Origin of the sequence: Trichocoleus desertorum ATA4-8-CV12 (assembly GCA_019358975.1) — a bacterium.
Taxonomy (GTDB): Bacteria; Cyanobacteriota; Cyanobacteriia; order FACHB-46; family FACHB-46; genus Trichocoleus; species Trichocoleus desertorum_A.
Window position 1 is genome coordinate 1 of sequence record JAHHIL010000046.1, and the last position, 46,913, is coordinate 46,913.

Here is a 46,913-nt window from a genome sequence, read left to right on the forward strand (position 1 = left end):
CAAGGTTTGCAAATGTCGAACATCACGCCAGCGGTCTTGGCATTGACTCAGATAATCATGCAACGCATCATAGAGACGGGAAGTAGGAGTCATGGGTTTTGCTAATGGGTGTGGTAACTGATCAGCTCAAACCAAGCTCCTCTTCCCTCCTACCTTTCGTTTCAATCACTCAGACTTTTGTCAGTCAAGCAGCCAATAAAGGTGTCTGATTGGCTAGAGAAGCTTAAAATGAATTAGTTTTTACCTGAGAACGCTTACTTAAGGTCAGCATAAAGAGCTATTACTTTATCGAACAACTTGAAGGGTGATTCCTCTTTACATCCAATTCTTAGGCTACAGGAGACGATAGAAACAGCCATTCTGCTGAGGGAAAGGGCGACGCGATGGTTCAGATACCTACTAAAGCACTTAGCCTGGAAGAGTTTCTGCAACAGCCTGAAACTGAGCCAGCCAGCGAGTATATCAACGGCCAAGTTATCCAGAAACCAATGCCGCAAGGAAAGCACAGTAAACTCCAAGGCAAACTTGTGACTGCTATCAATCAGGTCGTGGAAGAACAGCAAATTGCCCTAGCCTTTCCAGAATTGCGATGTACATTTGGTGGACGCTCCACTGTTCCTGATGTCGCCGTCTTCACTTGGGGCAGAATCCCCCTAGACGCCAACGGGGAGATTGCTAACACCTTTAATACTCATCCCGATTGGACAATTGAAATTCTTTCCCCTGATCAAAGCCAAACTAGAGTGACAGGCAACATTCTGCATTGCCTCAAGCATGGGACTCAACTCGGTTGGCTGATTGACCCAGCAGAGCGCTCCGTCTTGGTTTATCCTCCTGGACAACAACCAGAGTTATTACAAGAGCCGCAAGATCCCCTACCTACTCCAAACTGGGGCGCAGATTTGCATCTCACCGTGGAAAATTTGTTCGGCTGGTTGAAAATAGGCCCGTAGCACAGCTTTTACCTCAGCCGCTCCACGACTCCCAATAGTTAAGGTTTGCTGACTTGTGTATCGAGTCAACCCCCAGAAAAATTTTTCTTGGTAGACTTTCCGAGGAGGAGTATTTTTTTACCATAAGAAATGAATTACAAAAACATAAAGCGAATTAGCTGTGCCCTGCTGTTTGCCGCTACCGTCAACGCTGGGACAGGTTTTGGAGCCGCTACCAACGCGATCGCAGACCAAAACTCAAACCAGCAGACGGATCAACTTCTAGCCCAAGCTGCAAGCCCAACTCCCAGCCCTGCCCCTAGCCCAACTCCCAGCCCTGCTCCTGCCCCTGCTGCCGCACCTACCCCTGCTGCCGCACCTGCCGCAACCACCTCCCTGAGCGAAAGGCCAGATTACATTGGCACTTGCCGTCGCACCACTGCCGCAGTCAACATCTATGAAGACACCCAGCTCACCCGCAGAGTGGGGACTGTAGCTGCTAGAAGCAGTGTCACTCTCACCGGGGTAATGGGTAACGGTATTGCCCAAATCAGAACGCCGAGTGTGGGTTGGATTCAAACCACCAACCTTGTCACCAACTGTACAGGTGGCAATCCTGGTAACGGTACACCTCCCGGTAATGCTCAGCGGGGCGAATGCCGCAGACTGCGTGACCCAGATGTAGATGGTGCAGGATATGAGTCGCTACGCTTTGGGTTAAGAGCCTATGAAAACCCTGGCACTACGCCTCAGATTTATCAAGGCAGCTCTGACGGGCCTGCCAAGGGAGCTAGAGTCTACCTCACCAACCCCAGCCAGACCAATGGCAAGTGGATTCGAGTCTTCTACACCAGCGTATCTGGTCGCGATCGCCTTGGTTGGATTTCAGCGGGTACAGGCACTACTAACAACTTGGCTAACTGCCCTGCCACCCGTTAATTAGACTCGATGAGTTGAGATGGGTTCTGCCGACTGCAACTAAAAGTGAATACAACGAAGCGATCGCTCTACACAGGTCTACACAGGACAGAGGGCGATCGCTTTTCTTAGGACAACTAAAAGGGCAAGACTAACAACCGCAAGAGCGTGAATTCTTGGTTAGCTCCAGGTATCCCTAGCTTGATCGCCTCTGGCACCGCTGGATATCGGGCCGAGTAAAAAAGGATATCCCACAGGGTCAACAAGCTGGCATAGTTAGAACGCATTCCACTCAGTAGACGAGCGTGATGGGCGCGATGATAGTTGGGAGTCACAATCACATAGCTTAAAGCTCGATCTAGGTGCAGAGGCAAAGCCCAATTGCTGTGATGAAAGATTAGCTCAGCTGCAAAGATCACTTCGTAAATCAACAGATGGGTTGGCGTAATGCCAAATAGCCAAATTAGAGATAATTTCGGCACATTGGATAACAGCACTTCGATGGCGTGGAAACGATAAGCCGTAGAAGTATTCATGGCGCGATCGCTGTGATGGACTTGGTGCAATCGCCACCCCCAAGCGGAGTTGTGCATCAAACGATGCCAAGCATACATATAGGCATCTAACAGCAGAAAGGAGAAAATAAACCGGATCCAAGGCCAAGGAATGGCTAGAAAATAGCCTTGCCAAGTAGTTTGCTGCCAAATCCAGCTCAACCCTGTGATGACTGTCAAACTAGTTAAGCCTGTGTTGAGTAATCCCAGCGCTAAGTTGATGGTGACTCGGCGGAGAAATGCTTGCTTAAATTGAAAAAAAGGAAATAGATTTTCTAAACTGCCAAATATCAATAAACTGCCCAGGATTACCAACAGCTTCCAATTCATGTAGAGATGCCCGACTCTGCCTGAGCATGAGCTGATTGAGCGAAGCGATGCCAAGCGCGGATGCCACCCCGCAGATTCAGACCAGAGATTCCCGCTGACTTTAAGAGATGCAGGGCTTTTTGCGATCGCTTCCCCACCGTGCAGTAAGCAATGAGTTGCCGCCCCCTCAGAGCAAGTTGAATTTGCTCAAGCCCTTTTCCTTGTTCAATCTCGGTTAAGGGCATCAGAATTGCATGAGGGATATGGTCTTGTTCGTACTCTATTTGGTTGCGAACATCAATCAGCAAAAAATGATCAGTGTGGTTTTGGATAAAATCATGCAGTTCTTTAGCGGTAATTTGGCTTGAAAATAGATCAAAAAAAGAGAAAGCTTGAGAAAATGGAGTTAGTTTTAGATTGATCATAAAAACTGTTGAAATGGAGGTTCGCTGAGGCTGCCGATTTATATCTCTGGCATACTTGGGTCAATCTGCTTGCGCCAAGCCCTAATGCCCCCATTCACATTACTGCCCCGAATTTCTGCCTTTCGTAAAAGCTCTAAAGCTTTATGGGAGCGTTTCCCTGCGGTGCAGTAAGTAATCACCTGACGCTCAGCTGCTAGAGCCTTAATTTTAGCAATGCCACTGCCTTGCTCAATCTCAGCGATCAGAATAGAGACAGCCCCCGGAATGTGAACATCGCTATATTCCTCAGGAGTCCGGACATCGATCAAGATAAAATTTGTGGCCTTGCTGTCAATTAACTGCTTTAATGCTTGGACACTAATTTGTGGTGCCTCAGCCGCTCGAATCGAGTCCCCAATTAGGGGAATGTTGGAGAGCGAACCTAGGGGTAGACCTGTCTGAATCAGCGGTTTTAAGGCATCTGGATGATAGATCACATAAGCCAAAAGACTAACTGCGATCGCACTTGTCCAAAGTTCTATTTTGAGTAGAAAGACTATGGTGGAAATATGCTTGTTATTTGAGTGCTGAGTGGGAGAACTGTTCATGATGATTAATTCTTTAGGTTTTTAATATTCATTCGCAGTTATAACCCGTAAAAACGTTGTCTATCAGGGTCTGCAACAAAGGTGCAACTCTACTGTTAGTACTCCCCCATCTTTGTCATGCCCTTGCCACAGGCGATTACTCCTTGCTTGTAAGTTGGAGCAGGAAGATGAATCATATCTGGGGAGTCGCTTTGGCATAGAATGCCAACGGTAACAACTTCCCCATCTTTCTTCTGAGAAGTTGAGAAGACCGCACCGATATAACTTTTGTTATAAGTTTTGGCTGGTGGGTTAGGCCGATCAGCGATCGCATAGCTCAAGGCAGCGTTACCAGTACTTTTAGTGGCGAGTAGATATTTCTTTGTGGTTTGAGCATGGATGCCAAGCCCCAGATCTGCCACGCTGTGTGAGAATTGACGATTTTCCAAATAGTAAGCTTGTTGAGCTCGATTCATCGAACGTAAGTGGTTTCTTGCTTCTGAAGCTGGTGTAGGACCACAGCCTCTGCCTACTCCTAAAACAAAAGGCAATGTAATTAGACCAAGACCTCCTAGACCTAGCAAGATCACGATCGCTCTCCACAAAGCAAAGCCTTGATCCTGGCTGTTACAGCCCAAAACTAGCAACCGTTGAATTAAAAATAGCAGCTTCATCAGCGTGGCTCCTTCTGGCTGTTGAAAATTTCTTTAGTGCCATTACCGCACGCCAAAACATCTGCTTGGTAAGTGGGGCGGGCAGGACGAATGATGCCAGGGAGATTGGCTTCACAGAGGATAGTGATTAATTTAGTTTCACTGCGGTCATTGCCCCTAGGTTCCAGCTTTATCATGCCCAGGCAAAGTATCAAAAAATACTAGGGTTACCAGGTGCGATATCAAAATTTATAAATATGAACTCTTTATAATCTTTATCAAGAGAGGGACTGGAGAACTGGTGTCCTAGAGTTGGTCTAGGCAGCAGTAGGTTGTCAGTGATGCCCTGAAGAAAGCTACACCTTGGCGATCGGGTAATCCGTAGATTGAGTTGTTTCAAGTGAAGCGATAATAGAAATAGAGCTAAATAAGGCTGAATATGTCTATCGTCACCTCTAGTGGTTGCGCGGCTGCTCTAGATCAGCAACAGCAACAGATCCAACAGGCAGAACAGTGTGCCGAAGAAGCGACAGGCGATCGCTGCAAAAATTTGTCTCAGCGTTGCACCGTGGTCGAAAATGGCCGAGTTGTGGTCAAACCCTTACGGTAAAGGCCCTTACGGTAAAGGCAGTACATCATGAAAGTGGTTGTAGTCGATGTAGCGATGCCCATCGGCTGTCTCATGAAAGATATCAACAAAGCAGTAATTCCATAAAATATCTTGAGCGCTGTAGGTGTGGCGTGCATGGATGACTTGAGATACTGTTTCATCAATGCCGCTGAGGGAGACTACCACTGAGGCGCGCATTTGAGCTAGAGACTCCGGTGTGGCTCCATAAAAAGGACTGTATTGATCAATGGGATGGAGCACCGTCCAACTGAGGGTAAAACTGGGAGTACGGCTTCTCAGTAGCTTCAGTTCATAAAAACGGCGCATAGAGTGTCCCTCAATGCTCATTTCATCCCGCATTAAGTACAGCCGGAGTTGGGCTTCCAAAATTTGGTTGCGTCGTTGATTAGCAGTCCTAAATATGAAGGTGGGTACTCCTTCGTAAGGACCAATGACGGCAACATGGCTAAAAGAAACCCGCGCCGTAGGCCGTGAAAAGCGAGCAAAGGCTAACCCTGTCAGGAGGGCAATCCCGACTAAACTGACCATCGCCTCAATGGTGACTAATGTGTTGGCATAGACTGTTTGGGGATACAGGGCTCCATAGCCAATAGAGGCGAGAGTTTGCACACTAAAGAAGAAAGCATCTAGAAAGGACCCAGGTTTGGCGTTGGCGATGCTACCGGGTTGAGCCAGATACAGCAGTGCAAAGACTGCATTAGTGACCACATAGGAGAGAACCGCCAGGGCTAGAAAGCCAATCCAAGGAATGGTTAGCAGCAGATGGTAAGGCTCTCGCCAGTAAGAGTGCCAAACTCCATTGCCTAAGATGTGAAACTGTCCGTCTCGAATCTTGATGTGTACGACGGGTTGCGGTTGCGATCGCCGCTTCGTTCGCCAATTCCTGAAGATCGTTAGCTGCCTCATGACTAATGCCGCTGCCCTTGAGAAACCATTCACGCCAATTGTCTGTGGCTCCTCAAAATTGCACAACCGAATCTCAGGTGCAGCTCATGCAGCACAATTCACTCTAACTCCACAGTTCTTGTATAAACTCTTCATAGACTTCTTGATGTGAACCTGAAAAATTATCCATTCCCCTGTGCGTTCGTAGTAAGGGATAAAGGATGCCACAACAATACAGACAGTTGCACCCATATATCCGTTACCATCGACCTAACTCTTCTAAAGCTTTGACTGTTTGGGGCTGTCTTATAGAAGTCTCTCTAGTGAGCGGTATGCTCCAAACCTTATATCTTTTCCTTGGGTGGTGGTGTGATGCTACCCCGATTCAACAACTCATCGATTTCTCGCAAGAGCCCAAAATCTTCTTTGGGTAAAGGCCGTCCTTCCGAGAAGTTTTCACCTATAGCAGGGTATTTCTCTAAGAAAGAGAAAGCTTGGCGAAATTGATGCGGGCCTGCTGCGACTGGAGCATCTAGGTGGCAGGGGATAACCTGATGGAAGTCCCATTTTGCAACCTGATCAGCCCACTTAAGAGTGATCTCAGGGGCGCGGTTGAGAATCAAGGTTTGTAGCACCGGAGCTACAAATAAACGCCCCCCGCCTCGCAGAGCCTCAAACGATCGCTGCCAATCCTCTTCCCACTTAAAGGGAAACAACCCAAAATAGGCTTTTTTCGAGCGATCGGGAGCGTTACGAGCTTCTCGCCATGCGTCTCCTAACTTCACGGCTTCTAAAGCACTGGGACGAAAATAGAACGCGAAGAGGGCAATGCGCTTCCATCCTTTACGTCGATTCTCTATGTTGTCCTCTACTACTTCAGAACCGCTGTCTTTGGCGTGAAAAAGTAAGGCATAGGGATCTAGCTGCACGATCGCGGGTGGGTCTTCGGGCACCGACATCACAGAATCGGTGACGAGCAGAGTGCGCGATCGCTTGTGGAAACAGGCAATTTCTCCAAACGACCCCGCACCGAGGTCGATGTCTAGTACGGCATAATCTATCTCTTTGGCAAACGGTGCTTGGCTGCTATCTTCTGGAATGACGTGGGTGCGATTCATCGGGAACCCCAGCCAACTCAGCGGCAAGTTGATCGGGAAGCTCCACTGGTGAGGCGCAACGAAGACTTGGGCATTGGGAAAGCGTCTAGCGAAAGGCCCGACAAAAACTTTGTGCTCCAGACCAGAACTCGTGGGCAGGATGATGTATTTCACTTCACCATGCGCTGCGACCAGTTCCTCGACTAGGCGGATACATTCTGGTGTCGGTGCAACGGGTGCATAAACCAGCAATCCCCCAGCTTCTAGCCTGACGACAGTCATGCGGATAGGCACGATCACGTAAAAGACGCCTTGGATCTGGTCAAAGGTCCAAATCGTGTCTTTGACCACTTCTTGCCGCAGTGTGCGTCGCTTGCCAAATGGGTAGAGTGGCACGGCAGGCCAAAACCGCCACGTCCAGTCTTTCGGATTGCTTGTCTCAATCGGTTGTCCTTCCATACTCTGTCCGCTCATCGTGGTTTTATCCACGCCACGACCCCCATCTCGAAACCTTAATACTACTTAAGTCTAGCTTTTGGGATATTAAAAGATTTTTCGCTTTGTATCCACGATCGCTCACTTCATTAAGAATTGCACCTCACTCGAACCGCATCTTGGGCTGAGCTTGGGCAATTTTGATTTGCGATCGCTACTCCACAAATACTTCTTGAATGAGCCTAATTAACTCCGAGATTTGAGGCTGACTCAATAGGTCGAAAAGACAAAAGATTAACTAAGCCTTTCTACCGAAACATGCTGTTCAGGGTTATTCTGCGGAAAGTCAGATTTATGGAAGGATCGAGTTCAGAGTTAATCTAACCAATTCAAATTGCGCCCAATAAGTAATTCGCTCATTTCGGCGTGATGGGTGTTTTTCATGGTCACAGGTTTAGTATCAAAACCAAACTTTTCAGCGAGTTCTAAAACTGCTTGCGTGTTGTCATAAGTCATCAAAAAGTCGCCTTCAAGCTTTGAGGCGATTCTAAACAACTCTTCGTGGTCAAGTTCGTTATAAGTATAAAGGCGCGCGCCCGCACGCTTTCCCTTTCCTACCGTGTAAGGCGGGTCAATGAAAAAGACCGCATCGGCCCGATTTGCATTCTCTACGAGTACCCGCATCCCGTCACCTTCAATGAATTGGATATTGTCTCGCTGATTTACAATATCGAGAATACGATTTCGTAATGTTTCAGGATACCAGCGTGATTTGATACCTTTCCCATTCTCACCGTGTTTTAGAATGCCAACGCCAGACGCTAAAATGCCACCATGATTGATACGATTTTTCAACAATGTGCGAAATGCTATTTCGAGTAAAGTCGGTTCAGGTTTACAGAGTACTGCATGTGCATTATCCGGTGTTAAATCGAAATTTATAATCCGGTCAGCGAGCCATTCGCCGCCACCTGGTTGTTGCAGAATTACACGCCAAACGGCTGCTACCTGCTCATCGCATTCCACCATTGTTACCCATTCAGCACGACCCTCAAAAGCTGTTGTCAAACTGGCAATGCCGCCGCCTGTGAAAGGCTCAATGAATTCGCGTGGTTTTTCTGGCTGGCTTTCAAGCCATCGGCGCAAACGAGGAACAAGCCACGTTTTGCCACCGGGGTACCGGAAGGGACTACGTTGCGGTACGCTCGCTACATTCACAACCTGGTTTGCAACTTTAGCCGTTACTTCGCCAAACAATGTAGATTGCATTAAAATCCCTCCGTGTCGGCGTCTTGCTCTTCTATCAATCCAAGTGGAGGTTCTACATCTGGCGGCAACTCTGATGCTGGCGGTGTACCCATGATTTTGCCGCGCTTAATTCTTTCTGCCAATGTTTTTATAAATGTGTTCACGTCTCCAGCATCAGCAATGGTAATTGCACTAAGAGCCTCTCGAAAGCTCGTGTAATATGTCCTTGTAGATTCCAACCTGTAACGATTATTTACTGCATCCAAGTTCAAATCGTAAGTCAGCCAAGCTATTTCTGCGCTGGCTGGGGAAACTTCGGGCAATGTTGGTAGCTGCTCAAAAAATGGAGTATGAACTGCAACCGCCATTTTCTTGCCCCAGTTATTGAGGATACCACCTTTGAAAATCAACTGCGGTGCGAGGCGTTTGCGCGACGAAGATAAATAATCAGGTTTAGGATAGCCAAGTGCTGGCCATTCCATATTTGCGTGAGCCTCAGGGTCGCTCATATAGTGTTTGAAAGGCTTCTTTACATTCCCTGAAACATAAACGGCTTGAACTTCGAGCGCACCAAAATCAGCGATTTCGTCGTTATCATCCAGTGCAACCAGAACCATATCAATGTTGCCCGCCGATTTTCCGTTTTTGTCATTCAATCGAACTTCGGTGAGTGCTAAATATCGCGTATTTGGCGGGAAGAAGAAGCGAGCTGCGTCGGTAACAATTAACATATCCTGCCGAAACCGCACTGGGCAAGTGATAGCTGGTGCACCTTTATGGGAAACGGTGCAAACCCCTAACGGATCAGTCTTGCTGTCTTTGGTGCAGTTTAACCCGGACGAGTTATGAAACGGGCACAATCTTCCCTCGCGGTGTCTTACAGCTTCCAGCGACATATCTGTAGCGTTATAACCAAAAACTTCGACAAGAGGATTTGTAGGCATAAGATTAAGGATACATCCTTCAACCGACCAACATCCACACAACAAGGCGCTGCACCCGATCGCCTACAGTTTCGCGCCCTTCGCTTTTCCTCGCTTCCTCCGCTACGCTTCCTCCAGTGGGTGAACTTGGTCGTTACCTTACTTCATTCCCATTTTGAAACTGTACAACGGGTTCGTTTCCCAGTTGAGAGTATGAATTCACTTAGAGATACTAGGATAGCGCGATCGCTACTCCAAAAATACTTCTTGAATTAGCCCAGTTAGTGCTGGGACGACTGGCAAAAGCAGAGTGAGATTAGATAGTGAAAATAAACATTTGTGATGAAATCAATGCTGCTCGTGATTGTGGAGTTACACACTGTCACATTATCGAAGTAGAGCCGACGCCTCTCACTGAAATTGTTCCAAAATTCGGATTGGTTTTTACGCCTGACACATACCAGGAGATTAGTAAAGCTCAAGCAGAGGCAGTTGCTAAACGTGTTCTTCATCGTGACCTAGCATATGATGCAGAAATCATGACTGAGACAGAAGCACAAGCATTAGTAAACCAGTTTCTTGACTGTTTTGATGAAGAAAATGCTGAGTACTACACCAATGGTGACTACTATTCTGAGGAGGTCAGTCACGGTTGGAATCCAGCTACAGCCGCGACATTTGATACAGGAATTCTTGTCATTGGCAAATCACGAGTAGGATGTCTTTGGGTGGAAGATGAGGATTAGATTTACATCTCAGTTCGTGCTTATTGAGTGCAGGCGGTTTTGCAGTACAACAACTTTGCTGCAGCGGATTGACCGAAGCTGCTTGGATAAGATGTAAAGGTATTGGCAACCACTGATCAGAACGATGGCTGACTGCGTTTCTGAATTGAGGCTGCGTGACGAGGTTATCGTTCAGGTGTGAATGTTAAACTCTACTCAAAAACCTAGGAGAGCGATCGCCGTGGCTTCTATCACGATTGACCTTTCAGACAGCCAATTGCAAAAGCTACAAGACTTAGCAACCGTGCATGGAATTGCCCTTGAAGTTCTAGTGAAGGCAAGCTTGGAAGATTGGCTAAATTCTCAAAAGAGCGAATTTGTTGACGCAGCCAACTATGTGCTGACAAAGAATGCTGAACTGTATCAGCGCTTAGCATAATGCGTTTTCTGACGTTAATCGAGGCGTTTGTAGAGTGGTTACAGCGGCGTACAACGCCTCATCAATAGCTCTTGATAGTGAATTACTTAAAGAAACCACCAAAGTTAAATTGCAACACACCCAAAATGCTGGTGATGCTGAGGACAGAGAGAATGCTTCCGGCACTGAAACAACCCAGGATACTACCCGCACTTCCTACACTCAAAATACTGCCAGTGCTGCCAATACTTAAAATGCTTCCAGCACTGCCAATGCTCAAAATGCTTCCGCTACTGGCAATGCTGAGAATACTGCGGTGACTGGCCCAGCTTAAAACACTATGGTCTGCAAGTGGCTCAGGTTCACCATTATTTGTCTCTTTAATAGCGTCTACTTGAGGCATGGACGGATTCTAGCACAGAGTATTAGCTCAACTGTGGGATATCAGTGGAGCGATCGCTAGGCTTTAACTCCAGGCGATCGCTCTTTCACCTCATTTGGAGAAACTAGGAACCGTAATAAAACCGTTCGTGGACAACTTTGCCGTCTTGCCACTTCTGTACTGAAACTTGGTCGTAGGTGCGTTTGCCCCAATCTTGGTGGGTGTAGTCCGCAGACCACTCAGAGATGATCACATCTTCACCAAAGGCCACGCTCTTTAGGGCAATCCCTCGGAACTCCGTAATCTTGGCAAAAAAGTCTAGCTCTCTTTCGCGGTTAGCATCCTTGCCCACTGTCGCTGGGTTCTCGTTTTCTTGCATCACCACATTCTCGCCATAGTATTTCTCAAAGGCTTCCATTGCCTTCCCTTGTAGAACGAGATCATGGATGTCTGCGAAAGCTGCTTTGAGATCGGTGTTAAGAGCAGTACTCATGGTTGTAACTCCTGTAATTGTGAGGATGGAAATGAAGAGGGATAGCCTACGTAGAATGCTCTGCGCCTTGGGCTATGGAAGTAAATATTTTTAGTTTCAGTTGAAATAGTTGCGTTTTTGTTTATTGCATTTGCAACTAAATTCAAGATAACATCGTTTAGTTGAAAGTGCAACTACTTTCTTGGATACTAGAGGTATGAGTACTCCACCTAAGCTTGATAATTTACGCAACTCTCTGTGGCGGCTGTTTCTAACCGCCCACGTTAAATTGCTCGATCGTCTGGAAGAAAAAATGGCTGAGGCAGGTCTGCCCTCTGTGGAATGGTATGACGTGATTTACACGCTCAAAGAAGCACCGGAACATCGCTTGCGTCTGAGTGAACTGGCAGACCGGGTACTGTTGAGTCGTAGCAACTTGACTCGCTTGGTCGATCGCTTGGAGAAAGCTGGCTTGTTGCGCCGCCAACCTTGCCCTAGCGATCGCCGAGGCACATTTGCTGTCCTGACCGAAGCAGGATTAGCAATGCAGCAGAAAATGTGGCCCATTTATGCCGAAGGAATTGCTGAGTATTTTGGCGCTTATATGGATGACGAAACGGCCACTGCCATGAAGCAATCCTTTCAACAAATGTTGGCCGCTCTAGAACAACATTAAAAAGTAAGGTCTACGCTGAAGTTGAGATTCCTGAATATTGGGTCGTAAACCTTAAAAAGAGGCAACTGATCGTATTTCGCGATCCCCAGGATGATGAATATGCGTCAAAGTCTACCCTCACCGACGGTGCGATTCATCCAGTTAGCTTTCCAGATGTGGCAGTGCAAGTAAGTTCTATTGTGAGTAAATAACTGCGATCGCTCCTCCTCAGTTTTGGCCAAGTGCGATCGCTTAAGCTGATTAGAAGGATTATCTCGATTGGGCCGATTGCTGGTTGTAGCTCATACCGATCGAGGCGATCGCATCCTTATCATCAGTGCACGCGCGACATACAAGAGTAGAGATTTTATGAGGAAGGAAACTGACCACGAACTAGAAGATGAGTTGCGCCCTGAATACGATTTTTCTCAGCTTCAGGGAGGTGTACGAGGTAAATATGCAGAGCGGTATCAAGCAGGGACTAATTTGGTATTGCTAGATCCTGATGTTGCTCAGGCATTCCCCACTTCTGAGGCAGTTAACGAAGCGTTGCGGCTACTCATTCAAATTGCTCAGCGTCAAAGCACTTAGTTTTTTGAGATAAGCGATCGCGCCCCTCAATTTATAAAAACTCCCCAGATACCGAGCAGGGTTGGTAATCTAGAGCTTACTGGATCATTATTTAAGAACCATCGCTCTGTATTGCTATGACTAGCCCCTTCCTCGCGCGTCTTCACAGTCCCAATCGCCCTGTTCTTGTGTTTGATGGGGCAATGGGTACATCGCTGCAAACCCAGAACCTAACTGCTGAGGACTTTGGTGGCCCAGAGTACGAAGGGTGCAATGAGTATTTAATCCACACCAAGCCAGAAGCTGTTGCCAAGGTGCATCGCGACTTCCTGATTGCAGGAGCCGATGTGATTGAGACCGATACATTTGGCGCTAGCTCGTTTGTGTTGGCCGAATACGATTTAGCAGACAAAGCTTATTACCTCAACAAAGCTGCGGCTGAACTGGCAAAAAGTGTAGCGGCTGAGTTTTCCACACCTGAAAAGCCCCGCTTTGTGGCGGGTTCGATGGGGCCAGGAACCAAGCTGCCGACGCTGGGCAACATCGACTACGACACCTTAAAAGCGGCTTTTGCTGAGCAAGCTGAAGGGCTGTTTGATGGTGGGGTAGATTTGTTCATTATCGAAACCTGCCAGGACGTACTGCAAATTAAGGCGGCACTGAATGCGGTGGAGTCCGTGTTTGAGAAAAGGGGCGATCGCCGTCCGCTGATGGTTTCGGTGACGATGGAAGTCCAAGGCACGATGCTCATCGGCTCTGATATTAGTGCAGTGCTGTCGATTCTGGAGCCTTACCCGATCGATATTCTGGGTCTCAACTGTGCCACGGGTCCCGATCGCATGGCCGAGCATATCAAGTATTTGTGCGAATATTCGCCGTTTGTGGTCTCTTGTATCCCCAACGCAGGTCTGCCCGAAAACATTGGCGGTCATGCCCACTACAAGCTGACGCCGATGGAACTGCGGATGTCATTGCTGCGGTTTATTGAAGATTGGGGCGTGCAGGTGATTGGCGGTTGTTGCGGGACTCGTCCCGATCACATTCAGCAGTTGGCCGAAGTTTCCCAAACCCTCACCCCGAAATCTCGTGAGGTGCGCCTTTCTACTGAGGCTACTGGTCGGGCACCGATCCATTACGTGCCTTCTGCGGCTTCGATCTACAGCGCTCAACCCTACGAGCAAGACAATTCGTTCTTGATTGTGGGCGAACGTCTCAACGCCAGTGGTTCTAAGAAGTGCCGCGACTTGCTCAACGCGGAAGATTGGGACGGATTAGTGTCGTTGGCGAAAGCTCAGGTGCGCGAAGGTGCCCATATTCTCGATGTCAACGTCGATTATGTGGGGCGCGATGGTGTGCGAGATATGCGGGAACTGGTGTCGCGCCTCGTGACTAACGTGACGCTGCCGCTGATGCTCGACTCCACCGAGTGGGAAAAGATGGAGGCAGGGCTGAAAGTGGCGGGTGGCAAGTGCCTACTTAACTCCACCAACTATGAAGACGGTGAAGATCGATTCTACAAGGTGTTAGAACTGGCGAAGGAATATGGGGCTGGTGTGGTTGTCGGCACCATTGATGAAGAGGGGATGGCCCGATCCGCTGAGAGGAAATTCGCGATCGCCCAACGCGCCTACCGAGCTGCGGTGGAATACGGCATTCCTGCTCACGAGATCTTCTTTGACCCTCTCGCCTTGCCGATCTCCACTGGAATTGAGGAAGACCGCGCCAACGGCAAAGCTACCATTGAAGCCATCCGGCGGATTCGGGCTGAATTGCCTGGTTGCCACATGATTCTGGGAGTCTCCAACGTCTCCTTCGGTCTCAATCCAGCAGCCCGCGTTGTACTGAACTCCATGTTCTTGCATGCGGCGATGGAGGCAGGGATGGATGCCGCGATCGTGAGTCCCAACAAGATTTTGCCATTGGCGAAGATCGAACCAGAACACCAAGAAGTCTGCCGCAAGCTAATTTACGACGAGCGACAGTTTGAGGGAGATGTCTGTGTTTATGATCCGCTGGGCGAACTGACGACACTGTTTGAAGGGAAGACCACTAAGCGCGATCGCTCGGAAGACGACAAACTCCCAGTCGAAGAACGTCTAAAGCGCCACATCATTGATGGTGAACGAATTGGCTTAGAGGAACAACTCACCAAAGCGCTGGAGAAGTATCCTCCTTTAGAGATCGTCAACACCTTCTTGCTGGATGGCATGAAAGTCGTCGGGGAACTATTCGGTTCTGGGCAAATGCAGCTTCCTTTCGTGTTGCAATCTGCCGAAACCATGAAAGCCGCAGTCGCCCATTTAGAACCATTCATGGAGAAGGAAGAATCTGGGCAGGCCAAAGGCACAGTGGTGATCGCAACGGTAAAAGGAGATGTGCATGACATCGGCAAGAACTTGGTAGATATCATCCTCACCAACAACGGCTACAAAGTCGTCAACATCGGCATTAAGCAACCTGTAGATAACATCATCGAAGCTTACGAGAAACATCAAGCCGACTGTATCGCCATGAGCGGTCTGTTGGTAAAATCCACCGCATTCATGAAAGAGAACTTGGAGATATTTAACGAACGCGGTATTACGGTGCCAGTGATTCTCGGTGGCGCAGCACTCACGCCCAAGTTCGTCAACGAAGATTGCCGCCGCACCTATAAAGGCCAAGTGATCTACGGCAAAGATGCCTTCTCCGATCTCCACTTCATGGATAAACTCATGCCTGCTAAGACTGCGGGTGAATGGGACGATCGCCTAGGGTTTTTGAAGGATGAAGGAGGAAGGAGGAAGGATGAATTAGAAGAGGTGGCTGAAAATGAACGATCAGACGCTACAGACGATACCCTTCATCCCTCATCCCTCATCCTTCATCCTTCCGAAGAAGATACTCAGCGTTCAGAAGCGATCGCCAGTGATATCCCTCGTCCTACATCTCCTTTCTGGGGCACGCAAGTTTTGCAGCCTGAGGATATCTCAATGGAGGAGCTGTTTGGATATCTCGATCTACAAGCGCTAATCGCCGGACAGTGGCAGTTCCGTAAGCCCAGAGAGCAATCTCGTGAAGAGTATGATGCGTTCTTGCAGGAGAAGGTCTATCCGGTTCTAGAGCAGTGGAAACAGAAGATTGTCGAGGAGAAACTACTCCATCCCCAAGCCATCTATGGATACTTTCCTTGTCAGGCGGAAGGAAACTCTCTCCATCTATATGATCCTGCTGTCGGCACCAATAGTTCTCCTCAAGATCCGATCGCGACTTTTAAGTTTCCTCGTCAGCGATCGCTGCGCCGCTTCTGTATTGCCGATTTCTTTGCACCGAAGGAATCTGGGCATATTGATGTTTTTCCCATGCAAGCGGTGACGATGGGCGAGATTGCCACGGAGTATGCCAAAAAGCTGTTTGAAGCGCACAACTACACCGACTATCTCTATTTCCACGGGTTAGCAGTGCAGATGGCCGAAGCTTTGGCCGAGTGGCTTCATGCTCGGATTCGTCGCGAATTGGGGTTTGGCAACGAAGATCCCGAAAACATCCGGGATATTTTGGCCCAACGTTATCGTGGCTCCCGGTACAGCTTCGGCTATCCCGCCTGCCCCAACATGCAAGATCAGTACAAATTGCTGGACTTGTTAGGCAGCGATCGCATCCATTTACACATGGACGAAAGCGAACAACTCTATCCAGAGCAATCGACCACAGCGATGATTGCCTACCATCCAGAGGCGAAATACTTTAGCGCTTAAACTTTAGCGCCTAGGTGGACACCAGCAAACGCGATCGCTAAGCTTTTTATCTTCTATTAGCCGCTTTAGCGATCGCGATTTATCATCCAGGGAAAAGGCACTGGATGAACCCTATGAAACTTGAAAGTTCTGCGTTTGAGGCTGATAGCTTAATTCCCGCGAAGTACACCTGCGACGGTGCCAATATTTCTCCGCCTTTGAGTTGGGACGCACCGCCAGCCGAAACGGAAAGTTTGGCGTTGATTGTGGATGATCCTGATGCCCCAGTCGGCATCTTTGTGCATTGGGTGGTTTATGACTTGCCACCAGAAACTCTCCAAATAGCTGAAGGCATTGCTCCCCAAGCCACGCTCCTCAAAGGCGGCACCCACGGTAAAAATGACTTTGGCAATCTAGGGTACGGAGGCCCCTGCCCGCCTAATGGCACTCACCACTATGTCTTCAAGCTCTACGCGCTCGATCGCACCTTATCCTTGCAGCCAGGAATCACCAAAGCGCAATTGGAAGCAGCGATGAATGGACATATCCTAGCGGCGGCGGAATTAGTAGGTCATTACGCCAGATCACGCTGAAGCCCTGCCGTTATTGTTTAGGACGCTCACCGTTTTTACCAAACTTGGTGGTGTCTTGCCAAGCGCTGCCAATGCCCTGCAAGATGCCGCGACCCACTAACCCAATCCCTCGCCCTACCACTTCAGTGAGGACGTAAACTAAACCACTGCCAAAAAACGCGATCGCAGAGCGAAACCGGGGCGCGATCGCATCTCTAGTTTCTAGTACCAACGTGACCGCAAGTTGCAAACCTGACAGTTCTCTGAGTTCTTGGTTGCGAGGTGCATAAATTGAGATTTTAGCAATTCCTCGACTATCTAAAACCAACAATTCATATTGACTTTCAAAAATTGCTTTTGGTTCATCCACAAACTTTTCCAGTCGATATTTCCAAGACAAACTATTTCTAAATCGCTCAATTTCACGAGTAGAAATGAGACGGCGATCGTAAAAAGCCTGCTTGATTGCCTCTACATCAGCAAAGCGATTTAGCAGCGGTTGCATGACCGAGGTGGCGACTTGAACCAATAAATTTTGCAGCAAGCATTCCGCTCGTGCTAAGGCTTCAGGGGTATCAGCGGCATAAGCCACATTATCCACAACCAACGGTGTCTGAAACAGTAAATAGGCAAATAGTTCTAAGCTGAGAGGAATTCGATTAAGCATCTCACTTTGAACGGTTGGCGCATCTTGCAGCAGAACGCTCACAACTTCTAAATTCAGCGATCCCAACCGCAACGTATAGTATTTACCAAAAAAATCCGTGGTTGTTGCTACCCACAAATCTCGAATAATTGCAGTGTGTTTCTCTAGCAATTGTGCGGGTTGCACCTGGGCAAATCGCAGTTCATCTAGCGTTTCTTCCAATTTACGTAGAATGATGTAGAGCAGTTCTCGCTTCTTTTCCTCCCGCAGAATATCGATTTCCAAAGGATGATTCGTGAGATTTTGTAGAGGAGATTGCAGCTTGCTCACGGTGCGATCGAACAGCCGCGATTGCAAAGGTCGCACTGCCAATTCTGATGCAGAAGATGAACTGGCTACGAGATTGGAGCGGGTCGGTGGCAGTGAGTTAGATGCTGGCAACCCAGAGGCTGGCAACCTAGAGGCTACAGGCTGGGCGAGACGGCGAGCGCTGGCAGCAAATCGGGCTGATGTAGAAACCAATGGGCGATCGCGTGGTGAGGCTGAGGGACGATCTGCCGGAGCTAGCAGCCGATTCACAAGCCAGCGAGCCGCTCGCAGTTCTCGCCACCGTCCAGCTAAAACGGCGCGATCGAGGACGGGCAATCCGGGTCTTCGCAGTTGGGCCGTGACTTCTGCCAAAGCTAAATCAATTTGCTGTAAGCCTGCTAAGCGTTGACTTTGCCAAAGGCTCAGCAGGGGATTGAGGGGAGTAGGGATGGGTGCAGAGGTGCGATCGCTGGTTGATACGCCAAGAGGTTCAGCTGCGATCGCCTCAGTTGCAAGCTCGGCTGGCCAGTAAGGTTGCCCCGTCGCTACCTGACGGATAGCGGTCAATAATTCTGAGGCTTTCGTTCCTTTGGTGCAATATCCTTCTACGCCGATTTGTCGGGCTGCGGCCACCATTGCATCGGGCTGGGAGGCACTGAAAAGCAGAATCGGAATTTGCGGATGCTGTTGTTTTAGGACTTGGCAGAGTTGCAACCCTACTGATGAACTTTGGCTTTCTACCTTTGGTGCTGCGGCCTCCTCTAACCCCAAATTCAGAATGATCAGGTTTACCGTTGGGCTATCTGACAACGGTTTTTGGGGATCGGGTGGCGGTAGATTGGTTGGCTCAAATACGGCTGACGCGAGATCTGGGGGGGGAGACGCTGCCAAAATCTCTAGTGCGGCTGTGCTTGTCTCTGCTTCACCAACCACTTGCAGATCAGGAAACTGCTCCAGCCAAGTACGCAATCCCAGCCGGAACACCAAATCGTCATCAATGAGTAGCAACTTCACTAGCAATTCTGTCATCGCGCTTTTGAGCGCCCCACGCTCCCAATGGCCGAATCCAAGATTGACGCTAGCATACTTAGGTGACTTCCGAGCGTTTAATTGGCGGGAGCAGAGTCTATAGGTGGAGCAGGTTCTCCAGAATCGACTGGGGGGGCGCTATCCTCAGGGGGAACCGCAGGCTCTAAAGCTTCATCCGTTGGGACAGAATTTTCTGGTTGTGCGGGAGGCTCACTAGGAGGCTCACTTTGAGCGGCGGCTTGTCGGGCTTCAGCTTCACGAGCAGCTATAATCGCGTCTCGCTCAGCAGTCCAGTTAGCGATCGCGCCTTGAGCTTCTCCAGAGAGGGCTCGACCATAACCAATTTGTGACGCTAGATTAATCGCTTGGCTCAAATTCCCTTGGCTTGCTAAGGCATAAGCATCATTCAAAATCGGTCTGTCTTCTGCAATCTGGATTTGCGCCACCCAATCACTAACTGCACCCTGAGCTTCCTCATGCAAAGCTCGCCCCGAACGAATTTTGCCTGCCACTTCAATGGCTTTATTCAGATTTCCTTGTGTCGCTAAGGTTCGGGCTTCATCTAAGATGGGTTGGTCTTCAACAACCTGAATTTGGCGCTGCCAACTGGCGATCGCGGTTTGACCCTCAATCCGTAAGGCTCGACCTTGAGCAATTTGGCTAGCCGCTGCGATCGCTTGCCGCAAGCTACTCACGGTTCCCGCTTTAGCCAACTCCTGAGCTTGAGCGAGATAAGGCCGATCTTCTACGCGCTGAATTTCTTTTTGCCAATGGGCGATCCAGGTTTGGGCCTGCAATCGCTGTGGGCGACCGGGAGCTACTAACTTGGCTTGATCAATCGCCAGTTTCAACGCTGGCACTTGCCCTAAGTTGGCTAAGGTATGGGCAAATTGCAAATTGATCAAGTCTTGTCGTTGCATTTCCCAACGCTGTCTCTGAGCTTGCGCGGTCTTATAGAGGGGACGCTCTGGGTCAATTTGCCGTAATACTTCCAGCGCCGTCACCAAGCTCCACAGTTGTTCGTGTAGCGGTTTGCCTGGAATTTTACCCAATGCCGCTGCTTGGTAAGCTCGACTGAGGCGAATCACGTCTTGAGCTTCTGCAATGGCTGGCCCACCTTTCGGCACTCTACCTGCAATGGCGATCGCAGTATCCCACTGCTGTTGTTGGAGTTGCGCCGCCGCTAGCTTGAGTAAGGCTCGGCTCCAATTAGTTTTCTCGGTTTCCGCTTCTGCCTGAGCGTAGGTTTTGGGCGTCACCTTCTGCAACAACGCGATCGCCTGTTCTAAATCTTCTGGAGTATTCGTCTGCGCCAAGTTTTGCGCTCGCTGCAACTGTTGCCGAGCCAATCTCTCGACCGCAATCTGTTGCCTCAGACCCGTGGCTCGTTGCCGCCAATGGTCGTTCGCTAGACTGGACAGAGTCTGAGAGTGTTTCCAAGCGTCTTGCCACTTCTGGGCTTTAAGAGCCGCTTGAGCTTGGCGATAAATTCCTTCTCCTCGGTTCCAGTCTTGTTTCCAAGCGGAGATTTCTGCCTGAGCGTCGGCATAGAGCGGGCTACTGGAGGGAATTTTTTGGGCAATCTGTACGGCTGCTTCTAACTGATTCTGAGCGATCTTCTGGTTGGCGATCGCGAGTAGGCCACGGGACCAGTCCGCTAAGGAGCTTTGAGCGCTGCTATAAAGTGGATGCTCGGGGGACCAGTGCTTCACCAAGTCGATACTGGCAATCAACTGCTTTACTTCGCCAGATTGAGCTGCTTGTTGGGCACAGTACAATCGTTCCGCATCGGCAGCCAAAGGAGAAATTTGCTCGCAATTGGGGGGAGGAGGCAGCATGGTCATCCATACCAGTGCCATTGCCCCCGTACCGCTACAAACCAAAACCACACTTAACCACAGCAGAGACCAGCCCCACCCCCGCTTCCGAGGAGTTTCTGGTGGAGCATCCGGAGACGGAGCTTCGGGCAATGGGGGACTCGTTTCTGGGGGGACTGCTTCTCCTCTAGCTTCAGGCATCTCTACATCCCGTCTAGCAGCAAAGCCAACAGAAGCGATGACCTCGGAGAGACGAGTCCTTTCAGGCCGAGGAGAGTCAGGTGGAATAGGTGCTTCAACCCCCTGAGCGGCGATCGTGGCATCCTCTGGAGGCTTAGATTCTGGTTTCAACTTCTCACTCCTGGCTCCTCTCTCCTCACTCAAAATTTCTGCCAATTCAGTTTTTGGCTGCGAGCTAGGTTGACGCCCCCGGTGCCAAGGTCGGAACTGAGGCCCAGCTTGAATACGGAATCGGTAGAATTGTCTTCTCGCCATGATTGCGGCTATTTTACGATTACCTAAGGAATCTCCTGTAACACCTACAACTTTTGCCAGAGGTGAAATCGATACAGGAGAACGGTCAAGATGTAGTGAGGAGCGAAGAATAGCAGTCAAACTGGCCTGCGTACAGGCAATCTAATCCAATACCCTAGTTATAAAGCAGGTATCCGGATCATTGAAGTCAAAAGTCGTCAAAAATGGGATAAGCCATAGAAATATTACGCTACATAAACTTTTGCCCCTGCCTTACTAAAAGGTGAGCGAGCTGTAGGAGTGTCACCCGACAGGCTTCATTAACTCTAACTTTAAGCATTTTGACCTCCCTGCAACCGAAATCGAATCATTAGTTCATCTATTCCGATTGCCTCCTTGAATTGTAGAAGCTGCTCCTAGCGATCGCGAAGCTTGACTCTTTCAATTAACCCAATTTGGCACCCATACTATCAAGCTAGGAGCGAGTAATCGCCTCAGTGGAGTTCAGCTAGCGAGAGCAAATCTGCTCATAGGAAGCACCGAGAGAGAACCCTTTTCTTCTAGATCCTTTCTCGGTGTAAAAGTGATGATGAGACAGCCTTACTAGACCAGAGCAATCAGGACAGACCTTTCTGCAAAGCCTGCCAGCGTTCCTAAGCTAATCTACAAAGAGCTATTGAAAATCAAGTGAGAATCAGGAGGCTTGAGTGGCAACCGCTTCAGTGCCACGATAACCAAAGAAATCAATCCGATAATCGGTGATTTTGACCCCAACTTGGGCTTCAATCTGCCGAATGATGTCTTCAGGTAGCTCGATATGAATATCTAAAATCTGATTTGTATCCAAGCAATTCACATGACTGTGAGAATCGCTGATATTGCCATAAAGACGGCCATCGGAGCGCTCAATACATTCAATAATGCCCTGGGCCGAAAGCGCTTCTAAGTTTTGATAAACCGATGTGTGCCCGATCGCCTTACCCTGACGATTGAGACGGTCATAGATTTCCCTAGCCGACAAGTGCTCCTGAGCCTGCCACAGCAACTCTAAAATGAAGCGACGTTGACGACTCAGACGCATTCCTAAAACCTGGCAACGGTTTAAGGCATCGTCTAGGGAGCGAATGGGTTTTGAGACTGCCACTTCATTTTGCATACTTCGTGCCCTTAGCCTATCTGATGCTCACTCAGGTACCCTCGTTGATCTTACTCACGACCTCAAGCACTGAATGTGCAATCGCGGCAGAGAGGCGGAGTAATTCTATCCGAATCTAACACCCACCAGCCAAAATGGCGATCGCAATTCTGAGATCTTTGAACCCAGAGGCAAATGACCAACGGTGGATGAATAATTAGTACTGAGATTGGCTTGTAATCTTCTGAGTCTATTATAGGCTAAATTTAAGCTAACACAAACTCACTACAACTTTACTTTAACGATCGGTCGTCGGACTCGCGCTGTAGCATACTTCACAGTGGGGGCAATAGCGGGGGCAATAATAGTGGCGGCAGAGGCTGCAGGTAGTTGAGCCTGGGTCATGCGGTGAGCTTTGTCTAAGGCTTGTAAACTAACGAGCACGGCATTACGCACGACAGGTTCTGACTCTCGACTCAGCAACAACCGGAGATAATCAACCACTGCTCGCCGCTGGGCACGATCGGCCCCTGGAGTGGTGACCACTTGGGTTAGCTGACGCACCGCGATCAAGCGCTTCAGCGCATCTGAATCAGTTAAATCACTCACCAGCTGGTCAAACCGAGTGGTTGCTGGTTCCCTGTGATGATCTAGCAAGTGCCCAACCAACAGCACCAAAACCATCAATGTACCTAAGCCCTGGCAGATAGCTCCTGTGGCGCTCCAAAAGCTCTTGGCCTCGCTCCAAATGGCTAGCGAGATATAAGTGCTCAGAGTGGCAATGCTTCCGCTCGCTACTGCCAAAGCAAAACGCTGCTTTGCCCCACCCAACCTGCGACGCAGTTCGGCCCAAGGAATTTGCCAATTTCCCGCTTGCAGAGAGTCAGTGAGGATCATAATTAAAAGGCCGATCCCTAGAGCAAACAGTAATTTCCAGTGCCAAATTAGCAGCACGGTCATTACTGCCATACCCCACAGCCAACTTCTAGACCCTTGATCCCCAGAGCCGAGCCAGAACAGCTGCTTCAACGCTGCAACTGGAAACTCTGGCAGAGACGCCTGCATTTCGTTGAAGAGTTGCTGCCATCGAGATGAAGCCTGTGCCACGTTGCTTACCTTTACCTGCCCTACGCAAATTGAAGCATGAAGTTTGATCCACGAATCATTGAAGCATTCAAACTTCAAATCCGATTAGTTTGACCCTTAAGTTTTACTATCAGCATACTCAATTTGCCAAGGGAATACTGGGTTCTCCCGCAGAGGTTCCTGATTTAGCCTGATTTAGTTAGGGCTTTGAACGGCGATCGCCCCCTTGGGTGCTGTTCCTTTAACTTCTTGAACATCTGCTTCTGGAATTGAGAGCGCTGGGCAATCGGTGGAGCCAAGGCGTAAGTAGCGAATACACTCTTCAGGTGTTAGTTGGCGCAAGGTGCGATCGCGAGCCAACTTGAGTAGAATGTCCCAAGTTGCAGCCCACAGCCTCACTTTGCCATCGTCGCCTAAGGTCGCAACGTACTGGCCATCAGGGCTAAAGAAGGCTCGACGCACCCGGACGGGTTCGCTGCTAGTGCCAGAGGGCCGCAGTTGAGCTTGTTCAGTGCCCGTTTGGGTCTCCCACAGGCGAGCCGTACCATCCGCACTGGCCGTCACGAGCGATCGCCCATCTGGACTAAACTCAGCGTCTAACACAGGACCACGATGCCCTGTGAGAATGACCCGCAGTGTTCCCGTAGCAGCGTCAAACACTCTGGCTGTACCATCCCAGCTTGCGGTCACAACCAGTTGATTGTCCGGGCTAAAAAAGGCACTACTGACTACGTCTTGGTGCGGCAGCAAACGGACTAATCTCCCCGATGCCACATCCCAAATGCGGGCGGTGCGGTCCCAACTTGCGGTGATTACTCGTTGATTGTCGGAACTAAAGTGTGCCTGCTCAATGGTGGCATGATGCCCCTGCAAACGCTGCAACTGTTGCCCTGAAACGACATCCCATAACCGCACTGTTAAATCGTCCCCCAGCCCCAACAGTTTCTGGCTGTCTGGGCTAAAACTCATTTGTCGGATCGCCACAGGTCTATTAGCGATTGCTTTGGCATCCACCTGGGCCTTTAACGCCTCTAAACTTTGAAACCGTCTTAACAATCGCGGGTTCTGGTCACCTGGCATCTGCAAAATTTCAATCCAACCATCACTCTTAGCCACCGCCAAAGTTTGACCATCAGGGCTCAGAGCCAGAGCACTTAAAGTTGCCCCAGAGGCAAAGCGGCTCAACAAAGTCTGGGCCAATTGCATCTGAGATTGAGTTGCCTGGTTGGTGATTGACACCCCAAATCGCTCCTCACTCGTTGTTTTCAAAGCATGTCCCGTGATGGGGTTGCCAGACAGATGCCAAGCTTGTAAGCTGCCTTCGGCGCTAGCCGTCACCATCCGACTGAGCAAGTTAGGAACGATTGAGGTCGAGCTGGCAGGATTACGATTGAAACCAGACTGAACATCGGGAGAAAAAGCTGCATTTGTCAGGCGAGAGTTTAACCGCGAAGGCAACGACCACAATAGTTCCAAGGTTCCGCGTGGCTCAGCTTGAGCGCTCAGTATCCCATTTTTCACGTTGGGTATTGAGGGTTGTAGAAACGTGGCCCACTGAATCGGTGCTTCTGGCATGGCTAGAGTCGGCAGTTCGCCGCCGGGTTGGGTAGCCCACAGGCGCACGACACTATCCTCACTCGCTGTGGCAATATAAGCGCCATCCGGACTAAACTGCGCCGCACCAATCGCGCCTTGATGCCCTCGCAATACGCTCACTTCTCGTCCGGTATAGACATCCCACAAATGTGCGGTATAAGCCGTAGTGCGATCGCCAACCTGATTCCGAGTCGTCGTCAGAATATAGTCGCCATCCGGGCTAAAGGTAATCGGCTCTGGCCCTGCATAGCGAATCATGGTGGGTTGGTCTTGAGCAGGCACTAACTTGGTTGCTGCCTGTCCAGAACGGAGGTTCCAAAGTCGCACTTGCTGGCTGGGATCAGCCGTCGCCAGCAATTTCTCATCGGGGCTGAAAATCACTTGAATGATGGGGGCCGACTGCGTTTGATGCGGTACTGGATGAGGCGTTGCCTGCGACAGCTTAAATCGGTGAGACCAAGGGCGATCGCTTTTACCTGCTGGTTTAGCTGTTGATTTATTGATTGATTTGTCTGTTGACCCGGAGACCGCGTTTGCGAGAGGCATTGTCGCCACTGGGCCTCGCTCCAATTCACTGGCCACATCCACTGTATGAGGCGCATCCCCTGTATGAGAGAAAGCTCGTTGCAGTTGACCCGTTTTGGCATTCCACAAGCGGGCCTGACCATCATCGCAGGCAGTAGCAATCCACTGTCCACCCTGGCTAAAAACAGCTTGGTTCACCGATCCTGGATGCTGTAACGCTTTCTGCACTCGCCCAGTCACGACTTGCCAAATTTGCGCTTTACCATCCGCACTGGCCGTCAGGAGCGATCGCCCATCGGAGCTAAATTGAATACTGTTAATCGGGCCTTGATGTCTGATTTGGATTTGCAATTTCCCAGTTTCGAGTTGCCAAACTCGCACCATTTGGTCAGCACTCGCAGCGGCAAACCATTGCCCTTGAGGACTAAAGGCAATTCGTCCCACTTCTCCGGTAAATCCTGTGAATTGCAACACAGGGGCTCCAGAGTCAACCGCCCAAATTCTGACTTGCCGCGTCCCTTTAGCGATCGCTGCCAACTGCTTACCGTCGGGGCTAAAAGCTAACGCTGTAATCGCGGATGGAGCAGAGGTTGCTGAGGCTGCTGGATTTGCCTTGCTGGGGCGGGCAGCAGGGATGCTCCCATCCCATTGCAAGATGCGTTCGGTAGTTTGAGATTGCAGCGACCAAATGCGAATCGTGCCATCTGCTCCGGCGGTGGCAATTCGGTTTTGACTGGGGCTAAAGGCGACCTGATGCACCGCCCCTTGGTGGCCTCGGAGTTCAACTTGTAGCTGCAATTTTTGCAAAGCGGCTCTCAAGCTGGCTTCTGCTTCATAGGTAGGTTTGCCGACTTCCGCAGCTAAGCGACTAATCAGCAGGGCAGCAGTGGGATCTCCATCTGATTCTTGCAAAATGGTTTGGGCGATCGCCGCTCTTTGCCGCGATGTGGCTACTTGAATTTGGTAGTCTTTCTCGGCTTGATTACTCACAGCCGTACGGTATTGATTAAACGAAACTGTCAGTGCCACCAATAGCGCACAAGGCACGGCAATTTGCAGAACCCTGGACTCCTTTTGCGCCTTATGGCTTTCCTCCTGACTCACTGCCACATACTGTTGCGCTAAAGCAGACAGTTCATCTGGGTAGCTGTGCAAAAAGTCTTCTGCATCAATGAGTCGGCCACCTCGGAGCAAATACTCCGCCTCTAGGGGTTGTTCAGCTCGTTGCCATTCACGAGTTGCTTGTTCAATGCGCCGCTGTCGCCGTAACATTTCGCGGTTTTCATCTAACCACATTCGCAACAAAGACCAGTTACGAATCAACGCTTCATGGGCGACATCGACCGTTTCGTAATATAGGGCTGAAGCTAAGCTGCCAGAGGGTGGCCAAGCAGAGTTAGCGCTAGTCAAGTTTCGTTCTACTGGCAAATTCGATCCGGTGATGCTTGAGTAGGCTGACCTAAGCGAGCCAAGTGCAGCGTTGGAATTCCGAGTCCAGGGTTTAGATGCGTCTTGGTTAGCTTGGGCAAACCGTAAAGCAGTTGAGAGAGGTGGATTGGGGTGCAGAAGGGTCAATGGGGCTCCCGTCTCATCCACCTGGGAGGTGCTAGCTGGGACTTGATTCGTCACGACCAACTTGGCAACTATCAACTTTTCTAGGACTTGTTCTACTAGCTCTGCAGGAAACCGAGGGCTGATCAGTTCTGCTTTCAGAATGCGACGACGGGTATCTTCTGTGCCTTCGCCCAATTGAGTCAGCGCCAGAAAAATCCGCTGGGCCACTCGCTGTTCTTCTGGAGCAAGACTACAGAAAATTTCGGTGGCTCGTTTTTGCAAGGTGCCCCGAACCCCACCTAATTCGGTGTAAGCATTGAGAGTTAGGCGAGATGGCTCCCCGTTTTCACCTTCTTGTCGCCGCTCCCATAGCTCTAGCAGCGTGTACTGGAGCAGGGGCAACTCCCCTGGCGCACCTACCACATCTAACAACATGGTGTAAATCAAATTAGGCTCACAGACCAGCCCAACTTTTTGGGCCGGACGCACAATCGTCGCCTTGATTTGTTCGTAGGTCAGCGGAGTGACAGTCACTAGATTTTGCTCAATTTTCTGCGCCAGCTGATTGTAGAGGGAGCATTTGCCAAAAAAGTCAGCCCGCAGGCCAATCACAATACTGAGATAGTGTCCTGCGTCTTGCAATGCCCCAACCAAGCAGTTGAAGAAACGGTAACGCTCCTGCTCGGACTGTGGCCCCTGACCCAGGGTAAAGACTTCCTCAAACTGATCAATGATCAAAACTAAGCGAGATCTAGCAGAGCTATGAGTCTCTGTATCCTTTTGGCTGGCGATCGCACTGGCTTGAGCCAATTGGGCTAGACCAGAGCCACCATCTTTGAGGAAGCCTTCGGCTCGGCGCAACTGCTCGGCCCGCTCCAGACCTGTAGCTTGCGGGTCAATGAACGCATGAGCCAAACTTCTCAGCGGATGCTCGCCAGGGGTAATCAGCTTAATCTGCCAGCGATCGCTCCCCGAAAACTTATTGCCCTTGCGTAACTCATGGATTAAGCCTGCTCGTAGCAGCGACGATTTACCGCTACCCGATGCCCCCACCACCGCCACAAACTTGCCATGCCGTAGCTTGTCAATCAGTTGATCGGTTAAATCTTCGCGACCAAAAAAATACTCCGCGTGAGATTCATCAAAAAACTCTAAACCTCGGTAGGGGCAGATCGTTTGAGATTTAATGCTGAGTATCGTTGTGGGGGGTCTGGTACAACGCGTGAGAATAATCTCGCTACCAGAGTTTTCAAATAGCGGTTGTTGCACTTCTGTTTTTAGCGCATTGCTCACCGCATGGGTCAGCGAATAATTAGTGACGACCCCAGTCTCATTCCTTTTCGGATCAAGCCCATTTAAGACTGCTTGGGTAAAAACACTGTAGGCACTATCGAGCGACTCATAGGCTGTTTCGTATTCTCTCGAAGCTGCCATAAATAGGCGATCGGTACCCGCATAAGCCCCGGGATCAGCCTCCAACATGTTGAATAGTTCACCACTATGGCAGCAGTCGAGCCAAATGATGCGCTGTCGTACAGGGCTTTCTTGCAGAAGTCGTCGCAGCCAAAACAGAGATAAACCGTAAAACCCTACCTCTGGATTAGAGTCACCTAGGGCTAAGTATCCTTCCTGAATCCCTGCATCTTTTTGTAAACCATGCCCCGAAAAGTAAAACAAGGCCGTGTGAGGAATGTTGTTACCTTTGGGCTTAAAAAGTCGAATCAGAGCTGCCTCTAACTCTCGCAGAGTCACTTGAGTTTTGAGACCCACTTTCGTCTGCACCGTTCCAGAAACATTGTCAGTTGCCACGATTTCTGGTAGACGTGTAACTCGGAATTCACCATAAGTTTGCAATTGTTGAGCGATCGCCTCGGCATCTCGCGCTGGAGCATTAAGGCTAGGCAAGTATTGATAGGCATTAATTCCGACAACTAAAGCATCCCGCGACATGATCCATTATTCCTGGCAACACCCTGACAGAGAGAGGTAAGAACCTGGCTTAACTCCCCCGCTCAATGGACAGTTTCAAACCGAACCTAAAATATAAACCCGTAAAAGATTCGCAACTTCAATCTCAAGCTTTCAATTACCAAAGCCATAGAAGAAATCACGACTTACTTGAAGTTTTTTCCCAACTTTCCAGCCCTTTTCCCAATAGCTATGAGATTAATTATTTCTTCTCTAACTAGGGTTTACAGCTAAAGAAAATAACAATATCAACTATCTAAAGTTGGATTTAGAGCTTAAGGCTATACAAGTTAGATCTTTTAGGTTTTCAATCCATCTCATTTATCAAAACCAGGTTGAGACGCTTATTAAATTTCAATATTGTCAAAATATCGGAATGTAGAGTTCTTGTAAAAGGGGGTGATAACCCCTACTTCAGGTTGATTGAATTTAACAAGAAATCTGACTCACAAGTACCTGTAGGCAAGGATTGTAGAGAGCTAAACTCCAAAATTAATCGTGTACTATACCCTTGATCAGGTCTAAAAAAGATATGCGCTTTTTGGCTATCAAGTGAAATTACGGAGACTAAGTAATAACTCTGACTAGGAAAAACCCCTACCAAAAATACTGCCGTATAAATGCTGAGAAGCAACAGTTTTAGCGATCGCAACGCTTCTAAGAACAACAATTGGTCAAAGGAACTGTTATCTCAAGTCAACGATCTAAATCACATTTAAAATCTATTCAGATCACAAATAACTTAAAGACAAGAATTAAAAAAGTTTTCACTTAACTAGAAAGACTACAAACTGCTTTACAAAACTTAAAACAATACTAAGTTCTATCCTAGCGATCGCCGTTAGCTAAGCTTCGTTTTACGCTTTCAGCGCCTAAAACTTCAACGACTAAAACTGATGTCATCCACAGTAAGATGACCACCAAAGGCATAAAAGACAACTCGGTGAATATTGTTAGCGGTTAAGAACAGTTCAGCATTGGCAGGAATACTCGCGTGAGAATTAGCCAGATTGGCTGTTGCTAGTTCAACTTCGGCAATCAATTGATTGTTATAGTCGTAGGCTGACAAGACAGTGCGGCGAGAACCCGTAACAAACCCACCAACCGCAGACATAGGATGCAGAAATCTAGCTTCTATCACACCAGGCTTGGGGGCTCCCATCAAAACATTTCTGCCAGAGCGGGGTGGAAAGGCAGGATTCGAGGGATGTAGCGCGATCGCATTCTCAAAAACCACCCCTTGTCTCTGAAATTGATGGTTGACTACTTCAAAGCAAGCTAAATCTTCTAAATCAAGCTGCACCTGGGATGGCTGAGCCACTGCCAAACTCGACTCAGACCAAGGCTGAATCGGCAGAGCTGCTGTCACGGGCGATCGCTCTAATAGTTCTGGCACCAAGATTTCTGGTACCGATAGCTCTGGCACCGAACCCGTTGCTGCTAGGTCAGCCAGAGATGATTGATACTTTTTACAGGGGCTACTGTTATGAGTTTGGAAACCAAATGATTCTGCCATAACACCTCTTGGCGTGCCTGATGTATCGTGGCTGGGCGATGCATGCTGTGCAAGGTCAAAGCAAGACCTGCTCCAAGCCGCCACTCTGATAAGAGAGCGAGAATAAAGATCCCGGGACGGTAGTAGACACCCTGCCCCAACTTCCCAAAAAATTTCTTATCTGACTTCACTCGAATGGGTAAACCTAGAGGTTTGTAGCATTCTTTAAGTTTTAGTGAGGCCAAGGCTGCTTCGATCGCAACCGTTTCTTAGAGATGACTCTTAGGTAATTGATTTCAAGACCCCCTGCTTATGACTCATTGGGGTCAATCAACTATACCTAGGTCTTTTAACTCCGTAACACACCCTGATTCAAACCTGAAAGCACCCTTATTAAGAAAGGTAACGCAATATTCTCAGAAAGGCGAGAGATTCAACTGGATCAAGATTTTTACATCTTTTAATTTCCCTGTTTTTTCAGCGGTTAGATGTTTCCTACAGTACAGTTCTACTGCGTCGATAGGTTATGGCTATTTAGGCCGAGATTTGCTCAAATATAAACAAACTTTGTCAACACTTGACAAAATCTTCATATCTACACCAGCTCTAGGACGAGGTTGACCGAGTTATGTTTCTACCACCTGGCTTTCGCCAACATTCCATCCTGACCAGGTTGGGCAGAATGGTTTACTACACTGCCACCGCCGAGCCTTGGGTTACTGGCGAGACAGAACCCTCTAGCGATCGGGAAACCTTAGTGTTTCTACATGGGTTCGGGGGCGGTTCTTCTGCCTATGAGTGGTCCAAAGTCTACCCAGCCTTTGCTAGCGACTACCGGATTTTAGCTCCCGACTTAATTGGCTGGGGTCGCTCTGAGCACCCTGAGCGCAACTATCAAATTGACGACTACCTCACGACTATTACGGAGTTTTTGGAGCAAACCTGTTCTGGACCGACGACTGTCATTGCTTCGTCACTCACCGCAGCCTTCACGATTCGAGTGGCGATCGCTCGCCCAGAACTGTTCAAGTCTCTGATTTTGACGACCCCTGCGGGTCTCTCCGACTTTGGTGAAGACTACACCCGCAGCTTTTTCGCCCAACTGGTTAGTACTCCCATTCTCGATCGACTCCTTTACAGTGCTGGAGTTGCTACAACTGGAGGGATTCGTAGCTTTCTGGAGCAACGCCAATTTGCCCGTCCAGAGCGAGTGTACTCAGAAATTGTTGCCGCTTACCTAGAATCCGCGACACAAGCGAATGCTGAATATGCGGCACTGGCTTTTGTCCGGGGCGACTTGTGTTTCGATCTATCCCAGTACATCACCCAACTGACCGCTCCCACCGCAATTATTTGGGGTCGCCAGTCTCAATTCACTGGGCCAGAAATTGGTCGCCGCTTAGCAGACTTGAATCCTCAAGCCATTCGAGTGTTCAAGCAGCTAGATGAGGTGGGCTTAACACCACAACTAGAGCTACCGGGCGTTACGGTTGGGTTAATTCGGCAGTTTCTCCAAGACCCCAGGCTTAAATAGCTAGTTATTGTTCAGTCTGATGTCAACCACGCTGGCATTGAAGTCGTACAAAGTACCTTGTAGCTGGACAACACTGCCAATCTTGATCTTGCTGTTTCCTAAAACAGGACCATCCTTGTTAACTTGGGCTCTACCACCAACCGTAATCAGCAAATCCGTGCTGTAAGACAACTCTGAACGAGGATCGGGGATCACTTTAACCGAGCCGTCTGGTTGGGTAATGAGAACATTACGAGGTAACACCTGAACCGACTTGAGATCCACTTCACCATAAGGCTGATTGCGGATCACAAGGCTGGTTTTCTTGGCACTTTGAAAGTCTTGAATAAATCTTTGGGGATTGCTGACACTCAAGCCTTTGGCAATGAGGTCAACCTCAATCGGCTTCGTTGCGTTGTTGATCTGAGCCACGCTTCCGGTACCGGGAACCAAAAAGATGCCAATGACCACCAGCAAGATCACGAGAGCGGCACCCACATCAAGAATGCTAACTTTGCCGAATAAACGACCTTGAGAGTCCAAAATAGCCATACAAGCTTACCTTGCTGATATCGGAGAAACGAATGAAAGAAATGACTAGGAATTGGCTCTAACAATTCCACGGGAAGCTGCCGCAACTCTGTGTCAGATTACCATAACTTGCAGGCCAAGAATTTATGCACCTGAAACGGTTGGGCTGGCTGAAAAGCCGTGATTTTGAGTTGGGAGCACAGCGGTCTAGCTATCCCGGCTGTAGCTCAAGCAATGAAATTTGTTGTCTTGATCCAGTGCAACTTTGAGCCTTAGATCTACGTCTAGAATCCTCATAAGGCTCTCAGACTAGGTCTGATATTTCGAGTTCCCTTAAAATTCAGCTTTTTTCTATTCTCCTCACATATCTATTGATCTGACCATGCTCAACCGCTTTTCTCTTCCCTTTCGGCGTTCTGCTCGCCGCTGGCTTTATCCCTTCATTTCCTTTGCGATCGCCTTAGGGCTAGTTGTGGGTTCTCCGAGTCCGAGTCCTGCTCTGCCTTGGGCCGACTTAATCTTCCGAGGCGTGCAAATTATTCAGCTCTCCAAGATATCCGATCGCGAAGAGGTAGCTATTGGTCGCCAAATTAATCAGCAGTTGTTGAATAGCGAGTTTCGGCTCTATCGCAATCGAGCTATCAACGAATACGTTGATCAAATTGGTCAGCGATTAGTGGCTAAGAGTGAGCGCCCTCAGATCCGTTACACATTTCAAGTGGTAGAGGATGACCGGGTAAATGCTTTTGCCACAGCAGGCGGCTACGTTTATGTCACCACAGGTTTGATGAGAACCGCAGATAATGAAGCCCAGCTAGCCAGCGTCTTGGGTCATGAAGCGGGACATATCGAAGGTCGTCACCTCTTACAACAAATGCGGCAAACGGCGATCGCTCGTGGTGTAGCGACAGCAGCGGGACTCGATCGTAGTACCTTGGCAGCGATCGGTGTCGAACTTGCCCTCAAGCGTCCCAACAGCCGCCAAGATGAGTTTGAGGCTGACGAAAGAGGTCTGCGGATTTTAAGTAGAGCAGGCTACGCCCCATCTGCGATGGTCGCCTTTATGGAGAAACTCCTCCGAGGCGGATCGCTTCCCACCTTTTTGAGCACTCACCCCAACACCAAAAACCGTATTGAGGCACTCAAGCGCAGTATCAACACAACCAATACCACCACAAGCACTACCACCAGCACCACTGGCAGCACTATCAGCTCTGGCAATGGCTTAGATAATGCGACATACAGAGCTAAGATCCAGCCTCTGCTCAGTCGCTCTTGAATCTGGCACCCCTTTCCTTCAGAGGTAGGCTTGTATGAAACCACCCTGCTTCCCTTCAAAGGAAGGGGGTTTTGTTTCTAGGATCTACATTCCTAAGAGCGGAGCATTTGGTGGCGAGCAATAATTTGGGAAGGCTCCACTTGGGTAATGGCTTCATCCAAGGGCATTGTTCTCACTTCTGGCTGCCAGACATTGACTTGATAAACCCGACGATTGGTAATATCGACTCCAGTAAGCCAGCCGCTCTTTTGGTGATAGGCTCCCGTGTCAATATCTAACCATCCTCTCCCTTGGGCTACTGCGCCAGGAGACACCCCTGGCAACGTGAAGGTAATTGTGTGTCCCGTCACAATTAATTTATCAGGGAAATAAGGCTTAGTAATGCTGTGAAATTCTTCTCGAATCCAGCAAAACTCATGAGAGGTTTGGTCTGCGAGAGGCAATTCCGGATGTACACCCGCATGCACCAACCAAATATCTCCCAAATCCATGTACATGGGCAGGGTCTTGATCCACTCCAAGTGCTCTGCCAATAAATCCATGTTCTTGTAGCTAGCCACCGTCGCTTGGCCGCCGCTATAGAGCCAAGCCTGTAAGCCTGGTCCAAACGCCCGTCCTTTGGGAAAAGCATCAATCATCAGTTGCTCATGATTTCCCAGCAGGCAGTGGTAGTCGCTTTTCTGCACAAAGTCAACCACTTGGGCGCTGCGTGGGCCGCGATCGATGAGGTCGCCCAGAAAATAAACTTGGTCATCTCCATCAGGAGCGATCGCCTCCAGCAAAGTCATCAAGCCATCATAATGACCATGCACATCCCCGATGAAAATGCGGCGGCGGGTAGATTCGCTCATCCAGTCCTCTCAATGCAAACAATTCAGCAAGGCTTCAGAGCTAGCCTGGATAGCTTCTACTTGTCAGTAAAGAGGAGCTATGGGAAGCACTGAACTTCTTCATATAGTATGCCCTGACTCCTCTTGGCAATCGCACCATGATTGTGCTCAAAAGTACCCTTTCTCATGCCCACGCTACTGGGTTAAAGCCTTGAGAAATCGCTGAAGCTCAGTCATAAAGCTGGTTTTAGGAGCAGTTGCAGGAGATTCAGGAGTTCCAGTGGATTGTCCTAAAAGGCGATCGATTTCGTCGCCAGCAGGCTTACTCGTAACTTCAGCAATCAATTTGTAATCATCTTCCTGCTCTAGCCAGACCTGCCAAGGATCAGGGTAGCAGCGCAGCAAAGCACCGTTTTCCAGGGGACGCAGATAATAGCAAGACTCAAACGTACTGAGGAACCGGGTGCGTAACTGCCGCCCAGCATAGCCTAAGCCTACAGTAGCGATATCTTCTAGAACAGGATTTAAGAGAATGAAGGGACGCTCTCCCGCTTCGTCGGCCATTTTTTGCACATCACCGACTTCTACAGAAGTGGGAGCAACTACAAGAAAGGCGCGGTCTTCTGGTAGCATCTTGCCCTTCAGCTCACCAATGCCCCGAATTTCAAAGGGTTTTTCTCCCCAGTCTCGTCGAGCCAAAGCAGCGGCTCCAGCATCGGAAAAGAAAACTTTGAAGTTGGCACCCAAATCTTCAAAAATACTCAAAAACTGCTCGGCGATCGGCATGGGTTTGAGTTCGGGGAAGTTGAGTTCCACCTGGATACGGCAAACGCCAGCTTCTAGGGCTGCCTGGGTTGCGACTTTGGCTTGCTCGATCGCGTCTTCAAGGGTTTTAGGAAGTTCAGCCATTGCTAATCAAATTTCTTAGGGCCTATGGGTTGGGAGGCAAAGGTAGCTAGCCAGTTATGCACGGCTCCCCACTAATTGTACGGGCATGAGTCGCTCTAAAACCTGCTGAAACACAGTTGCAGTCCAATCAATATCTGCTGCGGTGGTGTCTCGGCCCAAGGTGAACCGGATGCCGCCTTTCGCCAAGCGATCGCTATACCCCATTGCCAACAAAATCGGGCTGGGAGTAGTTTTGCCGCTATGACAAGCAGAACCAGCACTAATGGCAATACCCGCTAAATTCATTTGGCGCACCAAAGTTTTGCCGTTCAAGGTTTCGCCATCGGTGCCTTGCAGACACACGCTGACATGGTGCGGCAAACGATTCCAACGATCGCCCGTAGGAGTCACGCCTGGAATGGCAAGTAGTTGATCAAATAAGCGATCGCGCAGTCGGATTAAGCGAGGCGTTTCGGTAGCGAGTTCCACGATCGCCAGTTCTGCGGCTACACCAAATCCTGCGATCGCGGGCACAGCTTGAGTCCCAGAACGCAGCTTAAATTCCTGTCCCCCGCCCCCCATCAGTGGCACTAACTCCACCCCAGGGCGAACATATAAAGCGCCAGAACCTTGCGGCCCATACAACTTATGGCTAGACAGCGACAACAAATCCACTGGAAGCTGCTGTACATCTAACTGCAAGCGACCTGCGACCTGCACTGCATCGGTGTGAAACAACGCCCCATGATTGTGAGCAATTTCCCCTAGCAACTGAATCGGCTGCAAGGTACCGATCTCACTCTGGCCGTAAATGATGGAAACCAGAACCGTATTACTTTGCAAGGTATTACGCAAATCTTGAGGGTTCACCCGCCCCTGAGCATCCACAGGTAAACGAGTCACCTGCCACCCCCACTGCTCCAGTAAGCGCACAGGCTCCGCGATCGCCGAATGTTCCACGCTAGAAATAATTAGATGTTGAGGCGTGGGGTACTGCCGAGCGACTCCCAAAATCGCCAAGTTATCCGATTCAGTGCCCCCCGACGTAAACACGATCGCCTCAGGAGGAGCATTAACCAAACTAGCGACCTGAATGCGGGCTCGTTCTACCAAGGTCGCAGCTCGGCTGCCCCACTCATGCAAACTAGAAGGATTGCCCCACTGTGCCGTCAAAGCCTGCTGCATCACAGCGATCGCTTCGGTACGAGGGGGAGTTGTCGCACTGTAATCCAAGTAGATTTGCATGAGGTAATAGCGTTCTAAAACTCTAAGTAAAAGCGTTGCTTTCTTCCAGCATACCTTTCAATCTAGAGCCCACCTGTTGACGAACAATATCCTGCCTTTGGTCTGGCATTAAAAACGGTTTGCAGAAAAATTTGTATCGCTGATGACAGAAACGCTTCAAGGTGGCTGCACCTTGGGATAGACCTAGCTAAGCAGCTTTATTTACTTCTAGGCTGAGGAACTTCTATCCGGCGCTGCATAGGATGATCGCAAGTCTCAGGATGAAAACGGAGCTTATTTAATATGGCGCAAGAACAACAAAGCTTACCTCAAGAAGCCCAACAACTTCCCGAATCAGCCCAGAAGATCTTCCAAGCTGCGATGCAGAGTGCTCAATCGGATGGCATGTCGGAAGAGGGAGCGATGAATGTGGCTTGGACCACCGTCAAGCATGATTACATTCAAGGCGACGATGGTAAGTGGCAGCGCAAGCCCGAAGACGAGCACAGATATAAGTCAACGGTTGTCAGCGGCAACTAAAAAGTGTGGCTCTGGAGCGACGACGAGAACCACAACTAAATGCATTCCAGAATCCCAGATTACCTTTAACCCCTCACAGAACGTGCTAGGGGTTATTTTTAATTCTTGTCTGAGACTAAGCCGATTGATTGCGAGACATTGCCACTCAAGTTGCAAGTGGGGCCGAAAGAATGGAAAACAATGCGATTTTAGAAATCCGTGTACAGAACTTGCTACTGAAACTAGAAGACATGGAGCGAAGACAAGACTCTACGGTCAAAGCAATTTTTCAGCTTTACGAAGCAGTGCGCTGGCTGAATGCAGGCAATCACGAACGAGTAGCCAGTGAACTGGAAGACGCCATTATGACGTTACAGGAAGCCGCGAAAAAACCTCATTAGGCAAGTTTGAGCTTGGGCTGGATGGTGAGGATGCCATAGGCTAGGGGCAACCTCTAGACATGCATTCTTCATTGCCGTCAGGAGCGCTATTTTGCTTTTCCGGGTTCCCTTCCAATCGCGTTTTTGTTTGAGCCTGCTGCTGATTTTGAGCTTGACCGCTTGCCAACAAGTCCAGTCTCAGCCCCAGCAATCTGTACCTGCACCACTGCCCCAAGACCCGTTAGTTCAGACTTACTTCAATCATGAACCTGCTGCCGAATACACCGAGCCTTACCGCCAACAAACTCGGCCTGGTGACAACTTAGAGCAGCAAATTATTGACGCGATCGCCTCGGCTCAATCTACCGTAGATGTCGCGGTGCAAGAGCTGCGGTTGCCCAAGATTGCTCAAGCTGTGATTGAGCGGCAAAAAGCCGGAGTAAAGGTGCGGGTGATCTTAGAAAACACCTACAGTCAACCTTGGAGCGCCATCACCGAGGCTGAACTGGCGAAGCTGCCCGAACGAGAGCGCGATCGCTATGAGGAATACCAAAAACTCGCGGACCAAGACCGTGACGGCAAACTCACGCCTGAGGAAATCAATCAAGGCGATACCTTAGTGATGCTGAAGCAGGCCCAAGTGCCTTGGATTGATGACACCGCCAATGGCTCTGCTGGCAGCGACTTGATGCACCATAAGTTTGTGGTGGTGGATGGACAGCGATTGGTCATCACTTCGGCCAATTTCACGACTAGTGACATTCATGGGGATTTTTCCCGCCCTGCCAGCCAAGGTAACGCCAATAACATGCTGCGGATTACCAGTGCAGAATTAGCCAGCTTATTCACTCAAGAGTTTAATGCCATGTGGGGAGATGGCCCTGGAGGCAAACCTGATAGCAAGTTTGGTCTGAAAAAACCATTTCGGGCTCCCCAAACAGTGGTTCTAGGCAGTACTTCGGTCACCGTACAGTTCTCACCCACCAGTCCCTCTCGTCCTTGGAGTCAAAGCGGCAACGGCCTGATTGGCAAAACCCTAAGTACTGCTCAGCGATCGATCAATTTGGCCTTGTTTGTATTTTCCGAACAGCGCTTAGCGAACGTTCTGGAAAAAAATCATGAACGAGGCGTACAGGTACAGGCTGTGATCGATCCGGGTTTTGCCTATCGTTCTTACAGTGAAGCCTTGGACATGCTGGGCGTTGAGCTTAAAGACAAGTGTCGCACTGAACCCAACAATCATCCTTGGCAAAACCCTATCAGTACGGTCGGAGCACCACGACTACCACCTGGAGATTTATTGCACAACAAGTTTGGCGTTGTTGACCAAGCAACTGTGATTACGGGTTCCCACAACTGGACTAATGCTGCCAACACAGGCAATGACGAGACTCTGCTCGTAATTGAAAGCCCAACGGTAGCCGCTCACTACGAGCGGGAATTTGAGCGACTCTATACCAATGCCATTCTGGGCGTGCCTCCTGCGGTTCAACGCAAAATTGCCGCCCAGGCTAAACAGTGTCCGTCGGTTCAGCTCCAGCCCCCAACTAATCCAGTAGTGAACCTAAACACAGCTAGCCTGCAAGAAATAGAAAGTTTGCCAGGTGTCGGCCCCACTCTAGCCCAGGGAATTATCCAAGCGCGTCAGCAAAAACCATTTACTTCACTAGCTGATCTCGATCGCGTGTCCGGTGTAGGGCCAAAACTCCTCAATCGTTTAGAGCCTTACGTCACTTGGTAAAGTTAGCGACCCGTTTTTGAGGCGCATCCACTCGCAATTCCATCTCTGCATGGCTCACGGTTAACCAAGGCTGCCCGAAATTAATCTGAGCCAGTAGACTATTTGGCGGAACTTCTAAGTGACCCTTAACAAAGCCCAAACGTGAATCTAAATGGGCTCCAAAAGAGAGCAAAGCTGAATCTAATAGGCTAAAGCTAGTGGCCGAGAAGGGTTGTCGCCAAAGCGAAAAAGGTGGTTCGTAGCGTAACGAGCAAAGCAGGCGATCGCCCTGTTTTACGCTCACTCGCTGAGTTTCTCCTGACTCCCATGTGAAGTCTGCCAGTTCTTTAGGCAACCCCCAAATTTCTCGACCTCCCGCCACCGAGTCAAGATGATCGACATAGATATGCGTCACCCAGCCGCCAATATTGCCACTCTGACGGATCAGCGTAGCCACAATTAGCTCGTTGTACTCCAAGGCTGACCCCGCCTGATAAGCGCTGAGATAGACACTGCTAATGGCTTTTCCAGGCCACGGCTCTACCACCTCTAAACCCAATGGCAGTAGCGATCGCACGGAGGCACTATCTACGAGGTGCAATGTTTGTAAAGCGTGGCCTCGCAAAGTCCAGGGCGCAGGTGGATAAGGCACGGTATTGTTCTCCTAAGGAAATCAGCGGAAATCGATCACACTGTAGAAACTCCTACACTCAAATCACTCTCTCTGGCGCCAGACTTACTTGCGGGCTCTGGCTTGCTATCCTGTAGACAGTTGCTCTGCTACAATCGCCTGCGCTCCCAGCTATGACCCAACAACCAACCCGTATTTGCATTCTCGGTGGCGGCTTTGGGGGACTCTACACCGCCCTCAAGCTCAGTCAGCTACCTTGGACTAAGCTGGAAAAGCCTGAAATTGTTCTGGTAGACCAGCGCGATCGCTTTTTGTTCTCTCCCCTCCTCTACGAACTCGTCACCGGAGAGCTGCAAACCTGGGAAATTGCACCTCCCTATACCGAGCTGCTTGCCAACACAGACATTCGCTTCTGTCAAAACGCGATCGCTGAGATCAATACGCAAGGGCAGCAGGTGCAACTACAAGACGGCCCTACCCTTAGCTACGACTACCTGGTGCTAGCGATGGGCGGTGAAACTCCCTTAGATATGGTTCCTGGGGCGGCAGAGTATGCCCTGCCATTCCGTACCCTGGCCGATGCTTACGCTCTCGAAGAAAGATTACGCCTCTTAGAAGCCTCAGAAGCCGACAAAATTCGAATTGCGATCGTCGGGGCAGGCTATAGCGGTGTGGAATTGGCTTGCAAACTGGCTGATCGCTTGGGCGATCGCGGTCGGTTACGCCTTGTAGAACAAGCCGATCAAATCTTGAGAGCTTCGCCAGAGTTCAATCGAGAAGCGGCTCAAAACGCTCTGGAAGAACGCGGCATCTGGTTAGATTTAGAGACCAAAGTCGAGTCATTGGGGCCAGAAACAATTTCATTAGAGTACAAAGGGCAGGTTGATACCATTCCAGCCGAGTTGGTGTTGTGGACGGTGGGCACTCGCATCAACCCCATCGTAGGCTCTTTACCTCTGAAGCAAAATCAGCGGGGGCAACTCGTCACGACTCCGACCTTGCAAGTGATGGATCACACCAAAATTTTTGCCCTTGGTGATCTAGCAGACTGTCGAGATGCCGAAGGTAAGCAAATTCCTCCAACCGCTCAAGCCGCCTTCCAGCAAGCTGACTATACCAGTTGGAACCTATGGGCCTCGATCACAGGACGACCGCTTCTACCCTTCCGCTATCAGAATTTAGGCGAAGTCATGACCCTGGGCACTGACAATGCCACCTTCACCGGAATGGGCCTCAAACTGGAGGGCACGTTAGCTCATCTAGCCCGTCGTTTAGCTTACCTCTACCGTTTACCCACCCTAGAGCACCAATTAAAAGTGGGCCTAAACTGGATTGCCCACCCTGTCTTGGAGTGGTTAACCCCATCTTCATAGGTAGTTCACCCCAAGTACTTGCTATTGCGAGATCGCACGGATAGCAAATTGCCCTATAGGTTGGGAACATTAGGACTAGTATCAGGCGTGCTCCCTGGCCAAAATCAGAATCAGGAATTGTTTCCCTGACCCACTCAGGGTCTTTTGCTGAGACGCCCCAGCTGAATTTAATGGCTAACGGTATCGAGAGGTAGACGAATATGAATGCTGCTGAGCTTCTAAGGCGTTATGCGGCAGGGGAACGGGATTTTAGCAAAACCGACCTGTGGGGGATTAATTTAAGCAAAGCCAGCCTTAACGGCATTAACTTCAGCAAATCAGATTTGAGTGGGGCCAATCTGCAAGGACTTAACCTGAGCCAATCGGATCTGAGTGGAGCTAATTTAGACGAGGTGGACTTGAGCGGGGCCAACCTTCAAGGGATCAATTTGAGCCGAGCCAACCTCAGTAGTGCTAATCTTCGCTGGGCCTTACTCAACCGCGCTAACTTAAGCGGCACTAACCTCAGTAAGGCGATTTTGAGTAAAGCCAACTTGAATGGAGTCAACTTGAATGGGGCGAACCTCAATAACGCTAATCTCTGGGGAGCCAATTTGTGTGAAGCGCTCTTACAGGAAATTGACCTCAGCGGGGCCAACCTCCGAGGGGCTTACCTTTGTGGTGCCACCATCAGCGGTGATTTGAGTTGCGCGAATTTGAGCGGGGCTAACTTGAATGGAGCGGTGCTGTCAGGGGCTAACTTAGCGGATGCAATTTTAAGTGAAGCCATTTTGAGCAGTGCTAATCTGTGGGGAGCCAACCTTCGCGGTGCCAAGCTCCGAGGGGCAGACTTAGGCAGAGCCGACTTAGGCCATGCTGACTTAACTGAAGTGAATCTCAGCAAAGCGGACTTAGCAATGGCTAAGCTGATCAAGACCAATTTGACAGGTGCAGTCCTTAGCGGCGCTAACCTACGCGGCACAAATCTCAGCGAAACAGACTTGAGTACTGCCAACTTGATGGGTACGGATTTGCGGGGCGCGATTATGCCCAATAACACCATTCATAGTTGATGAAGATAAAAGTTGATGAACATAAAACCAATGCGTTAAGGTCTTCAGCAGCGTATTGGTCACTAACACCCTAATTTGCCTGTGATGGAGCAACCTAGAGTAATTTTTTTGGATGCCGTGGGGACTTTGTTTGGCATCCAGGGCAGCGTGGGGACTCTTTATAGCCAACTCGCTCAGCAATTTGGTGTGGAAGTGTCTGAAGCTGAGTTGAATTTGGCTTTTGGTCAGAGTTTTCGACGCAGTAGCCCAGCCGCTTTTCCCGACGCTGAGCCGAGTGAAATTCCAGTTCTAGAGTTTGAGTGGTGGCAGGCGATCGCGCAGCAAACTTTTGCCCAAGCGGGAGTTCTGCAACAGTTCTCAGATTTTGCTACCTTTTTTAAGCAGCTTTATGCCTACTTTGAAACGGCAGCTCCTTGGTTTGTGTATCCAGAAGTGCCAGCGGTTTTAGAGCAATGGCGATCGCAGGGGATTGAGTTGGGGATACTGTCTAATTTTGACTCTCGGTTGTATTCTGTATTAGACGCGCTCGATCTAGCAAAATTTTTTACCTCGATTACGATCTCTACGGAGGTGGGGGCTGCCAAGCCTAACCCCAAGATTTTTGCAGCGGGTTTAAAGAAGCATGACTGTGCAGCGATCGCTGCTTGGCACATTGGGGACAGTTATCAAGAAGACTATGAAGCAGCACAAGCGGTTGGGATACAAGGCATTTGGTTAAACCGTACCGACAAGTCAATCCCGATTCGTAGTTACCCGTCAACTTCATCCGCTATGCTCATGCCTGATCACAGACCCCGATCGATTCGCAACTTGAGTGAAGTGAGCAGTGGGTGGCTCAACTCCTAATTCTCTTTGTGGACTGTTCCTAGATCCTACTGACTGACAATCATGGCTCTCAAATCTGCTCAAGTACTAGCCCTACTGCAAGCCAAGCAAGCTGACTTCAAAACCTTTGACCAGACTGCACTAAATGCCCTCCAGAAGTATCGCGCGGCCTTAGCTGAAGCCTCTCAAAAGACGGCAGCAGCCCTAGAGAAAATGTTAGCTACGGCTCGGCACTCAGGAGCCAGCCCGCTAGAACCTGTGGGCAGTTCTCCTAACTGGGTGGTCGCCTCAAATTTGGCTTGGCAGAACCGAGAGCAGAGCTTGAGTTGGGTGCGCGATCGCTTGATTGGCATTGCCACCTTTGCCGTGGATGGTTCCCAAATTTTCCCCACTAAAGATTTTTCGATTCCGGTCGCTCTGGTTCAGATTGGTTGGTTCGAGAACTTGCATCTCCCCAGCGGCACTTACGAAAAGGATGTCGCTGTAGATGTAATGACTCCTGCTGACTTGAAAGTGAGCCATAGTGGAGAGCCTGTCGATCGGCGCGTCAATATGCGACGGTTTGAGATGGAGACGCAGCGATTGATCCAGTACATGCAGGAACACAAAAACTGCAATGACTGCTTAGTCTTTTTTGATGGTTCTTTGATTGCGACGTTTGCCGAAGCGTTCGATCCAGACACACGCGCCTTCTATGTCGATTGCCTCCTAGAACTACTACAAACTAGCGAAGACTATCGAGTACCGCTGGTAGCCTACATCGACACCTCCTACGCTCGCGACTTGACGGTGATGTTGCAGCAAGGCTTTCACTTACCAGAAGCCAACTCGATTCATGATGCTCAGTTGCTGGGTAAGTTCATGAGTTGGGGCGATCGCACTCCCCTATTTCTCTGCCAGCGATCGGGGATTTTGGCCCAATATCAAGAGCAGACCAATAAAATCGCTTTCACCTATCTCAAAACCACCCATGACGGCTATCCCGCCCGCTTAGAAATGCCTGTCTGGATGCACCAAGCGGGTATAGTTGATCGCGTCTTAGATTGGGTGCGGGGCGAAGTGATCATTGGCAACGGCTACCCCTACGTGATTGAAACCGCTGACCAAACCGCTGTACTCCAAGCCGAAGATCGCCATACGTTCTACCGGATTTTCCAAGACTGGGCGGAGCGAGAAGAATTAAATCTGCGCTTGTCCCGCAAGATGGTAAGCAAAGCCCGTCGTCGCTAAACCAAACTGTAGCAGTAGGCGCACTCACTCTCCATTTCTAAGAAATTACATCCATCAGCCTGAATCCATGCCACTGCGTTCTATGATCAAGGGGAATTAAAAACGGTGTAGCGCCATCACTTCTGGGACACAGCTGAATGGATACTAAAGCCTTCAAACGGTCACTCAACAGTTCTGAAAACTATCATCGCAAGGGGTTTGGGCATGAGGCCGAAGTTGCCAGCCTTTTGGAGTCGGAATATCAGAGCGGTTTGATTCAGCAAATCCGAGACAACAACTATACGCTACAGCGGGGTGACGTAAAGATTCGGCTGGCAGAGGCTTTTGGCTTTTGTTGGGGGGTGGAACGAGCAGTGGCAATGGCTTATGAAACTCGTCAGCACTTCCCCACGGAGCGCCTTTGGATTACGAATGAAATTATTCATAACCCTTCGGTAAACCAACGTCTGCGAGAAATGCAGGTAGAGTTTATTGAAGTCAACCAGGGGCAAAAAGATTTTTCTGGGGTAGCGCAAGGGGATGTGGTGATTTTGCCTGCGTTTGGTGCCAGCGTGCAGGAGATGCAGTTGCTGAATGACCGGAACTGCACCATTGTAGATACAACCTGTCCGTGGGTATCGAAGGTGTGGAACACGGTGGAGAAGCACAAGAAAGGTACCTACACCTCGATTATTCATGGCAAATACAACCATGAGGAGACGATCGCCACGAGTTCTTTCGCAGGGATCTACTTGGTCGTGCTGAATTTAGCTGAGGCTGAGTATGTTTGCAATTACATCTTGCAGGGGGGCGATCGCGAGGAGTTCTTGGCGAAGTTCCGCAAGGCTTGTTCGCAGGGCTTTGATCCAGACAAGGATTTGGAGCGGCTTGGCATTGCCAACCAAACTACGATGCTGAAGGGCGAAACGGAGCAGATCGGCAAGATGTTTGAGCATACGATGCTGAAGAAGTATGGCCCTGCGGAATTGAATCAGCATTTCCTCAGCTTTAATACCATCTGTGATGCGACTCAAGAGCGCCAAGATGCCATGTTTAAGCTGGTGGATGAGCAAGTAGATCTGATGGTGGTCATTGGTGGCTACAACTCGTCGAATACCACTCATTTACAAGAAATTGCGGTGGAGCGGGGGATTCCTTCTTATCACATTGATTGTGTGGAGCGGATTCTGTCACGCGATCGCATTGAGCATAAGCCACTAAATCGTGAGATTGAGGTGGCTGAAAACTGGTTACCGGATGGGCCTTTGGTGATTGGGGTAACTTCGGGAGCTTCTACGCCGGATAAGGTGGTGGAGGATGTGATTGAGCGGATTTTTGAGCTGAAGGCATCTGTTGCGGTTGGTTAGTTATCTCAAATAAAACCAGGACTTGAGGGCACCTGCCCTCAAACTCCCGCTGAGGGACGGCTACGTCCCCCAGACCCCCTCCAGAGGTAACTTTGTTATCTTCCGTGAGCAATTCTTGCCTGCTTTTGTTTTCTGACTCCTAAATCCTGGCTCCCGATTCCTCTTTCATCCTTCATGCCTCCTCCTTCATCCTTTCCTACTCCTCTCCCCTCACCCCTCTCTCTCCGTCCTGCTCAAAAAGCTCCGCAGGCGATCGCTCTGTGGCTGTGTTAACACTTGGCGGGCGGGTCCGGTTTCTTCGATTTGGCCTTGGTGGAGGAAGAGGACGCGGTGGGCGACTTCGCGGGCGAATTGCATTTCGTGGGTGACGATGATCATGGTCATGCCGTCTTCGGCGAGTTGTTGCATGACTTGGAGGACTTCGCCGACGAGTTCAGGGTCGAGGGCGCTGGTGGGTTCGTCAAAGAGGATGATTCTGGGGTTCATGCAGAGGCTACGGGCGATCGCGACTCGCTGTTTTTGGCCGCCGGAGAGTTGGTCTGGGTAGGCGCTGGCTTTAGCGGCTAAACCAACTTTGGCTAGATAGGTCTGGGCAAGTTCTATGCTTTCGGGGCGGGATTTGCCGAGGGCTTTTTGGGGGGCAAGGATGAGGTTTTCGAGGACGCTGAGGTGGGGGAACAGGTTGAACTGTTGAAAGACCATGCCGACTTGCGATCGCAGTTGGCGTAAGGGGCTTGCAAATAAATAAGATACCAGTCACTCTAGCAAGAATGGAGCCGGGAGTTCCCTCCCTTGCTCAAGCTTGCTAGTGAAGGAAACCCTCCAACGATGTTCAATGACACGATTAAAGCA

At 49.7% G+C, this 46,913-nt stretch carries 43 protein-coding genes; 20 read left to right on the forward strand and 23 right to left on the reverse strand.

What is annotated here, in order from left to right; genetic code table 11:
• The first annotated feature begins 383 nt into the window (after nucleotides 1-383).
• Both KME12_22120 and KME12_22125 read left to right on the forward strand, forming a co-directional pair.
• Nucleotides 384-953, forward strand: coding sequence for a Uma2 family endonuclease (locus KME12_22120; GenBank protein MBW4490484.1), 570 nt, complete (start codon nucleotides 384-386; stop codon nucleotides 951-953).
• A 129-nt stretch (nucleotides 954-1,082) separates the two neighbouring features.
• Nucleotides 1,083-1,871 (forward strand): hypothetical protein, encoded by a 789-nt coding sequence (locus KME12_22125; GenBank protein MBW4490485.1) that lies wholly within the window; start codon nucleotides 1,083-1,085, stop codon nucleotides 1,869-1,871.
• A 116-nt stretch (nucleotides 1,872-1,987) separates the two neighbouring features.
• Here the strand turns inward: KME12_22125 and KME12_22130 are convergent, their stop codons facing one another.
• The 5 genes from KME12_22130 to KME12_22150 all read right to left on the reverse strand — a co-directional run bounded on the left by KME12_22130 (nucleotide 1,988) and on the right by KME12_22150 (nucleotide 4,554).
• Nucleotides 1,988-2,734, reverse strand: a complete 747-nt coding sequence (locus KME12_22130) for a sterol desaturase family protein (GenBank protein ID MBW4490486.1) — start codon at nucleotides 2,732-2,734, stop codon at nucleotides 1,988-1,990.
• Complete coding sequence (locus tag KME12_22135; GenBank protein MBW4490487.1) at nucleotides 2,731-3,138, reverse strand: hypothetical protein; 408 nt, start codon at nucleotides 3,136-3,138, stop codon at nucleotides 2,731-2,733. The genes KME12_22130 and KME12_22135 overlap by 4 nt, the downstream gene beginning before the upstream one ends.
• A 38-nt stretch (nucleotides 3,139-3,176) precedes the next feature.
• A complete protein-coding gene (locus tag KME12_22140; GenBank protein ID MBW4490488.1) occupies nucleotides 3,177-3,725 on the reverse strand; it encodes a hypothetical protein in 549 nt (182 codons plus the stop codon).
• A 95-nt stretch (nucleotides 3,726-3,820) separates the two neighbouring features.
• Nucleotides 3,821-4,378, reverse strand: coding sequence for a type IV pilin-like G/H family protein (locus tag KME12_22145; GenBank protein MBW4490489.1), 558 nt, complete (start codon nucleotides 4,376-4,378; stop codon nucleotides 3,821-3,823).
• The gene (locus KME12_22150; GenBank protein MBW4490490.1) at nucleotides 4,378-4,554 is read right to left on the reverse strand and encodes a type IV pilin-like G/H family protein; all 177 of its coding nucleotides are present in this window, start codon (nucleotides 4,552-4,554) and stop codon (nucleotides 4,378-4,380) included. Before KME12_22150 ends, KME12_22145 begins: the two co-directional genes overlap by 1 nt.
• Nucleotides 4,555-4,796: 242 nt before the next feature.
• On the opposite strand from KME12_22150, the gene KME12_22155 reads away from it, so the two are divergent.
• Nucleotides 4,797-4,967, forward strand: a complete 171-nt coding sequence (locus KME12_22155; protein MBW4490491.1) for a hypothetical protein — start codon at nucleotides 4,797-4,799, stop codon at nucleotides 4,965-4,967.
• Between the two features lie 6 nt (nucleotides 4,968-4,973).
• Here the strand turns inward: KME12_22155 and KME12_22160 are convergent, their stop codons facing one another.
• From KME12_22160 to KME12_22175, 4 genes are all read right to left on the reverse strand, one after another.
• Nucleotides 4,974-5,894: an ATP-sensitive inward rectifier potassium channel 10 gene (locus KME12_22160; GenBank protein ID MBW4490492.1), complete on the reverse strand. Its 921-nt coding sequence runs from the start codon at nucleotides 5,892-5,894 to the stop codon at nucleotides 4,974-4,976.
• 323 nt (nucleotides 5,895-6,217) lie between these two features.
• Entirely contained in the window at nucleotides 6,218-7,444 is a 1,227-nt protein-coding gene (locus KME12_22165; protein MBW4490493.1) for a DUF4336 domain-containing protein, read from the reverse strand.
• A gap of 336 nt (nucleotides 7,445-7,780) precedes the next feature.
• Nucleotides 7,781-8,674: a DNA adenine methylase gene (locus KME12_22170; protein MBW4490494.1), complete on the reverse strand. Its 894-nt coding sequence runs from the start codon at nucleotides 8,672-8,674 to the stop codon at nucleotides 7,781-7,783.
• Nucleotides 8,674-9,597, reverse strand: coding sequence for a hypothetical protein (locus tag KME12_22175; GenBank protein ID MBW4490495.1), 924 nt, complete (start codon nucleotides 9,595-9,597; stop codon nucleotides 8,674-8,676). The genes KME12_22170 and KME12_22175 overlap by 1 nt, the downstream gene beginning before the upstream one ends.
• Nucleotides 9,598-9,899: 302 nt before the next feature.
• On the opposite strand from KME12_22175, the gene KME12_22180 reads away from it, so the two are divergent.
• Both KME12_22180 and KME12_22185 read left to right on the forward strand, forming a co-directional pair.
• Nucleotides 9,900-10,322, forward strand: a complete 423-nt coding sequence (locus tag KME12_22180) for a hypothetical protein (protein ID MBW4490496.1) — start codon at nucleotides 9,900-9,902, stop codon at nucleotides 10,320-10,322.
• A 220-nt stretch (nucleotides 10,323-10,542) separates the two neighbouring features.
• The gene (locus tag KME12_22185; protein MBW4490497.1) at nucleotides 10,543-10,740 is read left to right on the forward strand and encodes a DNA-binding protein; all 198 of its coding nucleotides are present in this window, start codon (nucleotides 10,543-10,545) and stop codon (nucleotides 10,738-10,740) included.
• 82 nt (nucleotides 10,741-10,822) lie between these two features.
• On the opposite strand, the gene KME12_22190 is transcribed toward KME12_22185, so the two are convergent.
• Together KME12_22190 and KME12_22195 are read right to left on the reverse strand one after the other, a co-directional pair.
• Complete coding sequence (locus KME12_22190) at nucleotides 10,823-11,122, reverse strand: hypothetical protein (protein ID MBW4490498.1); 300 nt, start codon at nucleotides 11,120-11,122, stop codon at nucleotides 10,823-10,825.
• 103 nt (nucleotides 11,123-11,225) lie between these two features.
• A complete protein-coding gene (locus tag KME12_22195; GenBank protein MBW4490499.1) occupies nucleotides 11,226-11,594 on the reverse strand; it encodes a nuclear transport factor 2 family protein in 369 nt (122 codons plus the stop codon).
• 196 nt (nucleotides 11,595-11,790) lie between these two features.
• Between KME12_22195 and KME12_22200 the strand changes: the two genes are divergently transcribed.
• The 5 genes from KME12_22200 to KME12_22220 all read left to right on the forward strand — a co-directional run bounded on the left by KME12_22200 (nucleotide 11,791) and on the right by KME12_22220 (nucleotide 17,107).
• On the forward strand, nucleotides 11,791-12,249 hold the full coding sequence (locus tag KME12_22200; GenBank protein MBW4490500.1) for a MarR family transcriptional regulator: 459 nt from the start codon (nucleotides 11,791-11,793) through the stop codon (nucleotides 12,247-12,249).
• The gene (locus KME12_22205; protein MBW4490501.1) at nucleotides 12,210-12,440 is read left to right on the forward strand and encodes a Uma2 family endonuclease; all 231 of its coding nucleotides are present in this window, start codon (nucleotides 12,210-12,212) and stop codon (nucleotides 12,438-12,440) included. The genes KME12_22200 and KME12_22205 overlap by 40 nt, the downstream gene beginning before the upstream one ends.
• Nucleotides 12,441-12,597: 157 nt before the next feature.
• Nucleotides 12,598-12,819, forward strand: coding sequence for a hypothetical protein (locus KME12_22210; protein ID MBW4490502.1), 222 nt, complete (start codon nucleotides 12,598-12,600; stop codon nucleotides 12,817-12,819).
• Nucleotides 12,820-12,935: 116 nt separating this feature from the next.
• Nucleotides 12,936-16,535, forward strand: coding sequence for a methionine synthase (gene metH, locus KME12_22215; protein MBW4490503.1), 3,600 nt, complete (start codon nucleotides 12,936-12,938; stop codon nucleotides 16,533-16,535).
• Nucleotides 16,536-16,648: 113 nt separating this feature from the next.
• Nucleotides 16,649-17,107, forward strand: a complete 459-nt coding sequence (locus tag KME12_22220) for a YbhB/YbcL family Raf kinase inhibitor-like protein (protein MBW4490504.1) — start codon at nucleotides 16,649-16,651, stop codon at nucleotides 17,105-17,107.
• Between the two features lie 10 nt (nucleotides 17,108-17,117).
• Here KME12_22220 and KME12_22225 read toward each other — a convergent pair whose 3' ends face one another.
• From KME12_22225 to KME12_22250, 6 genes are all read right to left on the reverse strand, one after another.
• Nucleotides 17,118-19,070: a DUF3685 domain-containing protein gene (locus KME12_22225; GenBank protein MBW4490505.1), complete on the reverse strand. Its 1,953-nt coding sequence runs from the start codon at nucleotides 19,068-19,070 to the stop codon at nucleotides 17,118-17,120.
• 77 nt (nucleotides 19,071-19,147) lie between these two features.
• Nucleotides 19,148-21,382, reverse strand: a complete 2,235-nt coding sequence (locus tag KME12_22230) for a hypothetical protein (protein ID MBW4490506.1) — start codon at nucleotides 21,380-21,382, stop codon at nucleotides 19,148-19,150.
• Between the two features lie 673 nt (nucleotides 21,383-22,055).
• Entirely contained in the window at nucleotides 22,056-22,517 is a 462-nt protein-coding gene (locus KME12_22235; GenBank protein ID MBW4490507.1) for a transcriptional repressor, read from the reverse strand.
• A 264-nt stretch (nucleotides 22,518-22,781) separates the two neighbouring features.
• Nucleotides 22,782-23,603, reverse strand: coding sequence for a hypothetical protein (locus KME12_22240; protein MBW4490508.1), 822 nt, complete (start codon nucleotides 23,601-23,603; stop codon nucleotides 22,782-22,784).
• A gap of 174 nt (nucleotides 23,604-23,777) precedes the next feature.
• Nucleotides 23,778-29,207: a caspase family protein gene (locus tag KME12_22245; protein MBW4490509.1), complete on the reverse strand. Its 5,430-nt coding sequence runs from the start codon at nucleotides 29,205-29,207 to the stop codon at nucleotides 23,778-23,780.
• 898 nt (nucleotides 29,208-30,105) lie between these two features.
• Nucleotides 30,106-30,741, reverse strand: a complete 636-nt coding sequence (locus KME12_22250; GenBank protein ID MBW4490510.1) for a hypothetical protein — start codon at nucleotides 30,739-30,741, stop codon at nucleotides 30,106-30,108.
• 607 nt (nucleotides 30,742-31,348) lie between these two features.
• On the opposite strand from KME12_22250, the gene KME12_22255 reads away from it, so the two are divergent.
• On the forward strand, nucleotides 31,349-32,254 hold the full coding sequence (locus tag KME12_22255) for an alpha/beta hydrolase (protein MBW4490511.1): 906 nt from the start codon (nucleotides 31,349-31,351) through the stop codon (nucleotides 32,252-32,254).
• On the opposite strand, the gene KME12_22260 is transcribed toward KME12_22255, so the two are convergent.
• The gene (locus KME12_22260; GenBank protein MBW4490512.1) at nucleotides 32,255-32,785 is read right to left on the reverse strand and encodes a DUF4330 domain-containing protein; all 531 of its coding nucleotides are present in this window, start codon (nucleotides 32,783-32,785) and stop codon (nucleotides 32,255-32,257) included.
• A 361-nt stretch (nucleotides 32,786-33,146) separates the two neighbouring features.
• On the opposite strand from KME12_22260, the gene KME12_22265 reads away from it, so the two are divergent.
• Nucleotides 33,147-34,043: a M48 family metalloprotease gene (locus tag KME12_22265; protein ID MBW4490513.1), complete on the forward strand. Its 897-nt coding sequence runs from the start codon at nucleotides 33,147-33,149 to the stop codon at nucleotides 34,041-34,043.
• A 92-nt stretch (nucleotides 34,044-34,135) separates the two neighbouring features.
• Here the strand turns inward: KME12_22265 and KME12_22270 are convergent, their stop codons facing one another.
• The 3 genes from KME12_22270 to KME12_22280 form a co-directional block, all read right to left on the reverse strand.
• A complete protein-coding gene (locus tag KME12_22270) occupies nucleotides 34,136-34,894 on the reverse strand; it encodes a serine/threonine protein phosphatase (GenBank protein MBW4490514.1) in 759 nt (252 codons plus the stop codon).
• A 174-nt stretch (nucleotides 34,895-35,068) separates the two neighbouring features.
• Nucleotides 35,069-35,782: a DUF1995 family protein gene (locus KME12_22275; protein MBW4490515.1), complete on the reverse strand. Its 714-nt coding sequence runs from the start codon at nucleotides 35,780-35,782 to the stop codon at nucleotides 35,069-35,071.
• 54 nt (nucleotides 35,783-35,836) lie between these two features.
• Nucleotides 35,837-37,006: a cysteine desulfurase gene (locus KME12_22280; protein ID MBW4490516.1), complete on the reverse strand. Its 1,170-nt coding sequence runs from the start codon at nucleotides 37,004-37,006 to the stop codon at nucleotides 35,837-35,839.
• A gap of 282 nt (nucleotides 37,007-37,288) precedes the next feature.
• Here KME12_22280 and KME12_22285 point away from each other — a divergent pair, with 282 nt between their 5' ends.
• The 3 genes from KME12_22285 (at nucleotide 37,289) to KME12_22295 (ending at nucleotide 39,625) form a co-directional block, all read left to right on the forward strand.
• A complete protein-coding gene (locus tag KME12_22285) occupies nucleotides 37,289-37,525 on the forward strand; it encodes a ChaB family protein (protein ID MBW4490517.1) in 237 nt (78 codons plus the stop codon).
• Nucleotides 37,526-37,695: 170 nt separating this feature from the next.
• The gene (locus KME12_22290) at nucleotides 37,696-37,905 is read left to right on the forward strand and encodes a hypothetical protein (GenBank protein MBW4490518.1); all 210 of its coding nucleotides are present in this window, start codon (nucleotides 37,696-37,698) and stop codon (nucleotides 37,903-37,905) included.
• A gap of 88 nt (nucleotides 37,906-37,993) precedes the next feature.
• Nucleotides 37,994-39,625 carry a helix-hairpin-helix domain-containing protein gene (locus KME12_22295; protein ID MBW4490519.1) on the forward strand — a complete coding sequence of 544 codons (1,632 nt, stop codon included), beginning with the start codon at nucleotides 37,994-37,996 and terminating at the stop codon, nucleotides 39,623-39,625.
• Here the strand turns inward: KME12_22295 and KME12_22300 are convergent.
• Nucleotides 39,615-40,256 carry an acetoacetate decarboxylase family protein gene (locus tag KME12_22300; GenBank protein ID MBW4490520.1) on the reverse strand — a complete coding sequence of 214 codons (642 nt, stop codon included), beginning with the start codon at nucleotides 40,254-40,256 and terminating at the stop codon, nucleotides 39,615-39,617. The genes KME12_22295 and KME12_22300 overlap by 11 nt on opposite strands.
• Nucleotides 40,257-40,408: 152 nt before the next feature.
• On the opposite strand from KME12_22300, the gene KME12_22305 reads away from it, so the two are divergent.
• From KME12_22305 to KME12_22325, 5 genes are all read left to right on the forward strand, one after another.
• The gene (locus KME12_22305) at nucleotides 40,409-41,608 is read left to right on the forward strand and encodes an NAD(P)/FAD-dependent oxidoreductase (protein MBW4490521.1); all 1,200 of its coding nucleotides are present in this window, start codon (nucleotides 40,409-40,411) and stop codon (nucleotides 41,606-41,608) included.
• Between the two features lie 200 nt (nucleotides 41,609-41,808).
• Entirely contained in the window at nucleotides 41,809-42,660 is an 852-nt protein-coding gene (locus tag KME12_22310) for a pentapeptide repeat-containing protein (GenBank protein ID MBW4490522.1), read from the forward strand.
• Nucleotides 42,661-42,744: 84 nt separating this feature from the next.
• Nucleotides 42,745-43,506, forward strand: a complete 762-nt coding sequence (locus KME12_22315; GenBank protein MBW4490523.1) for an HAD family hydrolase — start codon at nucleotides 42,745-42,747, stop codon at nucleotides 43,504-43,506.
• A 42-nt stretch (nucleotides 43,507-43,548) separates the two neighbouring features.
• A complete protein-coding gene (locus KME12_22320; protein ID MBW4490524.1) occupies nucleotides 43,549-44,715 on the forward strand; it encodes a DNA double-strand break repair nuclease NurA in 1,167 nt (388 codons plus the stop codon).
• Nucleotides 44,716-44,852: 137 nt separating this feature from the next.
• Nucleotides 44,853-46,061: a 4-hydroxy-3-methylbut-2-enyl diphosphate reductase gene (locus KME12_22325; protein MBW4490525.1), complete on the forward strand. Its 1,209-nt coding sequence runs from the start codon at nucleotides 44,853-44,855 to the stop codon at nucleotides 46,059-46,061.
• Between the two features lie 210 nt (nucleotides 46,062-46,271).
• On the opposite strand, the gene KME12_22330 is transcribed toward KME12_22325, so the two are convergent.
• Nucleotides 46,272-46,817 (reverse strand): amino acid ABC transporter ATP-binding protein, encoded by a 546-nt coding sequence (locus KME12_22330; protein ID MBW4490526.1) that lies wholly within the window; start codon nucleotides 46,815-46,817, stop codon nucleotides 46,272-46,274.
• Nucleotides 46,818-46,913: the final 96 nt, after the last annotated feature.

What these genes read in the sequence shown, in the direction of transcription:
- KME12_22290 (MBW4490518.1), top strand. Translation starts at nt 37,696, where the DNA reads ATGGAAAACAATGCGATTTTAGAAATCCGTGTACAGAACTTGCTACTG.
- KME12_22260 (MBW4490512.1), bottom strand. Translation starts at nt 32,785, where the DNA reads ATGGCTATTTTGGACTCTCAAGGTCGTTTATTCGGCAAAGTTAGCATT.
- KME12_22220 (MBW4490504.1), top strand. Translation starts at nt 16,649, where the DNA reads ATGAAACTTGAAAGTTCTGCGTTTGAGGCTGATAGCTTAATTCCCGCG.
- metH (MBW4490503.1), top strand. Translation starts at nt 12,936, where the DNA reads ATGACTAGCCCCTTCCTCGCGCGTCTTCACAGTCCCAATCGCCCTGTT.
- KME12_22140 (MBW4490488.1), bottom strand. Translation starts at nt 3,725, where the DNA reads ATGAACAGTTCTCCCACTCAGCACTCAAATAACAAGCATATTTCCACC.
- KME12_22270 (MBW4490514.1), bottom strand. Translation starts at nt 34,894, where the DNA reads ATGAGCGAATCTACCCGCCGCCGCATTTTCATCGGGGATGTGCATGGT.
- KME12_22265 (MBW4490513.1), top strand. Translation starts at nt 33,147, where the DNA reads ATGCTCAACCGCTTTTCTCTTCCCTTTCGGCGTTCTGCTCGCCGCTGG.
- KME12_22150 (MBW4490490.1), bottom strand. Translation starts at nt 4,554, where the DNA reads ATGATAAAGCTGGAACCTAGGGGCAATGACCGCAGTGAAACTAAATTA.
- KME12_22145 (MBW4490489.1), bottom strand. Translation starts at nt 4,378, where the DNA reads ATGAAGCTGCTATTTTTAATTCAACGGTTGCTAGTTTTGGGCTGTAAC.
- KME12_22320 (MBW4490524.1), top strand. Translation starts at nt 43,549, where the DNA reads ATGGCTCTCAAATCTGCTCAAGTACTAGCCCTACTGCAAGCCAAGCAA.
- KME12_22235 (MBW4490507.1), bottom strand. Translation starts at nt 22,517, where the DNA reads ATGCAAAATGAAGTGGCAGTCTCAAAACCCATTCGCTCCCTAGACGAT.
- KME12_22275 (MBW4490515.1), bottom strand. Translation starts at nt 35,782, where the DNA reads ATGGCTGAACTTCCTAAAACCCTTGAAGACGCGATCGAGCAAGCCAAA.
- KME12_22125 (MBW4490485.1), top strand. Translation starts at nt 1,083, where the DNA reads ATGAATTACAAAAACATAAAGCGAATTAGCTGTGCCCTGCTGTTTGCC.
- KME12_22170 (MBW4490494.1), bottom strand. Translation starts at nt 8,674, where the DNA reads ATGCAATCTACATTGTTTGGCGAAGTAACGGCTAAAGTTGCAAACCAG.
- KME12_22225 (MBW4490505.1), bottom strand. Translation starts at nt 19,070, where the DNA reads ATGACAGAATTGCTAGTGAAGTTGCTACTCATTGATGACGATTTGGTG.
- KME12_22135 (MBW4490487.1), bottom strand. Translation starts at nt 3,138, where the DNA reads ATGATCAATCTAAAACTAACTCCATTTTCTCAAGCTTTCTCTTTTTTT.
- KME12_22325 (MBW4490525.1), top strand. Translation starts at nt 44,853, where the DNA reads ATGGATACTAAAGCCTTCAAACGGTCACTCAACAGTTCTGAAAACTAT.
- KME12_22130 (MBW4490486.1), bottom strand. Translation starts at nt 2,734, where the DNA reads ATGAATTGGAAGCTGTTGGTAATCCTGGGCAGTTTATTGATATTTGGC.
- KME12_22285 (MBW4490517.1), top strand. Translation starts at nt 37,289, where the DNA reads ATGGCGCAAGAACAACAAAGCTTACCTCAAGAAGCCCAACAACTTCCC.
- KME12_22310 (MBW4490522.1), top strand. Translation starts at nt 41,809, where the DNA reads ATGAATGCTGCTGAGCTTCTAAGGCGTTATGCGGCAGGGGAACGGGAT.
- KME12_22200 (MBW4490500.1), top strand. Translation starts at nt 11,791, where the DNA reads ATGAGTACTCCACCTAAGCTTGATAATTTACGCAACTCTCTGTGGCGG.
- KME12_22175 (MBW4490495.1), bottom strand. Translation starts at nt 9,597, where the DNA reads ATGCCTACAAATCCTCTTGTCGAAGTTTTTGGTTATAACGCTACAGAT.
- KME12_22250 (MBW4490510.1), bottom strand. Translation starts at nt 30,741, where the DNA reads ATGGCAGAATCATTTGGTTTCCAAACTCATAACAGTAGCCCCTGTAAA.
- KME12_22160 (MBW4490492.1), bottom strand. Translation starts at nt 5,894, where the DNA reads ATGAGGCAGCTAACGATCTTCAGGAATTGGCGAACGAAGCGGCGATCG.
- KME12_22230 (MBW4490506.1), bottom strand. Translation starts at nt 21,382, where the DNA reads ATGGCGAGAAGACAATTCTACCGATTCCGTATTCAAGCTGGGCCTCAG.
- KME12_22190 (MBW4490498.1), bottom strand. Translation starts at nt 11,122, where the DNA reads ATGCCTCAAGTAGACGCTATTAAAGAGACAAATAATGGTGAACCTGAG.
- KME12_22120 (MBW4490484.1), top strand. Translation starts at nt 384, where the DNA reads ATGGTTCAGATACCTACTAAAGCACTTAGCCTGGAAGAGTTTCTGCAA.
- KME12_22245 (MBW4490509.1), bottom strand. Translation starts at nt 29,207, where the DNA reads ATGTCGCGGGATGCTTTAGTTGTCGGAATTAATGCCTATCAATACTTG.
- KME12_22315 (MBW4490523.1), top strand. Translation starts at nt 42,745, where the DNA reads ATGGAGCAACCTAGAGTAATTTTTTTGGATGCCGTGGGGACTTTGTTT.
- KME12_22255 (MBW4490511.1), top strand. Translation starts at nt 31,349, where the DNA reads ATGTTTCTACCACCTGGCTTTCGCCAACATTCCATCCTGACCAGGTTG.
- KME12_22195 (MBW4490499.1), bottom strand. Translation starts at nt 11,594, where the DNA reads ATGAGTACTGCTCTTAACACCGATCTCAAAGCAGCTTTCGCAGACATC.
- KME12_22305 (MBW4490521.1), top strand. Translation starts at nt 40,409, where the DNA reads ATGACCCAACAACCAACCCGTATTTGCATTCTCGGTGGCGGCTTTGGG.
- KME12_22155 (MBW4490491.1), top strand. Translation starts at nt 4,797, where the DNA reads ATGTCTATCGTCACCTCTAGTGGTTGCGCGGCTGCTCTAGATCAGCAA.
- KME12_22210 (MBW4490502.1), top strand. Translation starts at nt 12,598, where the DNA reads ATGAGGAAGGAAACTGACCACGAACTAGAAGATGAGTTGCGCCCTGAA.
- KME12_22165 (MBW4490493.1), bottom strand. Translation starts at nt 7,444, where the DNA reads ATGAGCGGACAGAGTATGGAAGGACAACCGATTGAGACAAGCAATCCG.
- KME12_22280 (MBW4490516.1), bottom strand. Translation starts at nt 37,006, where the DNA reads ATGCAAATCTACTTGGATTACAGTGCGACAACTCCCCCTCGTACCGAA.